Here is a 57671-nt window from a genome sequence, read left to right on the forward strand (position 1 = left end):
GCCGCTGCTACAGAGTCCCCACACCCCATCGATCCGCCACCGCCCCTGTAGCAGCGGCGCAAGCCGCGTCACGACCACAGCGCACCATCGACCCACCACCGCTCTTGTAGCAGCGGCGCAAGCCGCGTCGGGGCCACCGCGCAGTACCCGTCGACCGCCGACAGTGATAGATTGACGCCGTTCATCAGCTCCCTCGCCTACAGGTCGATTCCTTCTTCATGGCATCCAGGTCGTTCCGCCAATCCATGCGCCGCTTGTGGGCGCTGGACAAGTTCAGCTACAGCGTACGGGTGTTCATCGCCCTGTCCGGCAGCATGGCGCTGTGCTGGTATGAAAACGAGATGCGCCTGCTGGTCCCGCTGTTCCTGGGCATCATCGCCTGCGCCCTGGCCGAAACCGACGACAACTGGCAAGGCCGCATCCGCGCCCTGGCGGCCACGCTGACCTGCTTCACCGTCGCTGCCTTCGCCGTCGAGCTGCTGTTCCCCTACCCCTATGTGTTCGTCACGGCCCTGGCCGTGGCCAGCTTCGCCCTGACCATGCTCGGCGCGCTGGGCGAACGCTACGGAGCGATCGCCTACGCCACGCTGATCCTCTCGGTCTACACCATGATCGGCGTCGACCAGCGCGGTGGCGAGGTCAGCAACCTGTGGCGCGAGCCACTGCTGCTGGTCGCCGGTGCCGCCTGGTACGGCCTGTTGTCGGTGCTGTGGCAGGTGCTGTTTTCCAACCAGCCGGTGCAACAGGCCCTGGCGCGGCTGTTCAACGAACTGGGGCAGTACCTCAAGCTCAAGGCGAGCCTGTTCGAACCGATTCGCCAACTGGATGTGGAAGCCCGCCGCCTGGAGCTGGCCAAGCAGAACGGTCGAGTCGTGGCGGCGCTCAACGCCGCCAAGGAGATCATTCTGCACCGGGTCGGCAACGGCCGCCCCGGCTCCAAGGTCAGCCGCTACCTGAAGCTGTATTTCCTCGCCCAGGACATTCACGAACGCGCCAGCTCCTCTCACTATCCGTACAACGCCCTGGCCGAGGCGTTCTTCCACAGCGACGTCCTTTTCCGCTGCCAGCGCCTGCTGCGCCAGCAAGGTGTCGCCTGCCAGCGGTTGGGCGAGTCGATCCAGTTGCGTCAGCCGTTCATCTACGACGACAGCTTCGCCGAAGCACTGAGCGACCTGCACGCCTCGCTCGAACACCTGCGCATCCAGAGCAACCCCGCCTGGCGCGGTCTGCTGCGATCGCTGCGCGCGCTGGCCGCCAACCTCGGCACCCTCGACCGACTGCTCAGCGACGCCGGCAACCCCGACCGTCTCGCCGACGCCCGCGACAGCAGCCTGCTGGATCGCTCGCCGCATACCCTCAAGGACTTCTGGGGCCGCATTCGGCAGAACCTCACGCCCACCTCGCTGCTGTTCCGCCACGCCCTGCGCCTGCCCCTGGCGCTGGTGATCTGCTATGCCATGGTCCATCTGATCCACCCCAGCCAGGGCTACTGGATCATGCTGACCACCCTGTTCGTGTGCCAGCCCAGCTACGGCGCCACCCGACGCAAGCTGGGCCAGCGCATCATCGGCACCGCCATCGGCCTGACCGTGGGCTGGGCGTTGTTCGATCTGTTCCCCAGCCCCATCGTGCAATCGCTGTTCGCCATCGGCGCCGGCCTGGTGTTCTTCGTCAACCGCACCACGCGCTACACCCTGGCCACCGCAGCCATCACGCTGATGGTGCTGTTCTGCTTCAACCAGACCGGCGACGGCTACGGCCTCTTTCTGCCGCGCCTGTTCGACACCCTGCTCGGCAGCCTGATCGCCGGCCTTGCGGTGTTCCTGTTCCTGCCCGACTGGCAGGGCCGCAAACTGAACAAGGTGCTGGCCAATACCCTGACCTGCAACAGCATCTACCTGCGTCAGATCATGCAGCAGTACGCCAACGGCAAGAGCGACGACCTCGCCTACCGCCTGGCCCGGCGCAACGCGCACAACGCCGACGCCGCGCTCTCCACCACCCTGGCCAACATGCTCATGGAGCCGGGGCACTTCCGCAAGGAAGCCGACGTCGGCTTCCGCTTCCTGGTGCTGTCGCACACCCTGCTCAGCTACCTGTCCGGACTGGGCGCGCACCGTGGCACCGAGTTGCCAGCCGAGGCGCGTGAGCAACTGATCGGCGAGGCCGGCGAAAGCCTGGCGCGCAGCATCGATGAAATTGCCACCGGCCTGGCCACGCGTGAACCGGTGCAGGTGCAAAGCGACAGCGAGGAAGCGCTGGCCGACACACTGGAGCAGATGCCCGACGAGGTCGACGAAGGCCAGCGCCTGGTGCAGACCCAACTGGCGCTGATCTGTCGTCAACTGGGGCCATTGCGCACCCTGGCCGCGCACTTGATCAAGGGCCCGACCGCAGTCGTCACCTGATGGCGCTGCGGCTTGCCGGAATCGAAACACGGAACGAGGTAAACATGGCCATCGAATGGATGTGCATGCACCACCGCGAGCTGGATATCCACCAGCTGTACGAAATCCTGCGCCTGCGCAGCGAGGTCTTCGTGGTCGAGCAGCAATGCCCCTATCAGGACGTCGACGGGCAGGATCTGCACGCCGACACCTGCCATCTGCTGGGCCGGGACAACGGGCAACTGTTGGCCTACCTGCGCCTGCTGGACCCTTCGACCCAGGGCGGCGACGTGGTGATCGGCCGGGTGATCACCGCCGCATCGGCTCGCGGCACCGGACTGGGCCACGCGCTGCTGACCCACGCACTGGAACAGGCCGCCCAACGCTGGCCGCGCGTGCCGATCCAGCTATCGGCCCAGGCTCACCTGCAGGGCTATTACGGCCGCTACGGTTTCATCGCCCAAGGCCAGGAATACCTGGAGGACAACATCCCGCACATGGCCATGCGGCGCGAGGTCGGGGCTGCTCAGGGGTAACCGAGCACCTGGCGGATCTGGCCCAGGTTCTGGCCGATCCATTCACGGTCGATCGCACCCCATTGCCGGATCACATAGCGACCGATGTGGTTGCGCTCGCCGTCCTGTTGCTCGAACTCACAGGCAATGTCCAGATCGGCGAGCGCCGCAATGGTGTCCTGAGCGGTGCGCCGAGGCATGCCGGTCGCCTCGATGAGGGCCGGCACGGTGGCCGCCTGGCCACTGTCGATCAGCCAGGCCACGTAGAGCCGGCGGTAGAAACTGCTGCGGGTCTTGCTGACTTGCATGGGAGTATCCTTCACGTCGCAGGGGGCAGATCACGGTAGGTCAGGTAGACGCGCAGGTCGAATTCCAACTGGTGATAACCGGGCAGCATGTGCTCGCACAGTTGATAGAACGCCTTGTTGTGGTCACTCTCGCGAAAGTGCGCCAGTTCGTGCACCACGATCATTTCGAGAAACTGCGGCGCCGCGTCCTTGAACAATGAAGCGATGCGGATTTCCTTCTTGGCCTTGAGCTTGCCGCCCTGCACCCGCGACACCGCAGTGTGCAAGCCCAGCGCGCGGTGCGTGAGGTCCAGGCGGTTGTCGAACAGCACCTTGTCGATGGCCGGTGCGTTGCGCAAGTGCGCCTGCTTCAAGGCCACGGCATAGTTGTACAGCGCCTTGTCGCTCTGCACGGCGTGACGATCGGGGTAGCGCTGGCTGAGATAGTCCGCCAGTTGCCCGCGCTCGATCAGTTGCCGTACCTGCTCCTGCAGTGCGGGTGGGTAGGCTTGCAGGTACTTCAGCGCGATCATGGTGCCCGTTTCGACTTGAGAAAGGCGCTCAGTGTAACGCCTGCCCGGTGCCGGCGTCACACCGCCGCCGGCTGCACGCCTGCGCTGACCAATGGAAAATCGCTGGCGGCCTGCGCGGTCAACGGCCGGGCAATGACAAAGCCCTGGATCCACTCGCAGCCAGCAGCGCGCAGCCACCGACACTGCTCGGCGGTCTCCACGCCTTCGGCGATCACCGTGATGTCGAAAGCAGTGCAGGCCTGAATCACGCTGCGCACGAAGACACCGTCAGGGTGCGAGTCGGGCAACTTGGCAATCAGGTGACGGTCCAGCTTGAGCGTATCGATGGGCAGATCGCGCAGCAGTTTCAGCGAGCACGGGCCGGTGCCGAAGTCGTCCAGGGCGATACGCACGCCCAGGTTGCGCAGTTGGTGCAGCTGTGCGGTGGCCTGGGCCAGGTTGTGCATCAGGGAGGACTCCACCACTTCCACTTCGAGCTGCTGCGGGCGCAAGCCGTGCAAGGCGATGGCGCGCTGCAGCTCGGAGACCAGATTGGGCATGGCGAACTGGGCATTGCTCAGGCTGATGCTGAGCACCAGCTCGTCGGGAAAGCGGCTGGACCAGGCGCGACGCTGGGCGGCGCCCTCGGTGTAGATCCAGCTCGACAGGCGGCTGATCAACCGCGCCTGTTCGAGCAGGGGAATGAACAGCCCCGGCTGCACGTCGCCAACACTGGGATGGCACCAGCGCAGCAGCGCTTCGAAACCACGCAGACGACCGTCGAGCAGTGACACCTGCGGCTGGTAGACCAGGCTGAAATCGCGGTTCTCGATGGCTTCGCCGACACTGGTTTCCAGCAGCAGACGCGATCGCGCCCGACCGTTCAAATCCTGGTCGTAGTAACGGTATTGCTGACGACCCGCCTGCTTTGCGGCATACATGGCAATGTCGGCGGCGCGCAGCAGGCTGTCCAGGTTGGCGCCGCATTCGGGATAGGTGGCGATGCCGATGCTCACGCCCAGATTGATGTCCACCCCGTCCACGGTCTGCTCCACGGCGATGCGTTCCATGAGTTTTTCCGCCACCTTGGCGGCCTGCTCGGGGTAATCGAGGTTGTCCAGCAGCGCGGTGAATTCGTCACCGCCCAGGCGGGCCACCACATCGAAGGGGCGCAGCACGGCCTTGATCTGTTCGGCCACCCAGCGCAAGGCCCGGTCGCCCGCGTCATGGCCATGACGGTCGTTGATCCGCTTGAAACCGTCCATGTCCAGATACAGCAAGGCCTGGGCCTTTTCCGCACGCTCGTTGCGCACCAGGGCGCTCTCCACCGCCTGATAGAAACCGCGGCGGTTGAGCAGCCCGGTCAACGGGTCTGTGACCGCCTGGTATTCGAGTTGCTGGTGCAGGCTGCGCACCACCGACATGTCCAGAATCGTCACCACCATCGCACGCTGCTCGCCGGGCAACGGCGCGCACGACAAGGCCACCGGCAGTTGCTGGCCATTGGCCGTGCGCATCAGCCCATCGTGAACGCGGTACGTCGTGCGCGTGCTGTAGGCGCGATAGAAGTCGGACTCGAACCACACGGGGACCTGCGGCTTGTGCAGGTGATCGGCCAGCACGGTGCACTGCAGTTGCTCGACACTGGCACCGAGCAGGCGCGAGATGGCCGGGTTGGCGAAGGTGATCAATCCTTGATCGTTGACCACCAGAATGCCTTCCCCGGCGTTTTCGAGGACCGAGGCGTTGAAGGCGCGAGCCGCTTCCAGGTCCCGGCTCAGGCGCTGCAAGTCGCGTCGGTTGCGCTGCTGCTCGAGCAGGGCCTGGACCTTGGGCCGCAGAATCTGCGGATCGAACGGCTTGAACAGATAGTCCACCGCGCCCGTGGCGTAGCCCTTGAGCACGGCGGCCTGCGACTGCTCGTTGGCGGTCAGGAAAATAATCGGGGTCAGGCGCGTACGCTGGCTGCCGCGCATCAGGCGCGCCACTTCGAAGCCGTCCATGCCCGGCATCTGCACGTCCAGCAGAACCAGATCGACCTCATGCTCCAGCAGCTTGCCCAGCGCCTCCACACCGGAAGCGGCAGTGATCACCTGCCAGTCCTGGCGCTCGAGCAGAGCTCTCATGCTCAGCAGGTTTTCTGGATAGTCGTCGACCACCAACAACGTAGAACCGCCGTCCGTGGACGGATAAAGGGCGCATTCCATGCTACTACTCGTTCAGACGGGGCTTGATCCGGAGGCATCCGGAAAATTCAGGCATCACTTTAGACGGGCGTCACACAAAGCTGTAGGACAATTTCCAAGTGTTTGCGGCAGGCACTCAGATCGGCCGATGGACGGCACGTGTGGTGCAGAGACCGTGGAGCTTGCGAAACACCTGGCCAAAACGAAAGAACCCGCCTATAGGCGGGTTCTCTGGTCGCGATGACGCTTAGTTGACCTTGGCGTTCAACTCGCCGCTGGCGTAGCGTTGGAACATGCCTTCCAGGGAGATCGGCTTGATCTTCGAGGCATTGCCCGCAGTACCGAACGCTTCGTAGCGCGCGATGCACACGTCACGCATGGCTTTCACGGTTTCGGCGAAATACTTGCGTGGGTCGAACTCGGCCGGGTTCTGCGCCATGAAGCGGCGAATCGCACCGGTGGAGGCCAGACGCAGGTCGGTATCGATGTTGACCTTGCGCACGCCGTACTTGATGCCTTCGACGATTTCCTCGACCGGCACGCCGTAGGTTTCCTTGATGGCGCCACCGTACTCGTTGATGATCGCCAGCCATTCCTGCGGTACCGAGGAGGAGCCGTGCATCACCAGGTGAGTGTTGGGAATGCGCGCATGGATCGCCTTGATGCGGTCGATGGCCAGAATGTCGCCGGTAGGCGGTTTGGTGAACTTGTAGGCGCCGTGGCTGGTGCCGATGGCGATGGCCAAGGCGTCGACCTGGGTCTTGGCGACGAAGTCAGCCGCCTCTTCCGGGTCGGTCAGCATCTGGCTGTGATCCAGGATGCCCTCGGCACCCACGCCGTCTTCTTCACCGGCCTGGCCGGTTTCCAGCGAACCCAGGCAGCCCAGCTCGCCTTCTACCGACACGCCGCAGGCGTGGGCGAAGGAAACGGTCTGCGAGGTCACGCGCACGTTGTAGTCGTAATCGGTCGGGGTCTTGCCGTCGGTGCCCAGGGAGCCGTCCATCATCACCGAGCTGAAGCCCAGTTGAATCGAACGCTGGCAGATGTCCGGGCTGGTCCCGTGGTCCTGGTGCATACACACCGGGATGTGCGGGAATTCCTCGATCGCCGCCAGGATCAGGTGGCGCAGGAACGGGGCACCGGCATATTTGCGGGCGCCAGCCGAGGCCTGCACGATGACGGGGGAGTCGGTCTTGTCGGCCGCTTCCATGATGGCGCGCATTTGCTCGAGGTTGTTGACGTTGAAAGCTGGTACGCCATAGCCGAATTCGGCGGCGTGATCCAGCATCTGCCGCATGCTGATAAGTGCCATTGTTATATGTCTCCCGGTTCAGGGTCGTTGATCGTTGCAGCTCACCGCAGGCGGCCGCTATTGAAGTAATGCCTATCATCGGGCAGGCCCTGGGGCCCAGCCGTCACGGAGCCTTGCAACCCCGGCCAATCAAATCGTCGGTGGCGACCCAGTACACCAGGCCTTCGTCACCTTTCTTGTGGAACGCCAGCACGCCATCGCTGAACAATTCACCCTCGGCACCGGCCTGAGGAGTCAACGCATAGACCTTGTCGCTGCCCGCCAGGCGCACTTGCATCGCGCTCTTGTCGGCGGCGCTGTAGCGCCATTGCACATCGACCTGGCTGTCACATTGCCAGCGTGTCCAATTAGGGGACATCGGCATCTGTTTGTCCATATAGGCGCAGCCGGACAGCAGCGCCAATACCATTATCGCCATACCGCCTTTCATTCACATACCTCGGAGCGCGGGGCACTGCGGCCCCTTGCAGCACAGGCTTACGACCCGCAATTCTGTGCCGTGTTCTGGGAACCGGCCACCTCGCCGGTGGAGTTGGTCTGCACGCGCTGATCATCCTGAGTGGTGGGCGTGACCACCGACACCGGGCTGAACACTTCACAGGCGCTGCCTGCACCTGAACTCATGCAGCCACTGGACAGCACCGCTGCCAGCAGGGTGGCCGAACCGAATGTCGCGGAACCGATCTTCATGGTGAACTCCTTGTGCCAAAGGCGGTGATAATCGTGAAACTCACCACAGAAGACCCCTGACGAGTACCATTGGTTGCCCTCAGGGACAACCCGGTGCCTGCGCCTGCTGTTCCGGCTCGTAGCGCTCCAACGCCTCGGGCCCCATGCGCTTGCCGACCACCGGGATGCTTTCGGCCTGCCACTGCGACTGCGAACAGCCTCCAGGGGTCGCCGCCGGCTCGTCGTCAACCGAGGTTGCCGGCGCACCGGAACAACCGGCCAGCAGACCGATCACCAATGCCAACGTGGCAGCCTTGAGCATCCGTTTCTCCTCGAAACTCACAGGGCGTCAGGCCTTGGCCCGATGTTCCAGCATTTCCACGGCCGGCAGGACCTTGCCCTCGACGAATTCGAGGAACGCACCGCCACCGGTCGAAATATAGGAAATGTCTTCGGCGACGCCGTACTTGTCGATGGCCGCCAAGGTGTCGCCGCCACCGGCGATGGAAAACGCCGGGCTCTGCGCGATCGCCTTGGCCAGCACCTGGGTACCGTTGCCGAACTGATCGAACTCGAACACGCCCACCGGGCCATTCCACAGGATGGTCTTGGACGACTTGAGCAGCTCGGCGAACTGTTCGGCGGTTTGTGGGCCAATGTCGAGGATCATGTCGTCATCGGCCACATCGGCGATGAGCTTGACCGTGGCTTCGGCGCTTTCGGCAAACTCCTTGGCCACCACCACGTCGACCGGCAACGGCACGCTGACCTTGGCAGCGATGGCGCGCGCGGTGTCCAGCAGGTCAGGCTCGTACAGCGACTTGCCGACCTTGTGCCCGGCCGCGGCCAGGAAAGTGTTGGCGATGCCACCGCCGACGATCAACTGATCGCAGATGGCGCTAAGGCTGTTGAGCACGTCCAGCTTGGTCGACACCTTGGAACCGGCGACGATGGCCGCCATCGGCTTGGCCGGGGCGCCCAGTGCCTTGCCCAGTGCCTCCAGCTCGGCGGCCAGCAGCGGACCAGCAGCGGCCACCTTGGCGAACTTGGCCACGCCATGGGTGGAGCCCTCGGCGCGGTGCGCGGTGCCGAACGCGTCCATCACGAACACGTCGCACAGGTCGGCGTACTTCTGCGCCAGCTCATCGGCGTTCTTTTTTTCGCCCTTGTTGAAGCGCACGTTCTCGAACAGCACGACAGAGCCGGGCTCGACCTGAACGCCGTCGAGGTAGTCGGCCACCAGCGGCACGTCGCGGCCCAGTGCCTTGCTCAGGTACTCGGCAACCGGCTTGAGGCTGTTCTCGGCCGAGAACTCGCCTTCGGTGGGCCGGCCCAGGTGCGAGCAGACCATTACCGCTGCGCCCTTCTCCAGGGCCAGCTTGATGGTGGGCAACGAGGCGACGATGCGCGCGTCGCTGGTTACCTTGCCATCCTTGACGGGCACGTTGAGGTCTTCGCGAATCAATACGCGCTTACCTTGCAGGTCGAGGTCGGTCATCTTCAACACGGTCATTGCGTTCAGTCCTTTCAAGCTCGTTTGGAATTGTTCATGACGCGCAGGTAGTGCCCCGCGACGTCGAGCATACGATTGGCGAAGCCCCATTCGTTGTCGAACCAGGCCAGCAGGTTCACCAGGCGCGGCCCGGAAACACGGGTCTGGCTGGCATCGACGATGGCCGAATGGGGGTCGTGGTTGAAATCACAACTGGCGTGCGGCAGTTCAGTGTAGGCCAGCAGACCTTGCAGCGGGCCGCTGCTTGCGGCTTCACGCAGGATCCGGTTGACCTCGACGGCACAGGTGTCGCGCGCCATCTGCAGGGTAATGTCCAGGCATGACACGTTGACGGTCGGCACGCGCACAGCTTTGGCCTGGATCCGGCCGGCAAGTTCCGGCAACAACCGTTCGATACCGCGGGCCAGGCCGGTGGAAACCGGAATGACCGACTGGAAGGCCGAGCGCGTGCGGCGCAGGTCTTCGTGGTGATAGGCATCGATCACCGGCTGGTCGTTCATGGCCGAGTGAATGGTGGTGATGGACACATATTCCAGGCCAATGGCCTGATCCAGCAGGCGCAGCAGCGGCACGCCGCAATTGGTGGTGCAGGACGCGTTGGACACCAGCTTTTCGTGCCCGGTTAGACAGTCCTGGTTGATGCCGAACACGATGGTGGCATCGACATCGGCCTCGCTGGCCATAGGCTGGGAAAACAGCACGGCCGGTGCGCCGGCAGCCAGAAAACGCTGGCCGTCGGCGCGGGTGTTGTAGGCTCCGGAGCATTCGAGCACCAGGTCGATGTCCAGCGCAGCCCAGTCGATCGCCTCGGGCGTGGCGCTGCGGATGACCCGTATGGGGCGCCCGTTGATCAACAGATGGTCGGCTTCGACCGTGACTTCACCGGGAAAACGTCCGTGGGTCGAGTCGAAGCGCGTGAGGTATTCGAGACTGGCCATGTCGGCCAGGTCGTTGATCGCCACTACCTCGAAGTCAGCCTGCGCACCGCGCTCGCACAACGCGCGCAGCACGCAACGGCCAATCCGGCCGTAACCGTTGAGGGCGACTCTGTAGGGGCGTTTCTGAGACATGGAGAGTTACGCCTGAAGTCATTCAGATCATGTGGGAGCGGGTTCTACCCGCGAAGAGGACACTGCGGCAGCACATGACTGCGTGTTGTATTCTTCGCGGGTAGAACCCGCTCCCACAGGGGTGTGGATCAGTCTTCGAGCAATTCTTCGGCGGTGGCCAGGATGTTCTCCAAGGTGAAGCCGAACTCTTCGAACAGCGCCGGTGCCGGTGCCGACTCGCCGAAGCTGGTCATGCCGATCACCCGACCTTCCAGGCCCACGTACTTGTACCAGTAGTCGGCATGCGCAGCCTCGATGGCGATGCGCGCGCTGACCTGCAGCGGCAGGACCGATTGCTTGTAGCCTGCATCCTGTGCGTCGAACACGCTGGTGCACGGCATCGACACGACGCGCACGTTGCGGCCCTGTTCGGTCAGCTTGTCGAAGGCTTTGACGGCCAGCCCCACTTCGGAACCGGTGGCGATCAGAATCAGCTCAGGCTCGCCAGCACAATCCTTGAGCACGTAACCGCCACGAGTGATATCGGCCAACTGGGCCTGATCGCGGACCTGGTGATCGAGATTCTGGCGCGAGAAGATCAGCGCCGACGGACCGTCGTTGCGCTCCAGGGCGAATTTCCATGCTACCGCCGACTCGACCGCATCGGCAGGACGCCAGGTGTCGAGGTTCGGGGTGCAGCGCAGGCTCGCCAGCTGTTCGATCGGCTGGTGGGTCGGGCCATCTTCGCCCAGACCGATGGAGTCGTGGGTGAACACGTAGATCACGCGCTTCTTCATCAGCGCCGACATGCGTACCGCGTTGCGGGCGTATTCCATGAAGATCAGGAAGGTCGCGCCGTACGGCACGAAGCCGCCGTGCAGGGCGATCCCGTTCATGATCGCGCTCATGCCGAATTCGCGTACACCATAATAGATGTAGTTGCCGGCGGCGTCATCCGCTTCGACACCCTTGCAGCCTTTCCACAGGGTCAGGTTGGAACCGGCCAGGTCGGCCGAACCACCGAGAATCTCCGGCAGCAACGGACCGAAGGCATTCAAAGCGTTCTGGCTGGCCTTGCGGCTGGCAATGGTCTCGCCCTTGGCGGCTACTTCGGCAATGTAGGCGCTGGCCTTTTCGGAGAAGTCGGCAGGCAGCTCGCCACTCATGCGGCGCACGAATTCGTTGGCCAGTTCAGGGTAGGCAGCGGAGTAGGCGGCGAAGCGCTGGTTCCACTCGGCTTCCAGGGCGACGCCGGCTTCCTTGGCGTCCCATTCCTTGTAGATGTCGGCCGGGATTTCGAACGGGCCGTGGTTCCACTTCAATGCTGCGCGGGTCAGGGCGATCTCCTCGGCACCCAGTGGCGCGCCGTGGCAGTCTTCCTTGCCCTGCTTGTTCGGCGAGCCGAAACCGATGGTGGTCTTGCAGCAGATCAGCGTCGGCTGCTCGCTCTTGCGTGCAGTCTCGATGGCGGTCTTGATTTCGTCCGCATCGTGGCCGTCGACGTTGCGAATCACCTGCCAGCCGTAGGCTTCGAAGCGTTTCGGCGTGTCGTCGGTGAACCAGCCTTCGACTTCGCCGTCGATGGAAATGCCGTTGTCATCGTAGAAGGCGATCAGCTTGCCCAGGCCAAGGGTACCGGCCAGCGCGCTGACCTCGTGGGAAATGCCCTCCATCATGCAGCCGTCGCCGAGGAACACGTAGGTGTTGTGGTCGACGATCTTGTGGCCGTCGCGGTTGAACTGCGCTGCCAGCACTTTTTCCGCGAGCGCAAAACCTACCGCGTTGGCCAGGCCTTGGCCCAATGGACCGGTGGTGGTCTCGACGCCTGGGGTGTAGCCGTACTCGGGGTGACCTGGCGTGCGGCTGTGCAGCTGGCGGAAGTTCTTCAGGTCTTCGATGCCCAGGTCATAGCCGGTGAGGTGCAGTAGCGAATAGACCAGCATCGAGCCATGACCGTTGGACATGACGAAACGGTCGCGGTTGGCGAACGCCGGGTTGGCCGGGTTGTGCTTGAGGAAGTCACGCCACAGCACTTCGGCGATATCCGCCATACCCATGGGGGCACCTGGGTGACCGCTGTTGGCTTTTTGCACGGCATCCATGCTCAGTGCACGAATGGCATTGGCGCGCTCACGACGGCTGGGCATCGCTTATCTCCTGGGGTCTGTGTAGGCAGGGATACAACAAAGGGGGGCATTTTCCCCCACCGGCGGGGGATTGGGCAATCGGACATTTGCCCTGAGCGGTAATTGCCGGGTCATGAACGGACACAACCAATATCAAAACTTTTTGATATTGGTCTTGCGACGCCGCCCGTCGCTCTCTAGACTGCCCAGCCTATGAACCTTCGTGCCCCTGCGTTCGACCATCAGGCAAGTGACGATCTGGCCGCCCTGTGCAAGGCCGGTGGCGATCCCCTGCGCCTGAACGTGCTGCGCGCGCTGGCCAGCGATTCGTTCGGCGTGCTGGAGCTGGCGCAGATCTTCGCGGTGGGCCAGTCGGGGATGAGCCATCACCTCAAGGTGCTTGCCCAGGCCGACCTGGTGGCCACGCGGCGTGAAGGCAACGCGATTTTCTATCGTCGCGCCCTGCCCAACGGTCGTGTGCTGGGCGGACGCCTGCACAGCGCCCTGCTCGAGGAAGTCGACGGGTTGAGCCTGCCGGCCGAGGCGCAGGCGCGCATGGCCGTGGTGCAGCGCCAGCGCGCCGCGGCCAGCGAAGACTTTTTTTCGCGCATGGAAGAGAAGTTCCGCGCCCAGCAGGACCTCATCGCCGGCCTGCCGCAGTACCGCGAAAGCCTGCTGGCCCTGCTCGACAAATTGAGCTTCGCCCAACAAGCCAGTGCCCTGGAAGTGGGTCCGGGCGATGGCGGCTTTCTGCCCGAGCTGGCCCGACGCTTTGCCCACGTCACGGCGCAGGACAACAGCCCGGCGATGCTCGAACTGGCCCGCCAGGTCTGCCTGCGCGAGCAGTTGAGCAACGTGCGCCTGGAACTGGCCGATGCCTTGGCCCCTACCAGCCTGCGCGCCGACTGCGTGGTGCTGAACATGGTCCTGCACCATTTCAGCGACCCGGCTCAGGCGCTTGGCCATCTGGCGCAGCGGGTGCAGCCAGGCGGTAGTCTTTTGGTAACAGAATTGTGCAGCCACAATCAGAGTTGGGCCAAAGAGGCCTGCGGTGATCTCTGGTTGGGGTTCGAACAGGAAGATCTGGCCCGTTGGGCCATCGCTGCGGGGCTTGTTCCCGGAGAGAGCCTCTACGTGGGCTTACGTAATGGTTTCCAGATTCAGGTCCGCCATTTTTCGCGGCCGGCTGGCGACACTCACCATCGGTCAATTTAGGAAACCGTCGAGATGAGCGAATACTCCCTTTTCACCTCCGAGTCCGTCTCCGAAGGACACCCGGACAAGATCGCCGACCAGATTTCCGACGCGGTGCTGGACGCCATCATCACCCAGGACAAGTTCGCCCGCGTGGCGTGCGAAACCCTGGTCAAGACCGGCGTGGCGATCATCGCCGGCGAAGTCAGCACGTCGGCCTGGGTCGACCTGGAAGACATCGTGCGCAAGGTCATCGTCGACATCGGCTACAACAGCTCCGATGTCGGCTTCGACGGTGCCACCTGTGCGGTCATGAACATCATCGGCAAGCAGTCGGTGGACATCGCCCAGGGCGTAGACCGCAGCAAGCCTGAAGACCAGGGCGCTGGCGACCAGGGTCTGATGTTCGGTTATGCCAGCAACGAAACCGACGTGCTGATGCCTGCCCCGATCTGCTTCTCGCACCGCCTGGTCGAGCGCCAGGCCGAAGCGCGCAAGTCCGGCCTGCTGCCGTGGCTGCGCCCCGATGCCAAGTCCCAGGTCACCTGCCAGTACGAAGGCGGCAAGGTCGTGGGTATCGACGCCGTGGTGCTGTCGACCCAGCACAACCCGGACGTGTCCTACGCCGACCTGCGCGAAGGCGTCATGGAGCTGATCGTCAAGCACGTGCTGCCGGCCGAGCTGCTGCACAAGGACACCCAGTTCCACATCAACCCGACCGGCAACTTCATCATCGGTGGCCCGGTGGGTGACTGCGGTCTGACCGGGCGCAAGATCATCGTCGACAGCTACGGCGGCATGGCTCGCCACGGCGGCGGCGCCTTCTCCGGCAAGGACCCGTCCAAGGTCGACCGCTCGGCCGCCTACGCTGGTCGCTATGTGGCCAAGAACATCGTCGCCGCCGGCCTGGCCGAGCGTTGCGAGATCCAGGTGTCCTACGCCATTGGCGTGGCCCAGCCAACGTCGATCTCGATCAACACCTTCGGCACCGGCAAGATCAGCGATGAGCAGATCGTCAAACTGGTACGCGCGCACTTCGACCTGCGCCCGTATGCCATCACCACCATGCTCGACTTGCTGCACCCGATGTACCAGGCCACCGCAGCCTACGGCCACTTCGGCCGTGCGCCGGTGGAAATGACCGTCGGCGACGACACCTTCACCGCGTTCACCTGGGAGCGCACCGACCGTGCCGCCGCCCTGCGCGATGCCGCCGGCCTGAAATAAGCGCCTCGCAGCACCCCGTAAAAAGCCCCGACCAGGCGACTGGCCGGGGCTTTTTTTCGTGTCGGCGCCAACGTTGCGGGACTGATCAGGGCGCGATCGCTTTGACCTGGCTGGCAAAAGGTCCTTCAATAGGTGGATCTCGTCGCCGGCGACTGCACCCTCTCGATCTATCCAGCCGTGAATAAGACGCGTCCTACAGACAGCTACTTCAATTCATCGTCAACTATTCAAAATCACATTCTCGGAGTCACCATGAACACGTTTTCCTCGCTGTGCGCCGTACTGGTCGCCGGTGTGCTGGCCGGCCCGGCAATCGCAGCACCCGCCGCTCCTGCCTCGGCCCCTGCAGCCACCGGCTGCGCCGCCAAGCAGCAGCATGTACAGGCGCAGATCGACATCGCCAAGGCCAACGGCAATCAAAACCAGGTCGACGGGCTGAGCACCGCGCTACGGGAGATCCAGAACAACTGCACCGACAACGGACTGCGCAAGGAGCGTGAAGGCAAGGTGCTCGATGCCAAGCGCGAAGTCAGCAAACGCCAGAGCGATCTGGACAAGGCCATGAAGAAAGGCGATTCGGAGAAGATCAACAAGCGCAAGGACAAACTTGCCGAGGCCCGCAAGGAACTGCAAGACGCCATGGATGAGTTGGACAAGTAACGAACATGCGACGGCGGGTCATCGCAATGACCCATCGTCACTGCCGTACCGTGTTGGCTACATCGAAACGAAGAAGTAACTGACGATGATCGCAAATCCGGCGAACCATACCAGCGATCGCAACGTCGCCCAGTCGGCCAGATAGCAAATGATGTACAGCAGACGCGAAGTGATGAACACCACTGCCAGTACATCCAGCGTCACCTGCTGCGCATTGCCGACGATATCGGAAATCACCACAGCGGCAATGAAGCCGGGAAGAATCTCGAAACTGTTCAACTGGGCCGCATGCGCCCGCTTGGGCAGGCCCTCGAGGGCATCGAGATACGTGCGCGGATCATGGTTCTGCTTCAGGCCGAACTGGCCGCCCGTGAACTTGGCGATATACGCGCAACCGTAGGGCAATATCAACGCGATCAAGACACACCAGAAGGCGACGGTCATACAGAGTTCCTTGTCCAAGTAGTCCACCGTGAGGTGCCCATGCACGGCCGGTACCGAGTAAGAGGACAACTGCCGTGAAAGGTTCGCTGGCGCAGAGTTCCATTGCAATTATCAATTTTGCCGACTTTAGTGGCCTCCCTATAATAAGCGCCGCTGTATCGTTACAGCTTTTTGCGCACCCATTCCAATAAATCGTGTTCTCTGCAGCTCATGCGGAGGCTGGCGCATGCCCTCTTCGGGCAACTCACCTCCTACTCGAGAGAATCCGTATGCCACTTGCATTGTTTGCATTGGCCGTCGCCGCATTCGGCATCGGCACCACCGAATTCGTCATCATGGGCCTGTTGACCGATGTGGCCCAGGACCTGTCCGTCAGCATCCCGGACGCTGGCCTGCTCATCACCGGCTACGCGCTGGGCGTGGTGTTCGGCGCGCCGGTGCTGGCGGTACTCACTGCCAACCTGCCGCGCAAGGCCACCCTGCTGGGCATGACCCTGATGTTCATCCTCGGCAACGTGCTGTGCGCGATGGCGCCCAACTACGCCACGCTGATGGGTGCACGGGTCATCACGGCCCTGTGCCACGGGGCCTTCTTCGGGATCGGCTCGGTGGTCGCCGCAGGGCTGGTAGCGCCGACCAAGCGAGCTCAGGCCATCGCCCTGATGTTCACCGGACTGACCCTGGCCAACGTGCTGGGTGTACCGCTGGGGACCGCTCTGGGCCAGTTCGCGGGCTGGCGCTCCACCTTCTGGGCGGTTTCGGTCATCGGCGTCATTGCCCTGCTGGCGCAGATCGTCTGGCTGCCCAAGGCCATTCCCATGGAGCGCGGCAACCTGGCGCGCGAGTTCCGCGTGTTACGCAAACCCAACGTGTTGCTGCCGCTGGCGATGAGCGCGATGGCCTCCTGCAGCCTGTTCAGCGTGTTCACCTACATCGCGCCGATCCTGCAGGACGTTACCGGCGTCAGCGCCCACGGCATCACCGTGATGCTTCTGCTGTTCGGCGTCGGCCTGACCATCGGCAGCATGCTCGGGGGGCGTCTGGCCGACTCACGCCTGTTGCCTTCGTTGCTGGGCATGGCGATCGCGGTGGTGTTGATCCTGGCCCTGTTCACCCAGACCAGCGGCTCGCTGATTCCGGCCGCGATCACCTTGCTGGCCTGGGGCGTGTTCGCCTTCGCGCTGTGCCCGATCCTGCAATTGCTCATCATCGACCAGGCGCACGAGGCGCCGAACCTGGGATCGACGCTGAACCAGAGCGCCTTCAACCTCGGCAACGCAGCAGGCGCCTGGGTCGGCGGCCTGGTCGTGGCCAGTGGTGCGCCGCTGGTGGACCTGCCCTGGACCGGTGCAATCACTGGTGTGGGTACGCTTGCCTTGGCATTGGTGTTCATCTATTGGCAGCGACGGCCAGTGGCGGTCAACGCTGCGGGCTAAATGAAGTGTGCCGTGCGGGCATGCGGCAACATCCAACCATAGCAGGGCGCCTGATAGGCGCCCTCTATCGATAGATCTTCACCACCTGACCCAGGGAGCCCGGATGCTCGAGATAGTTGCGACATTCATTTGCCTCACCACACTGCTCACCTACGTGAACTTCCGCTTCATCGGCCTGCCGCCGACCATCGGCGTGATGGTCACCGCCCTGATGTTCTCGCTGATCCTGCAAGGCCTGAGTTTCATCGGCTACCCAGGCCTCGAGGATCGCGTCGAAGCGTTGATGAACCAGATCGACTTCGGCGATCTGCTGATGAACTGGATGCTGTCGTTCCTGCTGTTCGCCGGCGCGCTGCACGTGAATCTGGCTGACCTGCGCAACTACCGCTGGCCCATCGGTCTACTGGCCACCTTCGGCGTACTGATCGCCACCTTCGTGATCGGCACCCTGGCGTTCTGGATCTTTGGCCTGTTCGGCTGGCACGTCAGCTTCCTGTATTGCCTGCTGTTCGGCGCCCTGATTTCACCGACCGACCCGATCGCGGTGCTGGGCGTGCTGCGAACCGCCAACGCCTCCAAGCCACTGAAGACCACCATCGTCGGCGAATCGCTGTTCAATGACGGCACGGCAGTCGTGGTGTTCACCGTCCTGCTGGGCATCGCCCAACTTGGCGAAACCCCCACCGTCGGCGCGACGGCCATGCTGTTTCTGCATGAAGCAGTGGGCGGCGTACTGTTCGGCGGCCTGATCGGCTACATCGTCTACCGCATGATCAAGAGCATCGAGCAGTATCAGGTCGAGGTCATGCTGACCCTGGCGCTGGTCATCGGCGGCTCGGTCATGGCCTACGAGCTGCATGTCTCGGCGCCGATCGCGATGGTGGTGGCCGGGCTGATCATCGGCAACCTGGGACGCAACCTGGCGATGAACGACATGACCCGGCGCTATATGGACGGTTTCTGGGAGCTGCTCGACGACATCCTCAACGCCCTGCTGTTCGCCTTGATCGGGCTGGAGCTGTTGCTGCTGCCGTTCTCCTGGCTGCATCTGTTGGCGGCCTCCCTGCTCGCCGTGGCGATCCTGCTGTCGCGGTTGCTCACCGTGGCCCCGGCGATTCTGCTGCTGCGGCGCTTTCGCAGCGTCCCGCGCGGCACCATTCGCGTGCTCACCTGGGGCGGCCTGCGCGGCGGCGTCTCGGTCGCCCTGGCCCTGGCCCTGCCCATCGGCCCGGAGCGCGACCTGCTGCTGAGCATCACCTACATCGTCGTGCTGTCCTCGATTCTGCTGCAGGGCCTGAGCATCGGCAAGCTGGTCAAGGCCGTGACCCGCGAACCCGACACGCAGGCAGTGCGCGAGCACTGATCACTGCCCTTCTGCGTAAAACAAAGAACCCCGCGAGTGCGGGGTTCTTGTTCAGCGCCGGGTCGACATCAGAAGATGTTGATCGGGTACTCGACGAAGGCGCGTACTTCGTTGCCGTCGTCGTTGTAGCCCGAGGCACGGACGTTGTCCGAGGTGCGCAGCCACGAGCCGCGCAGGCGCAGGGTCAGGTCCTTGGCCGGGCCGTTCTGTACCACGTACTGGATCTGGTTGAAGATCTCGCGCTCCTGACCGTCGCCGGTCGGGGTGCGGATGTTGTCGCCACGCACGTAGGCCACCTTGTAGGTCAGGCCCGGCACGCCGAATGTGCGGAAGTCGATGCCGTAGCCCAACTGCCAGGAGACTTCGTCTTCGGCGTTGAAGTCCGACCAGTACGAGTTGGCCAGGAAGATGGTCGAGCCACCGTCACCCACACCGCCGGCGTTCTGGTAGAAACCGTAGTTGTAGCCGGTGTCGCCGGTGCTGCGTTGATGTGCCAGGGTCAGCGAGTGCGGGCCGAAGGCCCAGGTAGCGGCCAGGCTCCAGATCTTGTTGTCGCGGCCGGTGCCCAAGGTGCTGGCATAGTCCTTGTCCAGGTGCGAGCGGTAGCCGTTGAAGTCGAACGTCAGCGATTGCTCGCTCGGCAGGGCCAGTACGTAGTTGAGGTTGATGTACTGCTTCTTCAACCGGTCTTCGACATCGGAGGCATACAAGGCACCGGTCAGGCTGTCGGTGAACTGGTAGCTACCGCCGTACACGTCGATCTTCTTCAGGCCGCCGCTGTCGCGGGCTTCGGCGCTCTTGCGCGCTTCCTGGGTGAAGCGCCCGGCGTTGAGCACCAGGCCATCGATTTCCTTGGAAGTGATCAGGGTGCCGGTGAAGCTTTCCGGCAACAGGCGTGAATCGTCGAAGTTGAGCACCGGCAGTGCTGGCATCTGATCGCCGTACTTGATCACGGTGTTGGAAATACGCACCTTCACCGCTGCCCCGGCACGGGCCAGGTCGTGGGGCGCGCTGCTCGGATCATCCGAAGTACCGCCACGCTTGAAGAAGTCGATGCCGCCAGCACCGGCGCGACCGGTACCGCCATCCAGGCGCAGAGCATACAGACCGAAGGCATCGACGCCGACGCCGACCGTGCCCTGGGTAAAACCGGAGTTGAACTTGGCGATCACGCCCTGGCCCCACTCGGCCTTGTCCTGCCCGCCATGCTTGTAGTCACGGCTGATATAGGCATTGCGCAGCAGTACATTGAGGTGGCTGTCTTCGACGAAACCCTTGGCATCGGCCTGCTCGTTGGCCATGGCTTGGGTAGCCGCCATCACGCCCAGGGCGAGGACAGCCCATTTCTTGTTCAACATCTTGTTTTCCCTAATCACCAGTGAGGACGCTACACGACCACCCGCTTGTTTTCCGTCGTTCGTGCGACCTGCGCAGCGCTCTGCAACAGGCGTTCGAACGGTGGGGCAGGGTCTATGAGGATCCGTGTGCGGGGTCGGATCCTAGCGATGGGGGACAACGAAAGTCAAAATTTCGTGAAACTTTGTGGCTATAAGAAGGTCGCGCGATGGAATAACGCCCATGAAAAAGCCCGGCATCAGGCCGGGCTTTTCAGGGCGACTCAGGCCAACTCAACCGCGCACAGGTGCCGGCTGCTGCTGGGTCAGGCAGTGGATGTTGCCGCCGCCGAGCAGCAGTTCGCGGCCTGGCACCATGACCACTTCATGCTCTGGAAACAGCTTCTGCAGCAAGGCCTGCGCCTTGCCGTCGAGCGGATCGTCGAAGCTTGGGGCGATGATGCCGCCGTTGACGATCAGGAAGTTCACGTAGGAACCGGCCAGACGCACGGACGGATGACGCTCCTGGCTGCCGGCAACCAGGTCGACGCCGTCGCATTCCTCCTGAGTGGCATAGAGAGGCCCGGGAATCGGCATCTTGTGCACTACCAGCGCCCGGCCCTTGGCATCGACGCTGTTTTCCAGCACCTGCAAAGCGGCCTGGCAACGCGGATAGTTCGGGTCGCTGGCGTCGTCGGTCCAGGCCAGCAGCACTTCACCGGGACGCACGTAGCAACAGAAGTTGTCGACGTGGCCGTCGGTCTCGTCGTTGAACAGGCCGTCGGGCAGCCAGATGATCTTCTCCACCGCCAAGTGATCGGCCAGGATGTGTTCGATCTGGCCGCGGTCCAGGTGTGGGTTGCGATTGCGGTTGAGCAGGCACTCTTCGGTAGTGATCAGCGTGCCTTCGCCGTCAACGTGGATGGAGCCACCCTCGAGCACGAAACGGTGGGTGTGATAACGCTGGCAGCGTTCCATGTCCAGGACCTTGCTGGCGACCTGCTCGTCGCGGTTCCAGGGCGCGTAGAGTCCGCCCAGAAAGCCACCCCAGGCGTTGAAGGCCCAGTCCACGCCGCGGACTTCGCCACCGTGGTCGACGACGAAGGTCGGCCCGGTATCGCGCATCCAGGCATCGTCGCTGCTGATCTCGACCACACGGATGTTGGGCACGTCCAGGCGCGCGCGCGCGTTGTCGTATTGCCCGGCAGACACACCGACCGTGACCGGTTCGAAACGCGCGATGGCCTTGGCCAGGGCGACATGCGCCGCCTGCACCGGCTTGCCACCCAGGCGCCAGTTGTCCGGGCGCTCGGGCCACAGCATCCAGGTCTGGGTATGGGGTGCCCATTCGGCCGGCATGTGGAAACCGTCGGCGCGAGGGGTACTGTCGAGCGTGGTCATGGGTCAGGGCTCCGGTGGTCCATGAAAAGGTATGGGCGCACTCTACAGGTTGTCGGGCGGATCGTGAAACACACCCGCCGCAGGGCGCGCCAGCGACTGATTCAGCAGGCCATTTCGTCCAGCACCCGCGCCACGCTGTCGACGAAGAAGTCCACGCTCTGCCGGGTAGTCACCATCGGTGGCTTGATCTTGAGGATGTTCAGATAGTCACCGGTGGGTTGCATGAAGATGCCCAGTTCCCGTAGCCGCTCGCACAACAGCGCCGTCTCCTGGGTCGCCGGCTCCAGGCTGTGGCGGTCGCGCACCAGCTCCAGGCCCAGATAGAAGCCGGACCCGTGCACGGCACCCACCAGCGGATGCTCATCGAGCAAGGCCAGCAGGCGGGCCTTGAAATGTCCGCCGACCACCCGCGCGTTTTCCCACAATCCCTCTTCGGCCATGACGTCGAGCACCGCCATGCCAATGCGGCAACTCACCGGGCTGCCACCGGCCGACGAGAAGAAATAACCCTCGACCTCCAGCGCCTCGGCAATCTCGCGACGGGTGATCACCGCGCCCAATGGATGACCATTGCCCATGCCCTTGGCCATGGTGATGATGTCCGGCACGACGCCTTGCTGTTCGACCCCCCAGAAATACTCGCCGAGTCGGCCATAGCCGACCTGCACTTCGTCGGCGATGCACACGCCTCCGCGGGCGCGGACCCGCTCGTAGACCTGTTGCAGATACCCCTCGGGCAGGGCAATGCCACCGGCGTTACCGTACACCGGCTCGCAGATGAAACCGGCCAGTTGACGCCCCTGCGCATCCAATCGATGCAAGGTATCGTCGACGCTGCGCACGTAGCCCGCGGTGCTGTCGGCGCCGCGGAAGGTGCCGCGGTAGCTGTTGGCCGCCATCACCGGATGGACCCAGTCCGGACGCGTGCTCAAGGCCTGCGGGTTGTCGGCGATGGAGGTGGAAATGGCATCGGTGGCCACCGACCAGCCATGGTAGGCCTCGAGCATGCTGAGCATGTCACGGCCACCGCTGGCCGCCCAGGCCAGCCGAATCGCCAGGTCGTTGGCCTCCGTGCCGCTGTTGACCAGAAACACCCGATCGAACCCTTCGGGGGCCAACGCCAGCAGGCGCTCGGAAAACTCGGCGATCGCGGCATAGTGAAAACGTGAGTTGGTGTTGAGCAGCGACCATTGTCGCGCCGCCACCTGGGCCATGCGCGGATGCCCATGGCCAAGTACCGCGACGTTGTTGAGCATGTCCAGATACGCCTGGCCGTGCATGTCGATCAGATGGTTGCGCCAGCCGCGCTCGATCTGCGGCGGCGCCTGGTAATAATGCTTCTGCGAACGCGCGAAGCTGGCGTCGCGACGCCGCAGCAGAAGGTCCGCATCGGGGGGTGTCGGTGCATCGCAATCGATGCCCAGCACAAACGCCGGCGAAGGGCACAGACGCTGCCAGGCTGCTGCCCGCGCCGGCGTACAGAACAGCGGCGGACTCAGCTCGGGAATGCGGCACAGTTGCACCAGCAGCGAACCGTCGACCTGACCCAGCGGGGCGCCCGCCGCGAGCACCGTCCCGGCTGGGCAAGGACAATCGAGCCCCCACAGGTGCAGGCTCGCGAAGGCGCCTTCGAGCACCACGCTGGCATCGGCCAGTCGCCGCAGCGTACCAGCCCAGGGCGCTTGCAGGGATGTGCCCGGCGGCGCCTGGACCTGCACATGCAGTGCGCAGGTCGCCGATGCCGAGCAGGTGTCGATGCGGGTACGCGAGAGGCGGTACTCGCCATACCGGGTGCAGGCCCAGCCACCGACCGCTGCGGCATCGGCCAGCAGCCGTTCGTCGATATTCGCTTGCTCCCAATTGCCGTCCGCGAAATGCTCGCTGAGCACGCTCAAATCCACGGAGCAAACTGTCGAGTGCGTCACGCCGGCGAACAACGGCAATATGCCATCGCTTGAAGATTCGGGTATGCTCCGACCCACACTGCTGAAAATTGCCGCTTCCATCAATTCGAATGGTTCTGCGGTAGCTATGTCGAAGATCTCCCACTCGTGCTCGACATTGGCCCGGATGTAGTCGTTATCCGGCGCCACGCTCAACTGCCGGGCGCTGCTGGTTACCAGCACCGCCGCTCGCAGTACCACCAACGGCCACAGCGCACGCATCTCGGCTTCGCTCAGCGGATTGGCCTGATGATAGGCCGTCACTGCCGGCAACACCGCGAACGGATCGCCATGGGCATGATGCAGCAGCGCGGCGCAGGTTGCCGCCAGGTCCGCCACACGCCAGGTGTGCACCAGATCACCAAAATCGATCAGCCCCGTCAGCTGCCAGCGCAGATCCGCATCGCGCTGCCAGACAGTGTTGTCGTCGGTGATGTCCAGATGCACCGCCTGCATCGGCAGATCGACGCTCACCTGTCCCAGCCGACGCTGGGCCTGAAACGCCATTTCGACCACACGGCCACGTTGCCGTGGATCATCGAGCGTCGGCAGCAGGCGATCAAGCAACTTATGCGCGTGGCGCGGGTCCCATTGCAGCGTGCGCGCAAGGCCTGGGTGCCGAAAGTCGATCAAGGCGCGGTCCACCTCACCGCACAATCTGCCGATGCGGGCGATCGGTTCGGGCCCCAGGTGCTTGAGACGGGTCAGCGGCTGGCCTTCCAGATAGCTCAACACGCGCATCTGCAGGCGCTGTTGGCCGAGCGTTACGGCCACGGTGTCGCGACCGTCGGTCGCCAGCAGCACATGAGGCACTGACAGGCTACTGCGGGCCAGATGCAGCATCGCGGCATGCTGGGCAGCCAGTGCCTGACGGGCTCCCTCATCGTGACAGAACTTCAACACCCAGCGGCCCTGTGGGTTTTCGACCCGAAAGTTCAGGTCCTGCTGGCTACCCAGGCTGTACAACTGGCCCTGCAGGCCGTAGTGCTCGAACAACAATGCCTGCGCCTGTTCGATACTCACCACGGGGTTGGGAAGACTGGCACGTTGCACGAGCGAGTCGAGCGGCATGAGTAAAACCTCGATGGCCTGATTTGCAAGTACTGTAGCGGTTCGCCGCGCGACATTTCCACCATCGGCAACGTTGTCTCTCGCGACGCGATCGCGCAGGCCGGTGGCTACTGAACCATGCTGCACAACCATGCTGCACATTCGTTTAACCAATCGGGCTTGCACCGCCGCGCCCATCCACACAAGCTAGGCTGCAACGAATCTTTGTCAGCTAAGGAAGAAGGCTTTCGACATGCGCATTCTCATCACCGGCGGCGCCGGTTTCATCGGCTCGGCACTGGTTCGGCACCTGATCGCCAACACCGAGCACGAAGTTCTCAACCTCGACAAGCTGACCTACGCCGGCAACCTCGAATCACTGACCGAAATCGCCAACGACAGCCGTTACGAATTCGTCCAGGCCGACATCGCCGACCAGGCAGCGGTCGCCGCCGTGCTGGCGCGTTTCCAGCCCCACGCGATCATGCACCTGGCCGCTGAATCCCACGTCGACCGCTCCATCGACGGGCCGGGCGAGTTCATCCAGACCAACGTGGTCGGCACCTATGCCCTGCTCGAAGCCACCCGTGGCTACTGGCAGCAGCTCCCAGCAGCCGAACGCGACGCCTTCCGCTTCCACCATATTTCCACCGACGAGGTCTATGGCGACCTGCATGGCGTGGACGACCTGTTCACCGAAACCACGCCGTACGCGCCAAGCTCGCCCTACTCCGCCAGCAAGGCAGCCTCCGACCATCTGGTACGCGCCTGGCAGCGCACCTACGGCCTGCCGGTGCTGATCACCAACTGCTCGAACAACTACGGCCCGTATCACTTCCCGGAGAAACTCATTCCGCTGGTGATTCTCAACGCCCTGGCCGGCAAGCCGCTGCCGGTGTACGGCAATGGCATGCAGGTGCGTGACTGGCTGTACGTCGAAGACCATGCCCGCGCCCTGTTCAAGGTCGTCACCGAAGGCGTGGTCGGCGAGACCTACAACATCGGCGGCCACAACGAGCAGAAGAACATCGACGTGGTGCGCAGCATCTGCGGCTTGCTCGATGAGCTGGCACCGCAGCGTCCGGACGGTGTGGCGCACTATGCCGACCTGATCACCTTCGTCACGGATCGCCCGGGCCACGATCTGCGCTACGCCATCGACGCCAGCAAGATCGAGCGCGAACTGGGCTGGGTCCCGCAGGAAACCTTCCAGACCGGCCTGCGCAAGACCGTGCAGTGGTATCTGGACAATCTTCAATGGTGCCGTCGCGTGCAGGACGGCAGTTATCAAGGTGAACGCCTGGGCTTCACCGAACCTAAGGACTTGATCGCATGATGAAAGGTATCGTTCTGGCCGGGGGCTCCGGCACCCGCCTGCACCCTATTACCCTGGGTGTTTCCAAGCAGTTGCTGCCCATCTACGACAAGCCGATGATCTACTACCCGATCTCGGTACTGATGCTGGCCGGCATCCGCGAGATCCTGCTGATCTCCACGCCTCAGGACCTGCCGCAATACCGCCAGTTGCTGGGCGATGGCAGCCAGTTCGGGATCAACATCCAGTTCGCCGAACAGCCGGCGCCGGACGGCCTGGCCCAGGCGTTCCTGATCGGTGAGGAATTCATCGGCGACGACCCGGTGTGCCTGATCCTGGGCGACAACATCTTCCACGGCCAGCACTTCAGCGATCAGCTCAAGCGCGCCTCGGCGCACCCTACCGGCGCTACCGTATTCGGTTACTGGGTCAAGGACCCCGAGCGTTTCGGCGTGGTCGAGTTCGACGAGGACGGTCGCGCACTGTCCATCGAAGAAAAGCCGGCCGAGCCCAAGTCCAGCTACGCGGTCACCGGCCTGTACTTCTACGATAACGACGTGGTGCGCATCGCCAAGGACGTCCAGCCTTCGCCGCGCGGCGAGCTGGAAATCACCGACGTCAACAATGCTTACCTGGAACGCGGCGACCTGCGCGTCGAGCGCTTCGGCCGTGGCTTCGCCTGGCTCGACACCGGTACCCACGACAGCCTGCTCGATGCCTCGCAATACGTGCAGACCATCGAACACCGTCAGGGGCTGAAAGTGGCCTGCCTGGAAGAAATCGCCTACCAGAACCACTGGATCGATCGCGAACAGTTGCTGGTGCGCGCCAAGTACTTCGGCAAGACCGGCTACGGCCAGTACCTGTACGCGCTGGCCGGAGAAACCCGATGAACGTGATCGCTACCGAACTGCCCGATGTATTGATCATCGAGCCGAAGGTTTTCGGTGACGAGCGCGGCTTCTTCTACGAAAGCTTCAATGCCCGGGCTTTCAAGGAAGCGACTGGCATCGACCTGCCGTTCGTCCAGGACAACCACTCGCGTTCGGCCCGTGGCGTGCTGCGCGGGCTGCACTATCAGGTGCAGCATGCCCAAGGCAAGCTGGTGCGCGTGGTTGCCGGGCAAGTGCTGGACGTCGCGGTGGACATCCGCCGCAGTTCGCCCAACTTCGGCAAGTGGGTGGCCGTCGAGCTGTCCGCGCAGAACAGCCGCCAGCTGTGGATTCCGCCGGGCTTCGCCCACGGCTTCGTGGTCCAGAGCGAGTACGCCGAATTCCTCTACAAGACCACCGACTACTACGATCCGTCTTCGGAACGCAGCATCGCGTGGGATGACGAGCAATTGGCAATCGATTGGCAGCTGGATACAGCGCCATCGCTGTCGGCCAAGGACCTGGCCGGCAAGCGCCTGGAAGAGGCCGACGTGTTTCCGTGATCGGCCTGTGGCAACGTCGCGATGCATGTCACCCGTGCTTCGCGGCAGCTGCCTGACGCATAATACGCCGGTCCATCCCGGCGTGTTGTCCTATGACCTCCAGATCTTCCTCCACTCGCAGACCCCGCTGGCGCAGCCTGGCGATCCTCGCTTTGTGCCTGGCGCCGCTGTTATGGCCCCTGGAACACCTGGCCGAGCGCTATTACAAAAGCGAGCTGGTCAGCCAGAACCGGCAGACGCTGGACCTCTACGTCGCCAACCTGCTGGGCACCCTGCACCGCTACGAAACCCTGCCGCAAATCCTCGGTGACCTGCCCGCGCTGCGTGCGCTGCTGGCTGCACCTCGCGACCCTCAAGCAACGCTAGACGCCAACCATCTGCTCAAGGACATCCGCGAACAGACCGGGGCGGAAGTCATGTACCTGCTGGACGCCGACGGCAATACGTTGGCTGCCTCCAACTGGGAGCAGCGCGACAGTTTCGTCGGTCGCAACTTCGCCTTTCGCCCCTATTACAGCGATGCCGTCGCCGGGCGCCTGGGACGCTTCTTCGGGCTTGGCACCACGTCGGCAAAACGCGGCTACTTCTTCGCCGCCGCCGTACATGACCAGGACAAGGTCATCGGCGTGCTGGTGGTGAAGGTCGACCTCGACCACACCGAAACCCTGTGGGGCAAGACGCCCGAACAGCTCCTGCTCACCGACCACAACGGCGTGGTCATCCTCACTTCGCGGCCCGAATGGCGCTTCCGGGCCACACGCCCGCTCAGCGATGGCGAGCGTCAGGCCATCGTCTCGATCCTGCCCTACCCCACCCGCGACCCGCAGCCGCTGAATCTGGACGCCGACGCCTGGCTCACCCAGACGCGAACCATCGCCGAAACCGGCTGGAACGTCAGCATCCTCGCCCCCAAGACCTTGCTCGATCGCCCGGTGCGCACCGTCGTAGCGGTGGGCGGAGCCCTGCTCCTGGCATTGATGCTGCTGCTGGGTCTGATGATGCAGCGTCGCCGCCACTACCTCGAGCGCATCGAATTCGAAGGCCGCACCCGACATGAGTTGGAAACGCGGGTGGTGGAACGCACCAGTGCGCTGGAAGGGCTCAACAGCAAGCTGCGCCAGGAAGTGCTCGAACGCGAGCAGGCCCAGCAGGAGCTGGTGCGTGCTCAGGACGAACTGGTGCAGGCCGGCAAGCTGTCGGCGCTGGGCACCATGTCGGCCAGCATCAGCCATGAGCTCAATCAGCCCCTGGCGGCCATTCGCAGCTACGCCGAGAACACCGAAGTGCTCCTCGACCACGAGCGCATCGAGGATGCGCGGGGCAACCTCAAGTTGATCAGCGAACTGACCGGCCGCATGGCGTCGATCATCGCGCACCTGCGTGCCTTCGCCCGTCGCGACCGCCACGCCCTGGAAAGCGTCGCCCTGCAGCCGGCCCTCGACGATGCCCTGGCGCTGCTCGCCAAGCGCCGCCGGGCCATGGCCGTCGAGCTGATCCGCGACCTGCCCGATGCGCCGCTCTGGGTCCAGGCCGGCGAAACCCGGCTGCGTCAGGTGCTGGGCAACCTGCTGGCCAATGCCCTCGATGCCCTGACCGAAAAAGCCACGCCACGATGCCTCTGGCTCAGCGCCGAACAGACCGCCGACGGCGTGGAGCTGCGCATCCGCGACAACGGCCCCGGCTTTACCAGCGAAGCCATGGCCCGGGCACGCGAGCCGTTCTTCACCACCAAGACACGCACACAAGGGCTTGGCCTGGGCCTGGCGATCTGCGATACGCTGATGCGCGCACTGGGCGGCGAACTGCTGCTGTCCAACCATCCCCAAGGCGGCGCCCTGCTGATCCTGCGTTTACGCGCTGGAGAGCCGGGCGTCAGCCTGCAAGCCCCCGAGGACCCATCGGCATGACCAGCGACAGCGCCATCGACAGCAAGATCCAGGTCGTGCTGATCGACGACGATCCCCATCTGCGTCAGGCCTTGAGCCAGACCCTGGACCTGGCCGGCCTCAAGGTGCTGGCCCTGGCCGATGCCCAGGGCCTGTCCGCACGCATCGAGCGCGACTGGCCTGGCGTGGTGGTCAGCGATATCCGCATGCCGGGCATCGACGGCCTGCAATTGCTCGAACAACTGCATGCCCGCGATACCGAGCTGCCGGTCTTGCTGATCACTGGCCACGGCGACGTGCCGCTGGCCGTGCAGGCGATGCGCGCCGGGGCCTACGACTTCCTCGAAAAACCGTTCGCCAGCGACGCGCTGCTCGACAGCGTACGCCGCGGCCTGGCCGTGCGCCGCCTGGTGCTGGACAACCGCAGCCTGCGCATGGCCCTGAGCGATCGGCAGCAATTGAGTACGCGACTGGTCGGCCAGTCGGCCTCCATGGCGCGCCTGCGCGAGCAGATCGGCGCGCTGGCCGGGACCCGCGCCGACGTGCTGATCCTGGGCGAAACCGGTGCCGGCAAGGAGGTCGTGGCGCGCGCCTTGCACGACCTGTCCAGCCGCCGCAGCGGCCCTTTCGTGGCGATCAACGCCGGCGCCCTCGCCGAATCGGTGGTGGAAAGCGAGCTGTTCGGCCATGAACCCGGCGCCTTCACCGGCGCGCAGAAACGCCGCATCGGCAAGTTCGAGTTCGCCAACGGCGGCACCCTGTTCCTCGACGAAATCGAAAGCATGAGCCTGGATGTGCAGGTCAAGTTGCTGCGCTTGCTGCAGGAACGGGTGGTCGAACGCCTGGGGGGCAACCAGCAGATCCGTCTGGATATCCGGGTGATCGCCGCGACCAAGGAAGACCTGCGCCAGGCCGCCGATCAGGGACGCTTTCGCGCCGACCTGTATTACCGCCTCAATGTTGCCTCGCTACGCATTCCGCCCTTGCGCGAGCGGGGCGAAGACGTGCTGATGCTGTTCCAGTACTACGCCGATGCCGCGGCCGAACGCCACGGCGTGCTGGCCAACGAACTCTCCGCAGCGCAACGCGCGTTGTTGTTGCGACACAGCTGGCCGGGCAACGTGCGCGAACTGCAGAACGCTGCCGAGCGCTTCGCCCTGGGCCTGGAACTGGCGCTGGACAACGGCGAACCCGGCCCGGTGGAGATGACCCGCACGGTCACGGGCGGGCTCAGCGATCAGGTCGAGCATTTCGAACGCGCCTTGATCGCGGCCGAGATGAGCCGCTCGCACACCTCCGTTCGCAGCCTGGCAGAAGCCCTCGGCATCCCCCGCAAGACCTTGCACGACAAGCTGCGCAAGCACGGCCTGAGCTTTGGTGGAGGCGAGGAACATGAGTGAAATCCAGGCCCTCGAGCGGCTGCTGCATCATGACATTCCGCTGACCGGCGACATGGGCCTGCGCGTGCGGGCCTGGGACAACCATTGCCTGCGCCTGCATGTGCCGCTGGCACCGAACGTCAACCACAAGAGCACGATGTTCGGCGGCAGCCTGTACTGTGCCGCTGTGCTGGCGGGCTGGGGTTGGCTGCACCTGCGCCTGGGCGAGGCCGGCCTGAGCGGTGGCCATATCGTCATCCAGCAGGGTCAGATCGACTATCCCCTGCCGGTGGCCGGCGACGCCCTGGCCGTGTGCGAAAACATCGACGAGGCTCTTTGGCAGCGCTTTCTCAAGACCTACCGACGCCATGGCCGGGCGCGCCTGCAACTGCAGACCCAGGTGCTGGATGGCGAGCGCTGTGCGGTCACGTTCAGCGGTCAGTACGTGGTGGTTGCCCACACCCCGCCTGCGCCAGCGTAACCAGCGACTGACGCCAGGGCACATTGCTGGGCAGCGCCAGAAACGACGGATTGAGCAGTGACTCGCGGGCCGCATAGACAAACGGCTGCCCGTCGATCTGCAACACTTCGCCACCCGCGCCTTCGAGCACGCCCTGGGCCGCCGCGGTGTCCCACTGCGAAGTTGGCGCCAGGCGCGGATAGCAATCGGCGGCGCCTTCGGCCAACAGGCAGAACTTCAGCGAACTGCCGACACTGACCAGCTCCAGCGGGCCCACCACGGTGCTCAGACCGGCCAGCAGGTGCTCCTGTTCGGGGCTGGAATGTCGCCGACTGGCGACCACGGTAAACGCGCTGCCGGGCGCAGGCACACTGCGTACACCGATCGGTTGGGCCGGTTCTCCGCCCGCTGCATGCCAGGCACCCAGCCCGGCACCGCCATAGTAGGCACTGCCCGTTGTCGGCACGGTGACCACGCCGAACACCACCCGGCCGTTCTCGATCAACGCGATGTTGACGGTGAATTCTTCGCTGCCGTTGATGAACTCCTTGGTGCCGTCCAGCGGATCGACCAGCCACCAGCGGGTCCAGCGTTCACGCACCGCGAGGGCGATGTCTGCATCCTCTTCGGACAGGATCGGGATATCGGGCGCCAGCGCCGTCAACCCGTCGACGATGATCTGATGCGCCGCCAGATCGGCGGCAGTCACCGGCGACTCGTCGGCCTTGGCCATGACCTGCACATCGGCCCGCCAGAACGGCAGGATCGCCGCGCCGGCCTGATGGGCCAGCGCCACGACTTCGGGCAACAGATGTTCGACGTCGCTCACAGGCTGAACACTCCGCGCTGGATCAACAGGTCGCGCGCCAGGTACAGGGCGGCCAATGCGCGGCCTTCGGAAAACTGCGGATGCTGGGCCAGGTCGGACAGGTCGCGCAGGTTGACCCGTTCGACGCGCATCGGCTCCGGCTCGTCGCCCTCGAGCCGCTCCTCGTACAGCCCCTGCGCCAGCACGACCTGGATCTTCTGGCTCATGTACCCAGGCGATAGCGACAGTTCGGTGAGGTGCTCCAGTTCACGTGCGCCGAATCCGGCCTCCTCCTTGAGCTCGCGGTCGGCGGCCGCCAACACGTCTTCACCCGGCTCGATCAAACCCTTGGGCAACGACAGTTCATAAGCATCGGTCCCGCCGCAATATTCCTCGACCAGCAGGGCATGCTCGGCATCGGCCATCGCCACGATCATCACCGCACCGTAACCATTGCCGCGGCCCACGAGACGCTCGTAGGTGCGCTCCACGCCATTGGAGAAGCGCAACTGCACTTGCTCGACACGGAACAGGCGACTGCTGGCAACGATTTCGCGGGCGAGGACTTCGGGTTTCTGGCGCATCGGGCAGCTCCTGGACGTGAACGGGTTACTATACCGTGGCTTGGCCTGCGGCAGGCCACCCTTGATCCACCACTGCCCGAGAATCTTCGCTATGCCTTGCCTCGCCTGGAGCACCATCGACACCGTCCTGCTGGACATGGACGGCACCCTGCTCGACCTGCATTACGACAATCACTTCTGGCTGGAGCATCTGCCCCAACGCTATGCGCAACTGCACGGGGTCAGTCTGGCGATGGCGCAGTTGGAGCTGCAACCGTTGTTCACCGACAACGCCGGCAAGCTGAACTGGTACTGCCTGGATTTCTGGACCCGCGAGCTGAACATCCCGGTGCGCGAGCTCAAACGCGAAACCGCCGAGCTGATCGCGCTGCGGGCCGACGCCGACACGTTCCTGGCCGCCATCAAGCAGGCCGGCAAGCGCGTGATCATGATCACCAACGCCCACCGCGACTCGCTGTCGCTGAAACTGGAGCGCATCGAGCTGGCGCCCTATTTCGAGCGGATGATCAGCTCTCACGACTACGGCTACCCCAAGGAAAACGCGCAGTTCTGGGACGCCCTGCAGGCCGACATCGGCTTCGACCCGGCGCGCAGCCTGTTCATCGATGACACCCTGCCCGTGCTGCGCAGCGCCCGGGCCTACGGGATCAAGCACCTGCTGGCGGTCAGCGAGCCCGACAGCCGCAAGGGCGCCAAGGACACAGAGGAGTTCGCGGCGGTGGGTGACTACCGCGAGCTCATCGCGGGTTTGTGACCCGCCCGGCTGGCCAGGGACCTACCGCCAGCGCGTGTCGCTATACTGCGCATCGCCAACCCAGGAGCGAGCATGGACATCAAGCAACTCAAATTCCTCATCGCGTTGGATGAAACCCGGCACTTCGGCCAGGCCGCAGCGCGCTGTCACATCACTCAGCCGACCCTCTCGATGCGCCTGCGCAACCTTGAAGAAGAACTCGACTTGCCGTTGGTGAAGCGCGGCCAGCGCTTCGAAGGTTTCACCGCGCCCGGCGAGCGCGTGCTGGCCTGGGCGCGTACCGTCCTGGCCGCCTACGATGGCCTGCAGGCCGAAGCGGCGGCGTGCCGCGGCCACCTGGTCGGGACGCTGCGTCTGGGTGTGGTGCCACTGTCCAGTTTCGACCCGGTGCCGCTGCTGCACACCCTGCACGGCGAGCACCCCAACCTGCGCTTCGAACTCAGCTCGCTGAGCTCCGAGCAGATCCTCGAACAGCTGGCGAGCAACCGCATCGACCTGGGCGTCTCGTTTCTGGAGCGGCTGGACCAGGAGCGCTTCGAATCGCGCGCACTGGGCGAAACGCGCATGGGCCTGCTGTTCGATCAACGTCACTACGATTTCGGCGAGCAGGCCCTGAGTTGGGAAGCCCTGACCGAACTGCCCCTGGGCATGCTCACCACCGGCATGCATTTTCGCCAGTCCATCGATCACAACTTCCACTCGCGCGGGCTCGCACCGCAACCGCTGCTGCAGACCGATGCCGTCCATCAATTGATCCAGGCCGTTCACGGTGGGCTGTGCTGCGCGATCATGCCCCTGGCAGGCGGGCTCGAAGGCTTGACCGAGCACCTGCGCCTGCAACCCATCGCCGAGGCCCACACGCTGGCGCCTCTGGGCTTGATCATGCGCCGCGCGGCGCCCCGTTCGGCACTGGCCGAAGCCTGCTTCAAGCTCTATGACGCGCCATGATCAATGCGGTCTATCGTCGCATCGGTAATAGCAATTAGACGCTAGGCAATCCTGCGCCTAGGCTTAAAGCTGAATTCATTGCCGGTCAATTCCCATGAACGCCAAGCACCCGGCCAGCGCGGTGCCCGTTTCTACCTCGGCTGCCCCTCTCGCCAGTCCCACCGCCAGCCAGACCTACAGTTACTGCAGCTTGAGCCTGGACGAACCCGGCAGCACGCCATTGGCCGAAGAAGTGGCACTGGCGATCGCCTACAACGGCATCAGCCAGGCCGTCATGCTGGTCACCCCCACCGACCTCGAAGACTTCGTCACCGGTTTCAGCATCGGCAGCGGTATCGTGGCCGGCGCCGATGAAATCTACGACGTCAAGCTCAGCGGCGCAGGCTCGGCACGTCATGCCGAGGTGCAGATCGCCAATCGCGCCTTCTGGAACCTCAAGACCCAGCGTCGGCAATTGGCCGGCAGCAGCGGCTGCGGGCTGTGTGGCGTAGAAGCTGTCGAACAGGCATTGCCGGACCTGGCGGTATTGCCCGGCGCGGCCCTGCCGCCAGCGCAATGGCTCGAAGGCCTGCGCCAGCGCATCGGTGCCTTCCAGCCACTGGGCCAGCGCAGCGGCGCGGTCCACGCGGCGCTGTTCATGGACGCCACCGGCACCCTGCTGCTGGGCCGCGAAGACATTGGCCGCCACAACGCGCTCGACAAAGTGATCGGCGCCCTGGTGCGGCAGAACATCGACAGTACCGGCGGGCTGGCCATCGTCACCAGCCGCTGCAGCCTGGAACTCATCCAAAAAGTATTGCGCGCCGGCATCCAGACCCTGGTCAGCCTGTCGTCGCCGACCGGCCTGGCCCTGCAATGGGCACGCCGGCACAACCTGAACCTCATCCACCTGCCGCAGCACAGCGCGCCGCGGGTCTATAGCCCTGCGTTGGAGAATCAAGCGTGAGCATTCACAATCAAGCCGACAAGACTCCTGTTCCTCGCTACAAGCCCTACAAGGGCGCTGCCGGCGGCTGGGGCGCACTGATCAGCGTGACGCAGTTCTGGCTGAGCAGCGACAACGCCCTGAAGAACATCCGCACCATGCTCAAGACCAACCAGAACGGCGGTTTCGACTGCCCGGGCTGTGCCTGGGGCGACTCGCCGGAAAGCGGCATGGTGAAATTCTGCGAAAACGGCGCCAAGGCCGTGAACTGGGAGGCGACCAAGCGTCGCGTCGACCCGGCCTTCTTCGCCAAGCACAGCGTCACCTCGCTGCTGGAGCAGAGCGACTACTGGCTCGAATACCAGGGCCGCCTGACCGAGCCGATGGTCTATGACGCCGCCAGCGATCGCTATGTACCGATTGCCTGGGACGATGCCTACGCGCTGGTCGCCAAGCACCTGCTCAATCTGGAAAGCCCTGACCAGGCCGAGTTCTATACCTCGGGCCGGGCCAGCAACGAAGCGGCGTATCTGTACCAGCTGTTCGTGCGCGCCTATGGCACCAACAACTTCCCCGACTGCTCGAACATGTGCCACGAGGCCAGCGGCGTGGCCTTGTCGCAGAGCGTCGGGGTGGGCAAGGGTACGGTGACGTTCGACGACTTCGAGCATGCCGATGCCATCTTCGTCTGGGGCCAGAACCCCGGCACCAACCACCCGCGCATGCTCGAACCGCTGCGTGAAGCGGTCCAGCGCGGTGCGCAGGTGGTCTGCATCAACCCGCTCAAGGAGCGTGGCCTGGAACGCTTCCAGCACCCACAGCACCCGATCGAGATGCTCACCAACGGTGACCGTCCGACCAACACCGCCTACTTCCGTCCGGCCCTGGGCGGCGACATGGCGATGATGCGTGGCATGGCCAAGTTCCTGCTGCAATGGGAGCGCGAAGCCCAGGCCAACAATGCACCGTCGGTGTTCGACCACGACTTCCTCAACGAGCACACCGCCACTGTGCTCGAATACCTGGCAGCGATCGATGAGACGTCGTGGGAGCACATCGTCGAGCAGTCCGGCCTGCCGCTGGCCGATATCGAGCTTGCCGCGCGCATGTACCTCAAGGGCAAGAACGTCATCATGTGCTGGGCCATGGGTATCACCCAGCACCGCCACTCGGTGCCGACCATCCAGGAAATCGCCAACCTGATGCTGTTGCGCGGCAACATCGGTCGTCCAGGCGCAGGTCTGTGCCCGGTTCGAGGCCACAGCAACGTGCAGGGCGACCGCACCATGGGCATCAACGAGCGGCCACCGGCCTTTCTGCTCGATGCCCTGGAGAAGCGCTTCGGTTTCAATGTGCCGCGCACCAACGGCCACAACGTGGTCGAAGCCATCCACGCCATGGCCGAAGGCCGAGCCAAGGTGTTCATCGCGCTGGGCGGCAACTTCGCCCAGGCCACGCCGGACAGCACCCGCACCGCACAGGCGCTGCGCAACTGCGATCTCACCGTGCAGATCAGCACCAAGCTCAACCGCAGTCACCTGATGCATGGCAAGCAGGCACTGATCCTGCCATGCCTGGGCCGTACCGACATCGACCAGCAGAGCGAGGGCCCGCAAGCGGTCACCGTGGAAGATTCGTTCAGCATGGTGCACGCATCCAATGGCCAGCTGCAGCCGCTGTCCAAGCAGATGCGCTCCGAGCCTGCGATCATTGCCGGCATCGCCGCCGCCACGCTCGGTGCGCAGCCGGTGGACTGGAACTGGCTTATCGCGGACTACGACCGCATCCGCGACCTGATCGCCGACACCCTGCCCGGCTTCAAGGACTTCAACGAACGCCTCAAGCATCCAGGTGGGTTCTATCTGGGCAACAGCGCTGGCGCACGTCGCTGGAACACGCCTACCGGGCGCGCCAACTTCAAGCCCAACCGCCTGCCGCTGGACCTGATCGACGAGCGAGTACGCGCCACTGGCCAGGTGCCGGATCTGATCATGCAGTCGATGCGCTCTCACGATCAGTACAACACCACCATCTACGGCCTGGACGACCGCTACCGCGGCGTACGTGGCCAGCGTGACGTGTTGTTCGCCAATGAGGCGGACATCATTCGCCTGGGCTTCCGCCCGGGTCAGAAAGCCGATCTGGTATCACTCTGGGAAGACGGCCGCGAGCGCCGCGTGAAGGGCTTCACGCTGCTGGCGTTCGACATTCCGGCCGGTCAGGCAGCGGCGTACTACCCCGAGGTCAACCCGCTGGTACCGCTGGAAAGCGTCGGCGACGGCAGCAGCACGCCAACTTCGAAGTTCGTCGCCATTCGCCTGGAGCAACCCGCCCCAAGCGCCCGCATCGCCTGAGGCCCCACGCAAACCCTTGTCGCGGCTCGTGCCGCGACAAGCCCTCACGCCAATCCAGCATACCCAGCACCCAAGGATGCGCGCCAATCAAGGATGAACGCCCCCAAGGTGCACGCCCCCCCTGTAGCAGCGGCGCAAGCCGCGTAGCTCTTGATCTTGCTCTTAACCTTCAACGCCAGCAAAAGACGCCACTCCGGAAGTACGTGCGACCACCCTCCCCGCTCAAAGTTTCCCCATGAAACTTCAGAATCTCAGAACTGCGCACCCATCGTGCTTTCCATCACATCGCGCTTGTCGGACGACCGATCGCATAGCAAAGTCGCGCCGTCATCCCTCTGAGATCTGATCGATGAAATTTCCCTCGATACTTTTGTTGACCCTCGGCCTGGTAACAGGCGCTGCCTCTGCTGGCAGCAACACCGAAGCCGGTGTAGGGGGCGCATTGGGTGGGGTACTGGGCGCGGTGGTCGGCCAGCAACTGGGCGGCAGCACCGGCTCGACCATTGGCGCAGGCCTGGGTGGTGCGGCAGGTAGCGCAGTCGGCGCCGACAAGCGCAGCCGTGGCCAGGCCGCCATCGGTGGCGCCCTGGGTGCTGCAGGCGGCAACGTGGTGGGCCGCAACGTAGGCGGCAGCACAGGCGGCCTGATCGGCGCCGCCACCGGCGGTGGTGCCGGCGGCGCGCTGGGCAACTACATGGGCACCTCGTCCGACCGCGACGATCGTGACGATCGCCGCTATCGCGGCCACGACAACCGCGGCAAATGGAAACACCGCGACCGCGGCCGCCATGTCGGCCACAACAAGCACTGGCGCGATCGCTGAGTCACGATCATGGTAGAGAGCTTCTCTACGCAAGCGGGCAGATGGCATGGCCACTGCCTGCGACACCTCTCCCGCTTTCCTTGTCTTCAAATGCCTGCACAGTCGCTTTTAGGCCTAGCCTTGCCTATGTGCAGCAATCAAGTTTCTACCAATCGCTTGGCAGCGCCCGCCGTGTATGGAAGATATGGAGGATGATCAATCGATCAACTTCGATTCGATAGGGAATCACGTATGGCCAGTCGGGCATTATCCACTCACGTGTTCCCTCCACGCGGCCCATGCGACCCAGCGCCGGGGACCTGGATAGGCGATCCACGCCTTCGCGCACCGCTGATACGAATTGAGTCGCCGCCAATTCATTGTCCTTGGCTATGAAACTGGCTTCGTGATCGAGTTGTTTGAGGGCTTTGGTCAGCCACTCAATTCGCACCCTTACCCCACTTTTCCCACAGGGCGTTTACCTCTTCGGCACTGGCGGTGTTGCCTGCTTCCAATTCCCGAAGGCTGTCCTTGATCTCTTCTATCTGCCAACTCTCGCGCTGCAGGTATTCGCGCATGGCCTCAAGCACTAAAAAAGATTCGCTATGGCCCGTATCACGCGCGAGGCGCGACAAAGACTCTGCCATATCGTCAGGTATGGGAAATGACATAGGCGACATGCTTGCCTCCATTTGGTCAGTCGACGTCAGCAAGGATACACCGCGTTTTTGCTAGATGGACGGGTATCTTGTCGCCAACGATGTCGTGTTGATCTTGTGAAAATCGAAGACCAAGAAACGAAAAAACCGCCCACAAAGGGGCGGTTTCTTTCGCAAGCTGCTACTTACAACTGCGGACCGGCAGCCTTGATCGAGTCGCTCACGTCGAACTTCTTGAAGTTCTCGATGAACAGCGAAGCCAGGCCTTTGGCGGCTTCGTCGTAGGCGGCTGGGTCAGCCCAGGTGTTGCGTGGGTTGAGCAGGTTGGTGTCGACGCCTGGGACAACCTTTGGCACGTCCAGGTTGACGATGTCCAAGTGCTCGGTCTCGGTGCCGATCAGGGCGCCGCTCTGGATCGCTGCGATCACGCCACGGGTGGTAGGGATGTTGAAGCGCTTGCCAACGCCGTAGCCGCCGCCGGTCCAGCCGGTGTTGACCAGGTAGACCTTGGAGCCGAAGCCACGAATACGCTTGATCAGCAGCTCGGCGTACTCGCCAGCCGGACGCGGGAAGAACGGTGCGCCGAAGCAGGTCGAGAAGGTCGACTTGATGCCGCTGCCCGAACCCATCTCGGTCGAACCGACCAGCGCGGTGTAGCCCGACAGGAAGTGATAGGCCGCCTGCTCTTCGCTGAGGATGGACACGGGCGGCAGTACGCCGGTCAGGTCGCAGGTCAGGAAGATCACGGCATTGGGCTCGCCACCCAGGTTCTTCGGCGCGCGCTTTTCGATCAGCTCACGCGGGTACGCGGCACGGCTGTTCTGGGTCAGGCTGTCATCGGCGTAGTCCGCCTTCTTGTCGGCATCGAGCACGACGTTCTCCAGCACGGCGCCGTGCTGAATGGCTTTCCAGATGACCGGCTCGTTCTTCTCGGACAGGTCGATGCACTTGGCGTAGCAGCCACCTTCGATGTTGAACACCACGCCCACACCCCAACCGTGCTCGTCGTCACCGATCAGGTAACGGCTTTCGTCGGCCGACAGGGTGGTCTTGCCGGTGCCCGACAGGCCGAAGAACAGGGTGACGTCGCCGTCTTCGCCCATGTTGGCGGCGCAGTGCATCGGCAGCACGTCGGCGGCCGGCAGCAGGAAGTTCTGCACCGAGAACATCGCCTTCTTCATTTCGCCGGCATAGCGCATGCCTGCGATCAGCACCTTGCGGGCCGCGAAGTTGATGATCACGGTACCGTCGGAGTTGGTGCCATCGCGCTCGGGCACGCACTCGAACTCAGGCGCGTTGAGCACCTGCCATTCATCCTTGCCACCGGCGTTGTACTGCTCAGGGTTGATGAACAGGCAACGCCCGAACAGGTTGTGCCAGGCCGTCTGGGTGGTCATCTTGACCGGCAGGTAGTGCGCCGGATCGGAGCCTACATGCACATGGGAAACGAACCGCTCGCGCTCGCCCAGATAGGCTTCGACCCGATCCCACAGGGCATCGAACTTGTCGGCGGGGAATTTGCGGTTGATCGGGCCCCAGGCAATGGCGTCCTGGGTAGTGGGCTCTTCGACGATGAAACGGTCGACTGGCGAACGACCGGTACGATGACCGGTACGCACCACCAGAGCCCCGGTATCGGCAAGCTCGCCTTCACCACGGTTCAGGGCTTCTTTAACCAGATCGTCTACAGTCAGATCGGCGTACACGGCGTTCTTGGCTTGCGTCATGAGGTTCCCCGTCGGCTCTGGGCCGAGTGCTCCAAACGTTTTGTAGTAAGTTTACAACAACCACTACAGCTAAAAAGTGGGCCGGATTATGCCAGAAACGCCCGAAAAGAATAGCGTCCTCCTGTCGGTAACGGCGTTATTCCGGCGTCCGTTTGTTAATTTAGCGAGACTAAATCGCTTCAGTGACGGGTATCTGACGGAGCGTCCACACCGGCACCACTGAAGAGCTGATCGACGTCGGTGGCGTCAAACAAGTAGCGCTGGTTGCAGAACTGGCAGTCGATTTCCACCGTACCGCCATGCTCCTTGAGCAATTCGCGTGCATCGTCGTGCCCAAGACTGACGAGCGCTCGTGCCGAACGCTCCCTGGAACAGCTGCAGCGAAACCGAATCGGCTGGGTATCGAAAAGCCGCAATGCCTGCTCGTGGTACAGGCGGTACAAAACGGTTTCGTTATCCAGGCCCAACAGTTCTTCGGCCTTGAGGGTATCGGCCAGGGTGATGGCGGTCTTCCAGCTCTCGGCGCGGTCGTCCTCGTCCTTGATCACAGCGGCAGGCAATTGCTGCAACAGCAGGCCACGGGCACGCTGGCCATCGGCCTTGAGCCAGAAGCGCGTACCGAGCTGTTCGGAGAGGGCGAAGTAATTGGAGAAACTTGCCGACAGGTCGGCACCTTCCAGATCCACGATGCCTTGGTAGCGCTGACCTTCGGTAGGGTCGATGGTCATCGCCAGGGTACCGGCGGGCATCAATTCGGGCAGGCCATCGGTGTCGTTGATCTGCTCGGCATGGAAACGCGCCAGGCCGCGGATATCACGCTCGCTGGAGCATTCGATCATCAGCAACGGCACAGGGCCCTCGGAGCGAGCCTGCAGAATCAGCAAGCCATCGAACTTGAGCGTCCCTACCAGCAGGGCTGCGGCAGCCATGAATTCGCCCAGCAGCAACTGGACTGGCAGCGGGTAATCGTGCTTGGCCAGGACCTCGGCGTAGCTGCGTTCCAATGCTACCGCCTCACCGCGTACATCGGCGTCGTCGAAAATAAAGCGTTGGGTGAAATCGGCTTCAGGAAGATCGTGCATAAGTCCAGTATCTGAGAATGGTGACAAAATGTGTAGCGGCTTTTATAAAGTCCGCTTCAGAGCGTTCGTTTGATCGCTCACTGCCCTGTGGATGTAGAGGTATCTTATGAACAAAGCCCCACTGTTCCAAGCCAGGTGGAACGTTAGCGGCTTGCTGCTGTGCAATTCAATCCCGATCGTGCTGTTGTGCTTCTGGTTATGGCCCATTGGCCATCATTTGTGTACAGCATTCGACGAATGGCTGTTCCGCCTGCTCAACACGCCCCTGGCCAGCAATGACGCGTGGCGTTACGTGTGGACCCTGGGCAGCTTGCGACCCTTCGACATCGTGGTCGGTGTGATCATGCTGGCGCTGCTGATCCGCGGCAATTGGGTGTTCAAGGCCGGACAGGTTCGCCAGGCCTTTTTCGGCTTCATGGCCGTGCTGTTGCTCTTAGTGGTGGTGCGCGCGCTGTTTTCCAAGTGGATACACGCAATGGGCTGGGACCACGACAGTCCGAGCATGGTCCTGACCGATCCGGTACTGCTCAGCGACTGGTACCCGAACCTGGAACGCCACTGGGAACTCAAGGACCGCTCCAGCCAGAGCTTTCCGGGCGATCATGCTTCGGTGCTGCTGATCTGGGCGCTGTTCATGAGCGTCTGTACCCGTCGAATCGGCCAGTGGCTGTGGATCTGGGCCTTGGCCCTGGTGTTCATGCTGCCGCGCCTGGTTGCCGGGGCCCACTGGGGGCAGGATGACTACATCGGCGGTGTGCTGATGGCCGTCTGGGCGCTCGGCTGGGGCTACTACACGCCCTTCGCAGCCCATACTTCGCAATGGCTGGTGCGGGTCACCGAGCCATTGTTCAGGCTGCTGGCGAAGCTGCCGGTGCTGGGACGGTTGAGTATTGTCGCAGGGTGATGCGGTGTCTGTGCTGGCCTCTTCGCGGGCAGAGAGCTCGCCGCCCGCGAAGAGGCCAGCACTGCGCCCCATCAATCCCCTGAGCGAAAACTGAACAACTGCCGACGCTGCTTCTTCGAAGGCTTGCCGTCGGTGGTCACGCCCAGCGCGCCGGCCTTGCGCATGGCCGCAGCGGCTTCGCGCCTGGCCTGGCTCTGCTCGGTTTCGCGGTAGAGCGTCTGCGCTTCGGGCGCACCACGGCGCACAATGGACAGCGCCTCGATGACCACGCTGCGCTCATCGAAACCGGTGCGTATCTGCAACTCATCGCCCACGTGCGGCTCCTTGCCCGGCTTGCAGCGCTCGCCGCGGTAATGCACCTTGCCGCTCTCGATGGCTTCCTTGGCCAGGGCACGGGTCTTGTAGAAGCGCGCAGCCCACAGCCATTTGTCCAGACGGACCTTGTCCTCTTCTTCCTGCTTTTGCTTCTGTGCCACAGGCTCACCTCACGAAATGCCGTCATCGAACTGTACTACCGTGCCTGTCGGATGCAAGCGACGGTCTTTGCGATTACAGTGCACGCACGCTTGCCAAGCGGCGTCGGGCTGGGTTGAATTGATCCGGGCCGCGCCGGTCTGAAGCTTGCGTATACGGGTCCACCCCTACCTCTTGCGGTTTGCCGAATTTGAAAACATTTGATCACCTGACCGTCATCGGTCTGCGCGAGTGGGTGGCGCTGCCCGACCTGGGTGTCGCCGGCCTGCGCGCCAAGATCGACACCGGCGCCAGCACCTCCAGCCTGCACGCCACGGACATCGAACCGTTTACCCGTGCCGGTGAGAAGTGGGTGCGTTTCACCGCCCACCTGGGCACCGTGGTGCAACTGCGCCACAGACGCTGTGAAGCGCCGCTGGTGGCCATGAAGACCATCAAGAGCTCCAATGGCCATGCGCAGACGCGCTACGTGATCAAGACCACCCTGGCCCTGGGCGACCGGGTCTGGACGGTCGAATTCACCCTGGCCTGCCGTAAATCCATGCGTTACCGCCTGCTGCTGGGTTCCAAGGCGCTGGTCCATGGCCAACTGGTCGTGAACCCTGGCGTCACCTACGTTCAAGACAAGCCGGTGTTCCCGGCCTCTACTACCTCTGCCACAGGTGTTGCATGAAGATCGCTGTGCTGTCGCGCAATCCGCGTCTGTATTCCACTCGTCGTCTGATCGAAGCCGGCACTGCCCGTGGCCATGAAATGGTCGTGATCGACACACTGCGCGCGTACATGAACATCGCCAGTCACAAGCCGCAGATCCACTACCGGGGCAAGCCGCTGCAGGGCTTCGATGCGGTCATTCCGCGCATCGGTGCGTCGGTCACCTTCTATGGCTGTGCGGTGCTGCGTCAGTTCGAAATGATGGACGTCTTTCCGCTGAACGAATCGGTGGCCATCGCCCGCTCGCGCGACAAGCTGCGCTCGCTGCAACTGCTGTCGCGGCGCGGCATCGGCCTGCCTGTCACCGGCTTCGCCCACTCGCCGGACGACATCCCCGACCTGATCAGCATGGTCAATGGCGCCCCGCTGGTGATCAAGGTGCTCGAAGGCACACAGGGCATCGGCGTGGTGCTGTGTGAAACCGCTACCGCCGCCGAGTCGGTGATCGAGGCGTTCATGGGCCTCAAGCAGAACATCATGGTTCAGGAGTACATCAAGGAAGCCGGCGGCGCCGACATTCGCTGCTTCGTGGTGGGTGACAAGGTGATTGCAGCCATGAAACGCCAGGCCAAACCCGGTGAGTTTCGCTCCAACCTGCATCGTGGCGGCAGCGCCAGCTTGATCAAGATCACCCCGGAAGAGCGCATGACCGCGATCCGCGCAGCCAAGGTGATGGGGCTCAGCGTCGCCGGCGTGGACATCCTGCGCTCCAACCATGGCCCCTTGGTGATGGAGGTCAATTCATCGCCTGGCCTGGAAGGCATCGAGGTGACTACCGGCAAGGACGTGGCCGGGATGATCATCGAGCACATCGAAAAGAACAGAGGCCCGAACATGACCCGCACCAAGGGCAAGGGCTAGTTCCTAGACAGCATCCCTGGGCAGCATCAGGCCCAGTGGTAGCCGCACCCGCGCCTCCAGCCCGCCCGTCGAGCGATTGCGCAGTTCCACGTTGCCGCCATGCATGGCGGCAATGCGCTTGACGATCGCCAGACCCAACCCGGTGCCCTTGCCACTGCGCGCGCGATCGCCGCGGATGAACGGGTCGAAGATGCCAACCAGTTCCCCCGGATCGATACCGGCGCCACGGTCCAGCACGCTGAGCACCACATAGGGCGCGTTGTCGTCGCCCGAAACGTTGACCGCCACCTCCACACCGCTGCCGGCATGGTAGAGCGCGTTGCCGATCAGGTTGTTCAACAGCCGCTTCATCGACACCCGGCGCAGCGGGAACGGTGGGATCGGTTCCAGGCGAAGCAATACCTGCTCCTGCGCCTGGTTGTAGGGCGCAACGACTTCCTGCACCAGATTCCCCAGATCGACGACCTCGACTTTTTCGTCGCGTCCGTCGCGAATGAAGGCCAGGAACTGATCGAGGATCGCGTCCATGTCCTCGATGTCGCGGACCATGTCAGGGGTGAATTCGTTGTCCGAGGTCATCAGTTCCAGCGACAGCCGCAGCCGGGTCAGCGGCGTGCGCAGGTCATGGGAGACGCCGGCAAGCATCAGCTCGCGCTCGCGACCGGCCTGTTCGACGTCTTCGGCCATCTGGTTGAACGCCCGGTACACCTCGGTCATCTCACTGGGCGTATCGCTCACCGGCAGGCGCACGCTGCGGCCCTGCCCCAGCTGACGGGCGGCGAACACCAGACGCTTGAGCGGTTGGTTGAGCTGACGCACGAAGATCCAGGCCGAAGCGGTCGACAACAGGCCGATCGCCAGAAACCAGCCCAGTACGCTCCAGATCTTCTGCCCGCGCAACGGGTGCGGGTACAAAGGCACCTTCAACCAGCCAGCGCCCAGGCTCGGCGCACGCACCCACAGGGCGGGCGGCGCATGGACGCGCAAGCGCACTTCGGTGTCCTCGCCCAGCTCGGCCTGCATCTGGCGTTGGTAGATTTCACTGTACGGCCAATGCTGTTCGCCTTCTGGCACACCGCCGCCGACCACGCGAATCAAGCCTGCGGCGTCAGCGATCTGGTCGCGATTGTTCTCGTCCGCCGCCCAGTAGGCACGCAGGGTCAGCGCCACACCGTGACTGTACTGGCGGTCGACCAGCACGTCTTCGTTCATCAACAGGTAGACCAAGGTCAGAGCCTTGGAAAACAGGACGACGACCAGCACCAGCCAGAGGGTTCGGGCGAAGAAACTTTGGGGAAACCAGACAGGGGTCTTCATTGCGCGGCGGTCACATACGTTGCAGGAGCGAGCAGGCTCGCAGACATTCTGAATGACGAATATCCCGAATCAACATGTGATTCAGGATATCGACCCTACAAAAACCCCTGAAGTCTACCGGGCGGCGTTGCCATCGGGTACGAATACGTAACCCACGCCCCATACCGTTTGGATGTATCGCGGCTTGGACGGATCGGGTTCGATCATGCGGCGCAGGCGCGAGATCTGCACGTCGATGGAGCGCTCCAGAGCGTCCCATTCACGTCCACGGGCCAGGTTCATCAGCTTGTCGCGGGTCAGTGGCTGACGAGCGTTCATCACCAGGGCCTTGAGCACGGCGAACTCGCCGGTGGTAAGCATGTGCACTTCGTCGCCGCGCTTGAGCTCGCGGGTGGCCAGGGACAGCTCGTAGTCGCCGAAGGACACCGATTCGTCCTCGCTGCCCGGAGCGCCCGGCACCGGTGCCGACTGACGACGCAGCACGGCCTTGACCCGGGCCATCAGCTCGTCGGGGTTGAAGGGCTTGGCCAGGTAGTCGTCCGCGCCCAGTTCCAGACCCTTGATGCGGCTGAGTTCGTCACCCTTGGCGGTCAACATGATGATCGGGACCTGATTGTTGCCGGCGCGCATGCGGCGGCAGGCGGACAGGCCATCTTCGCCGGGCAGCATCAGGTCCAGCACCACCAGATGGAACACTTCGCGAGCCAGCAGGCGATCCATTTGCTCGACGTTGGGCACGGCGCGCGCACGGTAGCCTTTGCTGGTGAAGAATCGCTCCAGCAAGCTGCTCAATCCCGGATCGTCGTCAACGATGAGGATCTTTTCACCTTCGGCTGCTTGTGCGGTACTGCTCATGGGTTGCTCCTCTGATCTCGGCGCGCATTATGGCGTAGCTGCCGACGCTCGTGCCGTGTGCATTGTTAGCAGATTTTTCTTTGGCCGCCAGCCACATTCCTTGATCGTCAAGGCTTGGGGTTCGCGCCGAGACGATATCGCTGGGTATACTGCGCGGCTCGTCAGCGGCAACGTTCGCATGAAAGCGTCCGCTGCCACGGTGCCCGAAACGTGCCCATACACCAGGCATACGGGGGACTGCACCTTGTACCTATCATTTTTCAGGTGGTTATCATGATCAGCATAAACAGCCGCATCGCCGAGGAACTCGGCGTCCGCCCTCAACAGGTCGAAGCGGCCGTCGCACTGCTGGATGAAGGTTCGACCGTGCCTTTCATCGCTCGTTACCGCAAGGAGGCGACCGGCAGCCTGGACGACACCCAGCTGCGTCACCTCGAAGAGCGCCTGCGCTACCTGCGCGAACTCGACGAGCGCCGCGCCAGTATCCTGGCCAGCATCGAGGAACAGGGCAAGCTGACGCCCGAGCTGACCCGCGAGATCCAGCAGGCCGATACCAAGACACGCCTGGAAGACCTCTACCTGCCGTACAAGCAGAAGCGCCGCACCAAGGGCCAGATCGCCCTGGAAGCCGGCCTTGGCGAGCTGGCCGACGGCCTGTTCGCCGATCCGACGCTGAACCCGGAAATCGAAGCAGCCCGCTTCGTCGACGGCGATAAAGGTGTGCTCGACGTCAAGGCAGCACTGGAAGGCGCCAAGTACATCCTGATGGAGCGCTTCGCCGAAGACGCCACACTGCTGGCCAAGCTGCGCGGCTTCCTCAAGCAGGAAGCGGTACTCAGCGCCCGAGTGCTGGCAGGCAAGGAAGAAGAAGGCGCCAAGTTCCGCGACTACTTCGAGCACGACGAGCCACTCAAGAGCATGCCCTCGCACCGCGCCCTGGCCATTTTCCGCGGGCGCAACGAAGGCATTCTCGGCTCTTCGCTGAAAGTGGGCGAAGAACTTCCGGGCACCCTACACCCGTGCGAGATGATGATCGGCGAGCACTTCGGCGTGAAAAATCAGCAGCGCGCCGCCGACAAGTGGCTCGGTGAGGTGGTGCGCTGGACGTGGAAGGTCAAGCTCTACACCCACCTGGAAACCGACCTGCTGAGCGAGCTGCGCGAGAACGCCGAAAGCGAAGCCATCAACGTCTTCGCACACAACCTGCATGACCTGCTGCTGGCCGCCCCGGCGGGTCCGCGCGCCACCCTCGGCCTGGACCCTGGCCTGCGTACCGGCTGCAAGGTGGCGGTGGTGGATGCGACCGGCAAGTTGCTCGATCACGCCACGGTGTACCCGCACGTGCCTCACAACAAATGGGACCAGACCCTGGCCACGCTGGCTGCACTGTGCGCCAAGCATGCCGTGGACCTGATCGCCATTGGCAATGGCACTGCCAGCCGCGAGACCGACAAGCTGGCCGCCGAGCTGATCAAGAAATACCCCGGCCTGAAAATGACCAAGGTCATGGTTTCCGAAGCCGGTGCCTCGGTGTATTCGGCCTCGGAGCTGGCGGCGCGTGAGTTTCCCGACCTGGACGTATCGATCCGCGGTGCGGTGTCCATCGCTCGGCGCCTGCAGGATCCACTGGCCGAACTGGTCAAGATCGATCCGAAATCCATCGGTGTGGGTCAGTACCAGCACGACGTCTCGCAGCTCAAGCTGGCACGCGGCCTGGATGCCGTGGTGGAAGACTGCGTGAACGCCGTGGGCGTGGACGTCAACACCGCCTCCGTGGCCCTGTTGGCGCGTATTTCCGGGCTCAATGCCACGCTGGCGCAGAACATCGTCGCCCACCGCGATGAGCACGGTGCGTTCCGGACCCGCGCAGCACTGAAGAAAGTCTCGCGCCTGGGCGAAAAAACCTTCGAACAGGCGGCCGGCTTCCTGCGCGTCATGAACGGCGACAATCCGCTGGACGCCTCGGCCGTGCACCCCGAAGCCTATGTGCTGGTGCAGCGCATCGCCGCCGGTACCGATCGGGATATCCGTTCGCTGATCGGCGACAGCGGTTTCCTCAAGCGCCTGGACCCGAAAAAATTCACCGATGAAACCTTCGGCCTGCCGACCGTGACCGACATCCTGCAGGAGCTGGACAAGCCGGGCCGCGACCCGCGTCCGGAGTTCAAGACCGCCGAGTTCCAGGACGGTGTGGAAGAGCTCAAGGACCTGCAACTGGGCATGGTGCTCGAAGGCGTGGTGACCAACGTGACCAACTTCGGCGCCTTCGTCGATATCGGCGTGCACCAGGACGGTCTGGTGCACATCTCGGCGCTGTCGGAAAAATTCATCAAGGATCCGCGTGAAGCGGTGAAGGCCGGCGACGTGGTCAAGGTCAAGGTGATGGAAGTGGACATTCCGCGCAAACGCGTGGGGCTGTCGATGCGCATGGGCGACACGCCCGGCGAGAAGATCGACGGTGCAAGGGGCAGCCGTCCCGGTGCCGCAGCCCGTCAGCAGGCCGCTCCGACCCGCGTCAAGGAAGCCGCCGCGCCCGCCAACGGCGCCATGGCGTCGTTGTTCGCCAATGCCAAACAGTTGAAGAAACGCTGATGCAGATCGACGACGATCTGACCCAGAGCGCCTACTTTCGCGAGCTCGGCTGCCAGGTGCGACGCCTGGATGCCGGTGTGGCGGAAGTGGCACTGCCCATGGCCGAGCACCTGCGCAACCGCGGCCAGGTGATGCACGGCGGGGCCATCTTCAGTCTGGTCGACATTGCCATGGGCCTGGCGTGCTCGACCGCCCACGGTTTCGATAATCAAAGCGTCACGCTCGAATGCAAGATCAATTACCTTCGCGCGGTGTCAGAAGGTGAGGTGATCTGCAAGGCCCAGGTATTGCACGCCGGCCGACGCACGATGGTGGTGGAGGCCGAGGTGCTTCAGGGCGAAAAACTGATGGCAAAGGCACAAGGTACTTTCGTGGTTCTCTAGCCCGAAGGGGTCGTTCTGCGGTAATTTCGGCACGGCGCAGGCGGTGTCGATTGCAGTACGGCCTGTACCTTGCCCGATCGAAACCAGGCGACGACGCCGGTTCCTTTTTGTCTTCACCCTTGCAGACCGTCCGCTCCACCCCCATATCGGGGCGACTGACGCGTGAAGGAATCCAACTTGAGCGAATTTCTCAACCGCCGCCTGACTTTGCTCGGCGAGCCTGCCACCCTTTCTCTGCTCGCGCAGTGCCTGCATGGCATCGAGCGTGAGTGCCTGCGCGTCAACCACGAGGGTCGCCTGGCACAGACGCCGCACCCCGAGGCGCTGGGATCGGCGCTGACCAACGAACAGGTCACCACGGATTACTCCGAATCGCTGCTGGAATTCATCACGCCCGCACTCGAGGATCCCGCACAGACCCTGCACAGCCTGGAGCAGATTCACCGCTTCGTGTATAGCAAGCTGGGCAGCGAGTACCTGTGGAGTCCCTCCATGCCCTGCCCGCTGCCGGCCGAGGAAGATATTCCGCTGGCCTACTACGGCACCTCGAACATCGGCCGCCTCAAGTACGTCTATCGCCAGGGCCTGTCCCTGCGTTACGGCCGCACCATGCAGTGCATCGCCGGCATTCACTACAACTTCTCCCTGCCCGAGCAGCTGTGGCCGGTGCTCAAGCAGGCTGATGGCTATGTCGGTACCGATCGTGATTACCAGTCTTCCGCGTACATCGCGCTGATTCGAAATTTCCGTCGCTACAGCTGGTTGCTGATGTACCTGTTCGGCGCCTCGCCGGCACTGGATGCCGGCTTCCTGCGCGGCCGCGCCCATCAGCTCGAGCAGTTGGATGCACAAACCCTGTACCTGCCCTACGCCACCAGCCTGCGCATGAGCGACCTGGGGTACCAGAGCAATGCCCAGGCCGGCCTGACGCCCTGCTACAACGATCTGGCCAGCTACACCGACAGCCTGCGCAAGGCGGTGGCCACGCCGTATCCGCCGTATGTGCAGGTGGGCACGCACAAGGACGGCGAATGGGTGCAGTTGAACACCAACATCCTGCAGATCGAGAACGAGTACTACTCCAACATTCGTCCCAAGCGGGTGACCTACAGTGGCGAGCGGCCGATCCAGGCATTGATGGCTCGCGGTGTGCAGTACATCGAAGTGCGCTGCCTGGACATCAATCCGTTCCTGCCCACCGGGGTCGACCTGACCGAGTCACGCTTCCTCGATGCGTTCCTGCTGTTCTGTGCGCTGGAAAGCAGCCCGCAGATCGACAGCAACGAATGCGCGGCCTGTACCGGCAACTTCCTCAGCACGGTCAAGGAAGGTCGTCGGCCGGGCCTGCAGTTGCAGCGCAATGGCGAGGCGGTCGAGCTCAAGGCGTGGGCCGGCGATTTGCTGGAGCGTATCGACGCCGTCGCTGCATTGCTCGATCGCAGTACCGGTACCGATGAGCATGCCCAGGCGATGGCGGCGCAACGCGCTAAGGTCAGCGATCCTTCGCTGACGCCGTCGGCGCAGGTCCTGGCGAAGATGGCCGAGCAGAAACAGAGCTTCGCCGAGTTTTCCTTCAGCCAGAGCCAGACCCATGCCGAGTACTTCCGGCAACAGCCCCTGAGCAGCCAAGACCAGGCGCACTTCGAACAGCAGGCGCGCGATTCACTGGCCGCCCAGGCGACGCTCGAGGCCGAGGAAGTGGGCGATTTCGATGTGTTCGTCGGTTCCTATCAGGCAAGCATCCTGGCCATCAGCAACTGACAGCGCTGAATACCCTGCGGTATCTCTGCTGCACCGCAGCGCCCTTTTCGCGGGCAGAGCCCGCTCCCACAATGGATATGTGCTTATCTCATGTGGGAGCCGGGCTCTGCCCGCGAAGAAGGCGCCACCGGTCGGTCTGATGCGCCGCTATAGCGCCTTTTCGAAGATCTTCGAATTACGCTGGTAGTTGTACAGCGAGGCGCGTGCCGCTGGCAGGCGTTCGACCCCGCTGGGCACGAAGCCGCGCTCGCGGAACCAGTGCGCCGTGCGGGTGGTGAGCACGAACAAGGTGTTCAACCCCAACGCCCGCGCCCGCTCTTCGATACGTTCGAGCAACTCGTCGCCACGACCGCCATGGCGGTATTCCGGATTCACCGCCAGGCACGCCAGCTCGCCGGTCTGTGAATCGGCGATCGGGTACAGCGCGGCGCAGGCAATGATCATGCCTTCACGCTCGACCACGCTGAACTGGGTGATCTCGCGCTCCAGCACTTCGCGAGAGCGGCGTACCAGGATGCCCTGCTCTTCCAGCGGGCTGATCAAGTCCAGCAAGCCACCGACGTCTTCGATGTTGGCTTCGCGTACCTGTTCGAACTGCTCCTGCGCCACCAGGGTACCGCCACCATTGCGGGTGAACAGCTCGGTGAGCAATGCGCCATCTTCGGCGTAGCTGACGATGTGCGCGCGGCTGACGCCCCCCTTGCACGCCTGGGCGGCCGCATCGAGCAATTCCCCCTGGTAATCGTTGCCCAGTCGCAACAGGTGCGCCGGCACCTGCTGCGGGCGCAGTTCGCGCACCAGGTGACCGGTTTCATCGAGCAGCCCCGGCTCGGCACCGAACAGCAGCAGCTTGTCGGCCGCCAGGTCGATGGCGGCCCGTGTTGCGACGTCTTCACAGGCAATGTTGAAGATCTCGCCGGTAGGCGAGTAACCCAGCGGCGACAACAGCACGATCGAGCGTTCGTCGAGCAGGCGGTTGATGCCCTTGCGATCGACCCGACGCACCTCGCCGGTATGGTGATAGTCGACACCCTCGACCACGCCGATCGGCCGCGCCGTGACCAGATTGCCGCCGGCCACGCGCAACCGCGAGCCCTGCATCGGCGAGGACGCCATGTCCATGGACAGGCGCGCCTCGATGGCGATCCGCAGATGGCCCACCGCATCGATGACACACTCGAGCGTGGCCGCATCGGTAACCCTGAGGTTGCGATGATAGTGCGGGCTCAGGCCGCGCGCGGCCAGACGGCTTTCGATCTGCGGGCGCGATCCGTGGACCAGCACCAGGCGCACACCCATGCTGTGCAACAGCACCAGGTCGTGGACGATATTGCCGAAGTTGGGGTGGGCAACGCCCTCGCCGGGCAGCATCACCACGAAGGTACAGTCACGGTGGGCATTGATGTAGGGAGAAGCGTGGCGAAGCCAATTCACGTAGTCGGGCATAACGGCAGAAGCCTGTAGAAAAGTGGGACGAAAAGCATCACTCGGCGCACAGCGGTATGAGGGTTATCGTCGTGACAGGCTTGGCAACACGCGCGCACTCCTTGCAGGGATGACGGCCCGCAGGCACGCCGATTTAGGCAATCACCGATTCGAGGCAGTAATGCTCGATCAGTTCACGCAATAGACGCACGGTAGGCTGCAAACGTGACATTTCCAGGTATTCGCCGGGCTGGTGCGCACAAGCGATGTTGCCTGGCCCCAGCACCAGGGTTTCGCAGCCCATGCTCTGGAAGTACGGCGCCTCGGTACCGAAGCCCACGGCCGCCGCCGTGTACCCCGTCAGCCGCTCGGCAACCCGCACCAGCTCGGTGTCGGCACGCTGCTCGAAGGGTGGCACCTCGGCGAACAGCGGTGCATAGTCGATCTTCACCTGGTGCAACTCGGCCAACGGCGCAAGCTTGCTGCGAATGGCGGTGCGCAGGACCTGTGGGTCCATGCCCGGCAACGGCCGCAGGTCGAACTCCAGCGAGCATTGCCCACAGATGCGGTTGGGGTTGTCGCCGCCATGGATGCAGCCCAGGTTCAGGGTCGGTTGGGGCACGCTGAACTGCGCGTTGTTGTATTCGCGCTGCCATTGCCGACGCAGGTTCATCAGCTCGCCGATTGCGCCGTGCATTGCTTCAAGGGCGCTGTGACCAAGGCTTGGGTCCGAGGAATGGCCACTGCGGCCAAGGATGTCGATGCGCTCCATCATCACCCCCTTGTGCAGGCGGATCGGCTTGAGCCCGGTCGGCTCGCCGATGACCGCGGCACGGCCCAGCGGCCGGCCGGCGGCGGCCAGCGCCTTGGCACCGGACATCGAGCTTTCTTCGTCACAAGTCGCAAGGATGATCAGCGGCTGCTTGAACGGCTGATCGATCAGGCCACGCACCGCCTCGATCGCCAGTGCGAAGAAGCCCTTCATGTCGCAGCTGCCCAGCCCGACCCAGCGTCCATCGACTTCGGTGAGCTTGAGCGGGTCGGTGTTCCACAGCGCCTCGTCGTAAGGCACCGTGTCGCTGTGCCCGGCCAGCACCAGACCGCCAGGGCCGCTGCCGAACGTGGCGATCAGGTTGAACTTGCCGGGCTCGACCTGCTGGATTTCGCAGGCGAAGCCCAGCTCGGTCAGCCAGTTGGCCAGCAGATCGATCACCGGGCCGTTGGACTGATCCAGGCTGGGCTGGGTGCAACTGACCGAAGGCGCCGCGATGAGGGCGGCGAATTGTTCCTGCATGGACGGCAATGGCATGACGATCCTCCCGAGGCGAGCCCCATCATAGAGCCATCGGGCGCCAAGAATAAACCGCCGCGGCACGACTGCTGTACACTGCACGGCCTTATCTAGTCATCAGCGCGTTGTTGTCCGCCAGCGCTTGGATTGCCCCCTCATGCACAAAGAAACCGAAATCAAACTGCGCGTCAGCCGCGAAACGCTCGCTGCTCTGCGTGAGCATCCCCTGCTGAAAAAGCGCAACAAAAGTGGCTGGGAGCGCCGAGAGCTGTTCAACCAGTACTTCGACACGCCTGCCCGCGAACTGGCAGCGGCCAAGGTCGCCCTGCGCCTGCGTCGCGATGGCGAAGAGGTCATCCAGACCCTCAAGACCCGTGGCAGCAGCGTGGCCGGGCTGTCGCAGCGCAACGAGTACGACTGGAACCTGCCCAAGGCCAAGCTCGATCTGAAGAAGCTCGACGGCGAATGCTGGCCCGAGCAACTGGCCGAGCTGGACAAGAAGACCATCAAGCCGGTATTCACCACCAACTTCGTCCGCGAGCGGGCGGAAATCGCCTGGGGCCGCGGCAAGGCCCGGGTGGTGATCGAAGCGGCCCTGGACCTGGGCAAGGTCATCGTCGGCAAGCAGTCCGAAGAGATCTGCGAACTGGAGCTGGAACTGCGTGAAGGCGAGCCGGCGGCATTGCTGGAGCTGGCCGCCGAGCTGGCCGAAAAACTGCCCCTGATGCCCTGCGACATCAGCAAGGCCGAGCGCGGCTATCGCCTCAGCGATCCGGACAGCTACGCGCTGAGCCTGCCCGCCCCCGAGCTGGGCGCCGAGACGACGCTCGACGATGCCTTTACCGCCCTGGCCTGGCACCTGTTGGCAAACAGCCAGCGACTGGCCGAGCAGTACCGCTTCAACGGCCACTGGCGCCTGCTGCAGGACTGGGTGCAACAGCTCATCGAGTTGCGCGGGTTGGTCGGCAGCCTGGGCCAGGCCGCACCGCGCGCCAGCAGCAACGAACTGCGCACTGCCCTGGACGCCCTGCTCGAAGACTGGCGCCCGCTGGTGCAGGCCGGGCAGGAAGACGAAGACGTGCGCAAGGCCGCACCCGAGCAGTTCGCCGAAGAGCTGCTGGACGTGCGCTGGGGCCAGTTCTCGCTGAACACCTCGCGCTGGCTGATGGGCCGCCTGTGGACGGTCGAGCGCAACAACCGCGGTAACCGTCAGGGCGCCGCTCAGCTGCAAAGCTGGCTAGGCCATCTGCTGGCCGAGGAAGGCGCAGCGCTGCAACTGCCCCGCTACCAGCAGCAACCTGAGGATCTGGCCGAGCAGTTGCCGCGTATCGAGCGGATCCAGAGCTGGCTGCATCTGGCCCGTGGCGTACTGGACGTGCCGGAAGTCGATCGCCTGTTCGGCGAGCTGAACAAGCTGCACGCTCTGGCCAGCCTGGACATCACCGATGAAGTGCTGGATGCGCGGATGCAACAGGCCATCGCCGTGAGTCAGAATCGCGCGTGGAAACTGTTGCTGCGCAAGTAAGCTTTGTGGTGTTTGGTCTGACTTTTTCGCGGCTGCTAGCCGCTCCTGCAGGGTGTTGTGAACCTGTAGGAGCGGCTGATCTCGCTAGTCACCGATCCACCGGCAGGCTGGTGGTCGACTTGATTTCGGACAGCGCCACCGTCGAATTCACCTCCTGAATGCCCGGCACCATCGACAACTTCTCGAAGAAGAAACGCTCGTAGGCCTCGATGTCCGGTGTGACGATGCGCAGCAGGAAATCGACATTGCCCATCAGCACATAGCACTCCAGCACCTCTGGAAAGCCCCTTATGGCCTCCGTGAATTCGGTGAAGTTCGAACGGCCGTGTGCGTTGAGTTTCACCTCGGCGAATATCTGTGTGTTCAAGCCGATCTTCTTGCGATCCAGCAGGGTCACCTGCGCCCGGATGACCCCCTCTTCCTTGAGCCGCTGGATGCGCCGCCAGCAAGGCGACTGCGACAACCCCACCTGCTCGGCAATCTGCGCGCTGGACAGCGTGGCGTCCTCTTGCAGCAACGCCAGAATGCGCCGGTCGTAAGCATCCAGCGGGCTGTGCATAATTATTTCTCCATTGTTCGAATTGTAAAATTGTTTGATTCAAGATAGCCCCATAACGAGCAAAGTTGGGCAAGAAATACCGTGTTGGCCATGGGAGACTTTCCCCATTGACCACGGAGATCACCCATGTCTGCCTTTGAATCGCTGACCCCGCTACGCCCGGATGTCTGGGCCGCTGGCAATCTGACCACCACCGTGCAGTTCAACCTGAGTGCAGAGATCGAAGCCGACGTGCTTTGCCGGGTGCTCAACCTGTTTGCCATGCAGTACCTGATTCCCTGTCAGCTCGCGGCCCGCCAGGTGGCGGACAGCCTGGAAATCCAGGTGCAAGTGAGCGAGTTGAGCTGGCATCGCGCACAGGTGATCGCGGAAAAGATGCGCAACCTGATCAGTGTCCTTGATGTGCAACTGGCCGATGCTCAGCATCCGGCCCATGTGCAATCGTACGCTTGAGTCGGCGACAAATGCGGCAATGGTTGCCATGAGGGCAATTTCCGGCATGGGCGCTAGGCTATGTGGCACGACAGATCGCGCACCGCCAAGGAGGCCCCCGCATGACCCTCGTCGCCACGACCCTGCGGCATCGCCCTGACTGCGACCTGTGCTTGCGTGAGCTGGTCGACGACTTGCTGGCCGACGGCCTTATCGGGCTGGAGCGCGCCCAGGCACTGCGCGACAGCCTCGACTACAAGGAACCGCTTCAGACACACCCCCTGCAACAACTCGCCGACTACCGATTACCCGATCTCCGCCAACCCGGACAATTGCTGACCCTCGAAGCGCTGACCCAATGGCTGGCGCAGCGTGCCGACCAACCGTACCTGCGCATCGATCCGTTGTGCATCGACGTACCCACCGTGGTGGCCTTGATGCCCCAGGCCTTTGCTCAGCGCCATGGAATCCTTGCCGTGGCCGTGGACGAGCACAGTGTCACCATCGCCAGCGCGCAACCGTGGCAGCGTCAATGGGAGGCCGACCTGGCCCAGGTGCTCAAGCGCACGATCAGGCGCGTGGTGGCCAATCCCGTCGACATCCAGCGCTTCACCGAACAGTTCTTCCAACTGGCCCGCTCGGTCAGCGGCGCCAAAGTCCAGGGCCAGTCAGGCCATGCGGGCAACCTGGAGCAACTGCTGCAGCTGGGCGACATGGTCGCGCCTGCCGCCAGCGACCAGCACGTGGTCAACATCGTCGACTGGCTGTTCCAATACGCGTTCGAGCAACGCGCCAGCGATATCCATATCGAGCCTCGACGAGACTTCGGAGCGTTGCGCTTTCGCATCGACG

The 57671-nt window shown here is 63.5% G+C and carries 53 protein-coding genes (1 of these 53 running past the window's edge); 27 read left to right on the plus strand and 26 right to left on the minus strand.

From position 1 onward, the window contains the following. Nucleotides 1–218 precede the first annotated feature (218 nt). Together yccS and QMX89_RS13895 are read left to right on the plus strand one after the other, a co-directional pair. Nucleotides 219–2408: a YccS family putative transporter gene (yccS, locus tag QMX89_RS13890; RefSeq protein WP_282348636.1), complete on the plus strand. Its 2190-nt coding sequence runs from the start codon at nt 219–221 to the stop codon at nt 2406–2408. 44 nt (nt 2409–2452) lie between these two features. Next, nucleotides 2453–2923, plus strand: a complete 471-nt coding sequence (locus QMX89_RS13895) for a GNAT family N-acetyltransferase (protein ID WP_282348637.1) — start codon at nt 2453–2455, stop codon at nt 2921–2923. Here the strand turns inward: QMX89_RS13895 and QMX89_RS13900 are convergent. The 10 genes from QMX89_RS13900 to tkt form a co-directional block, all read right to left on the minus strand. Next, entirely contained in the window at nt 2914–3210 is a 297-nt protein-coding gene (locus tag QMX89_RS13900) for a winged helix-turn-helix domain-containing protein (protein WP_049861413.1), read from the minus strand. The two genes, QMX89_RS13895 and QMX89_RS13900, sit on opposite strands and share 10 nt — an antisense overlap. Nucleotides 3211–3221: 11 nt before the next feature. Next, on the minus strand, nt 3222–3722 hold the full coding sequence (locus tag QMX89_RS13905) for a M48 family metallopeptidase (RefSeq protein ID WP_282348638.1): 501 nt from the start codon (nt 3720–3722) through the stop codon (nt 3222–3224). A 56-nt stretch (nt 3723–3778) separates the two neighbouring features. Then, nucleotides 3779–5908, minus strand: a complete 2130-nt coding sequence (locus tag QMX89_RS13910; RefSeq protein ID WP_282348640.1) for an EAL domain-containing protein — start codon at nt 5906–5908, stop codon at nt 3779–3781. A 226-nt stretch (nt 5909–6134) separates the two neighbouring features. Continuing rightward, nucleotides 6135–7199 carry a class II fructose-bisphosphate aldolase gene (gene fba / locus QMX89_RS13915; protein ID WP_049861417.1) on the minus strand — a complete coding sequence of 355 codons (1065 nt, stop codon included), beginning with the start codon at nt 7197–7199 and terminating at the stop codon, nt 6135–6137. A 103-nt stretch (nt 7200–7302) separates the two neighbouring features. After that, nucleotides 7303–7629 carry an MliC family protein gene (locus tag QMX89_RS13920; RefSeq protein ID WP_049861418.1) on the minus strand — a complete coding sequence of 109 codons (327 nt, stop codon included), beginning with the start codon at nt 7627–7629 and terminating at the stop codon, nt 7303–7305. A gap of 47 nt (nt 7630–7676) precedes the next feature. Continuing rightward, on the minus strand, nt 7677–7889 hold the full coding sequence (locus QMX89_RS13925; protein ID WP_049861419.1) for a hypothetical protein: 213 nt from the start codon (nt 7887–7889) through the stop codon (nt 7677–7679). 79 nt (nt 7890–7968) lie between these two features. After that, nucleotides 7969–8190 (minus strand): hypothetical protein, encoded by a 222-nt coding sequence (locus QMX89_RS13930; protein WP_049861420.1) that lies wholly within the window; start codon nt 8188–8190, stop codon nt 7969–7971. Between the two features lie 27 nt (nt 8191–8217). After that, the gene (locus QMX89_RS13935; protein ID WP_282348641.1) at nt 8218–9381 is read right to left on the minus strand and encodes a phosphoglycerate kinase; all 1164 of its coding nucleotides are present in this window, start codon (nt 9379–9381) and stop codon (nt 8218–8220) included. Nucleotides 9382–9395: 14 nt separating this feature from the next. After that, entirely contained in the window at nt 9396–10451 is a 1056-nt protein-coding gene (epd, locus tag QMX89_RS13940; protein WP_282348642.1) for an erythrose-4-phosphate dehydrogenase, read from the minus strand. Between the two features lie 128 nt (nt 10452–10579). After that, nucleotides 10580–12577, minus strand: coding sequence for a transketolase (tkt, locus tag QMX89_RS13945; RefSeq protein WP_122742914.1), 1998 nt, complete (start codon nt 12575–12577; stop codon nt 10580–10582). A 192-nt stretch (nt 12578–12769) separates the two neighbouring features. Here tkt and QMX89_RS13950 point away from each other — a divergent pair, with 192 nt between their 5' ends. The 3 genes from QMX89_RS13950 to QMX89_RS13960 all read left to right on the plus strand — a co-directional run bounded on the left by QMX89_RS13950 (nt 12770) and on the right by QMX89_RS13960 (nt 15637). Then, nucleotides 12770–13771: a metalloregulator ArsR/SmtB family transcription factor gene (locus QMX89_RS13950; protein ID WP_056844680.1), complete on the plus strand. Its 1002-nt coding sequence runs from the start codon at nt 12770–12772 to the stop codon at nt 13769–13771. 12 nt (nt 13772–13783) lie between these two features. Beyond that, complete coding sequence (gene metK / locus QMX89_RS13955) at nt 13784–14977, plus strand: methionine adenosyltransferase (RefSeq protein WP_049861425.1); 1194 nt, start codon at nt 13784–13786, stop codon at nt 14975–14977. Nucleotides 14978–15229: 252 nt separating this feature from the next. Next, the gene (locus QMX89_RS13960) at nt 15230–15637 is read left to right on the plus strand and encodes a DUF1090 domain-containing protein (protein ID WP_056844681.1); all 408 of its coding nucleotides are present in this window, start codon (nt 15230–15232) and stop codon (nt 15635–15637) included. 57 nt (nt 15638–15694) lie between these two features. Here the strand turns inward: QMX89_RS13960 and QMX89_RS13965 are convergent, their stop codons facing one another. Then, nucleotides 15695–16081, minus strand: coding sequence for an MAPEG family protein (locus tag QMX89_RS13965; protein WP_049861427.1), 387 nt, complete (start codon nt 16079–16081; stop codon nt 15695–15697). A 269-nt stretch (nt 16082–16350) separates the two neighbouring features. On the opposite strand from QMX89_RS13965, the gene QMX89_RS13970 reads away from it, so the two are divergent. Beyond that, on the plus strand, nt 16351–17517 hold the full coding sequence (locus tag QMX89_RS13970) for an MFS transporter (protein ID WP_282348646.1): 1167 nt from the start codon (nt 16351–16353) through the stop codon (nt 17515–17517). A 103-nt stretch (nt 17518–17620) separates the two neighbouring features. Next, a complete protein-coding gene (locus QMX89_RS13975) occupies nt 17621–18880 on the plus strand; it encodes a sodium:proton antiporter (protein WP_282348647.1) in 1260 nt (419 codons plus the stop codon). A 68-nt stretch (nt 18881–18948) separates the two neighbouring features. On the opposite strand, the gene QMX89_RS13980 is transcribed toward QMX89_RS13975, so the two are convergent. The 3 genes from QMX89_RS13980 to QMX89_RS13990 form a co-directional block, all read right to left on the minus strand. Beyond that, entirely contained in the window at nt 18949–20238 is a 1290-nt protein-coding gene (locus tag QMX89_RS13980) for an OprD family porin (protein WP_282348648.1), read from the minus strand. A gap of 270 nt (nt 20239–20508) precedes the next feature. After that, a complete protein-coding gene (gene aguA / locus QMX89_RS13985) occupies nt 20509–21615 on the minus strand; it encodes an agmatine deiminase (RefSeq protein ID WP_282348649.1) in 1107 nt (368 codons plus the stop codon). Nucleotides 21616–21716: 101 nt separating this feature from the next. Then, nucleotides 21717–24629 (minus strand): aminotransferase, encoded by a 2913-nt coding sequence (locus QMX89_RS13990; RefSeq protein ID WP_282348650.1) that lies wholly within the window; start codon nt 24627–24629, stop codon nt 21717–21719. Between the two features lie 232 nt (nt 24630–24861). Between QMX89_RS13990 and rfbB the strand changes: the two genes are divergently transcribed. The 6 genes from rfbB (at nt 24862) to QMX89_RS14020 (ending at nt 31104) form a co-directional block, all read left to right on the plus strand. Further along, the gene (gene rfbB, locus QMX89_RS13995; RefSeq protein ID WP_282348651.1) at nt 24862–25944 is read left to right on the plus strand and encodes a dTDP-glucose 4,6-dehydratase; all 1083 of its coding nucleotides are present in this window, start codon (nt 24862–24864) and stop codon (nt 25942–25944) included. After that, on the plus strand, nt 25941–26816 hold the full coding sequence (rfbA, locus tag QMX89_RS14000; protein WP_049861434.1) for a glucose-1-phosphate thymidylyltransferase RfbA: 876 nt from the start codon (nt 25941–25943) through the stop codon (nt 26814–26816). Before rfbB ends, rfbA begins: the two co-directional genes overlap by 4 nt. After that, complete coding sequence (gene rfbC / locus QMX89_RS14005; protein WP_049861435.1) at nt 26813–27358, plus strand: dTDP-4-dehydrorhamnose 3,5-epimerase; 546 nt, start codon at nt 26813–26815, stop codon at nt 27356–27358. The genes rfbA and rfbC overlap by 4 nt, the downstream gene beginning before the upstream one ends. 92 nt (nt 27359–27450) lie before the next feature. After that, nucleotides 27451–29265, plus strand: coding sequence for an ATP-binding protein (locus QMX89_RS14010; protein ID WP_090361079.1), 1815 nt, complete (start codon nt 27451–27453; stop codon nt 29263–29265). Beyond that, nucleotides 29262–30644 carry a sigma-54 dependent transcriptional regulator gene (locus QMX89_RS14015; RefSeq protein WP_049861437.1) on the plus strand — a complete coding sequence of 461 codons (1383 nt, stop codon included), beginning with the start codon at nt 29262–29264 and terminating at the stop codon, nt 30642–30644. The genes QMX89_RS14010 and QMX89_RS14015 overlap by 4 nt, the downstream gene beginning before the upstream one ends. After that, nucleotides 30637–31104, plus strand: coding sequence for a thioesterase domain-containing protein (locus tag QMX89_RS14020; RefSeq protein ID WP_049861438.1), 468 nt, complete (start codon nt 30637–30639; stop codon nt 31102–31104). Before QMX89_RS14015 ends, QMX89_RS14020 begins: the two co-directional genes overlap by 8 nt. Here QMX89_RS14020 and cysQ read toward each other — a convergent pair. After that, nucleotides 31055–31912, minus strand: a complete 858-nt coding sequence (gene cysQ / locus QMX89_RS14025) for a 3'(2'),5'-bisphosphate nucleotidase CysQ (RefSeq protein ID WP_282348658.1) — start codon at nt 31910–31912, stop codon at nt 31055–31057. The genes QMX89_RS14020 and cysQ overlap by 50 nt on opposite strands. Further along, the gene (nudE, locus tag QMX89_RS14030) at nt 31909–32475 is read right to left on the minus strand and encodes an ADP compounds hydrolase NudE (RefSeq protein WP_282348659.1); all 567 of its coding nucleotides are present in this window, start codon (nt 32473–32475) and stop codon (nt 31909–31911) included. Before nudE ends, cysQ begins: the two co-directional genes overlap by 4 nt. Nucleotides 32476–32566: 91 nt before the next feature. Here nudE and yrfG point away from each other — a divergent pair, with 91 nt between their 5' ends. The 5 genes from yrfG (at nt 32567) to QMX89_RS14055 (ending at nt 38279) form a co-directional block, all read left to right on the plus strand. Beyond that, nucleotides 32567–33229, plus strand: coding sequence for a GMP/IMP nucleotidase (yrfG, locus tag QMX89_RS14035; protein ID WP_282348660.1), 663 nt, complete (start codon nt 32567–32569; stop codon nt 33227–33229). Nucleotides 33230–33301: 72 nt separating this feature from the next. Then, nucleotides 33302–34177 carry a LysR family transcriptional regulator gene (locus QMX89_RS14040; protein ID WP_049860231.1) on the plus strand — a complete coding sequence of 292 codons (876 nt, stop codon included), beginning with the start codon at nt 33302–33304 and terminating at the stop codon, nt 34175–34177. 94 nt (nt 34178–34271) lie between these two features. Next, complete coding sequence (gene fdhD / locus QMX89_RS14045) at nt 34272–35123, plus strand: formate dehydrogenase accessory sulfurtransferase FdhD (protein WP_134721992.1); 852 nt, start codon at nt 34272–34274, stop codon at nt 35121–35123. After that, nucleotides 35120–37456, plus strand: coding sequence for an FdhF/YdeP family oxidoreductase (locus QMX89_RS14050; RefSeq protein WP_049860233.1), 2337 nt, complete (start codon nt 35120–35122; stop codon nt 37454–37456). Before fdhD ends, QMX89_RS14050 begins: the two co-directional genes overlap by 4 nt. Before the next feature lie 349 nt (nt 37457–37805). Further along, on the plus strand, nt 37806–38279 hold the full coding sequence (locus QMX89_RS14055) for a glycine zipper domain-containing protein (protein ID WP_056844696.1): 474 nt from the start codon (nt 37806–37808) through the stop codon (nt 38277–38279). Nucleotides 38280–38424: 145 nt separating this feature from the next. Here the strand turns inward: QMX89_RS14055 and QMX89_RS14060 are convergent, their stop codons facing one another. From QMX89_RS14060 to hslO, 4 genes are all read right to left on the minus strand, one after another. After that, nucleotides 38425–38709, minus strand: coding sequence for a type II toxin-antitoxin system RelE/ParE family toxin (locus tag QMX89_RS14060; protein ID WP_282348661.1), 285 nt, complete (start codon nt 38707–38709; stop codon nt 38425–38427). Then, the gene (locus tag QMX89_RS14065) at nt 38699–38938 is read right to left on the minus strand and encodes a ribbon-helix-helix protein, CopG family (RefSeq protein WP_056844698.1); all 240 of its coding nucleotides are present in this window, start codon (nt 38936–38938) and stop codon (nt 38699–38701) included. Before QMX89_RS14065 ends, QMX89_RS14060 begins: the two co-directional genes overlap by 11 nt. A 164-nt stretch (nt 38939–39102) precedes the next feature. Next, nucleotides 39103–40644 carry a phosphoenolpyruvate carboxykinase gene (locus tag QMX89_RS14070; protein ID WP_049860236.1) on the minus strand — a complete coding sequence of 514 codons (1542 nt, stop codon included), beginning with the start codon at nt 40642–40644 and terminating at the stop codon, nt 39103–39105. 179 nt (nt 40645–40823) lie between these two features. Continuing rightward, a complete protein-coding gene (gene hslO / locus QMX89_RS14075) occupies nt 40824–41726 on the minus strand; it encodes an Hsp33 family molecular chaperone HslO (protein WP_049860237.1) in 903 nt (300 codons plus the stop codon). Between the two features lie 106 nt (nt 41727–41832). Between hslO and QMX89_RS14080 the strand changes: the two genes are divergently transcribed. Next, nucleotides 41833–42630, plus strand: coding sequence for a phosphatase PAP2 family protein (locus tag QMX89_RS14080; protein WP_282348662.1), 798 nt, complete (start codon nt 41833–41835; stop codon nt 42628–42630). 71 nt (nt 42631–42701) lie between these two features. Here the strand turns inward: QMX89_RS14080 and QMX89_RS14085 are convergent, their stop codons facing one another. Beyond that, nucleotides 42702–43106: a S4 domain-containing protein gene (locus QMX89_RS14085; protein ID WP_282348663.1), complete on the minus strand. Its 405-nt coding sequence runs from the start codon at nt 43104–43106 to the stop codon at nt 42702–42704. 248 nt (nt 43107–43354) lie between these two features. Here QMX89_RS14085 and QMX89_RS14090 point away from each other — a divergent pair, with 248 nt between their 5' ends. Together QMX89_RS14090 and rimK are read left to right on the plus strand one after the other, a co-directional pair. Next, entirely contained in the window at nt 43355–43777 is a 423-nt protein-coding gene (locus tag QMX89_RS14090) for an ATP-dependent zinc protease (protein ID WP_236690498.1), read from the plus strand. Then, nucleotides 43774–44679: a 30S ribosomal protein S6--L-glutamate ligase gene (rimK, locus tag QMX89_RS14095; protein ID WP_049860240.1), complete on the plus strand. Its 906-nt coding sequence runs from the start codon at nt 43774–43776 to the stop codon at nt 44677–44679. Before QMX89_RS14090 ends, rimK begins: the two co-directional genes overlap by 4 nt. A 3-nt stretch (nt 44680–44682) precedes the next feature. Here rimK and QMX89_RS14100 read toward each other — a convergent pair whose 3' ends face one another. Next, nucleotides 44683–45996 carry an ATP-binding protein gene (locus tag QMX89_RS14100; RefSeq protein WP_049860241.1) on the minus strand — a complete coding sequence of 438 codons (1314 nt, stop codon included), beginning with the start codon at nt 45994–45996 and terminating at the stop codon, nt 44683–44685. A gap of 114 nt (nt 45997–46110) precedes the next feature. Continuing rightward, nucleotides 46111–46851: a two-component system response regulator OmpR gene (ompR, locus tag QMX89_RS14105; RefSeq protein ID WP_043192310.1), complete on the minus strand. Its 741-nt coding sequence runs from the start codon at nt 46849–46851 to the stop codon at nt 46111–46113. A gap of 273 nt (nt 46852–47124) precedes the next feature. Here ompR and QMX89_RS14110 point away from each other — a divergent pair, with 273 nt between their 5' ends. The 3 genes from QMX89_RS14110 (at nt 47125) to gshA (ending at nt 51587) form a co-directional block, all read left to right on the plus strand. Continuing rightward, nucleotides 47125–49443 carry a Tex family protein gene (locus QMX89_RS14110; RefSeq protein WP_282348664.1) on the plus strand — a complete coding sequence of 773 codons (2319 nt, stop codon included), beginning with the start codon at nt 47125–47127 and terminating at the stop codon, nt 49441–49443. After that, entirely contained in the window at nt 49443–49826 is a 384-nt protein-coding gene (locus QMX89_RS14115) for a PaaI family thioesterase (RefSeq protein WP_282348665.1), read from the plus strand. The genes QMX89_RS14110 and QMX89_RS14115 overlap by 1 nt, the downstream gene beginning before the upstream one ends. A gap of 177 nt (nt 49827–50003) precedes the next feature. Next, a complete protein-coding gene (gene gshA / locus QMX89_RS14120; protein WP_282348666.1) occupies nt 50004–51587 on the plus strand; it encodes a glutamate--cysteine ligase in 1584 nt (527 codons plus the stop codon). Between the two features lie 147 nt (nt 51588–51734). Here gshA and argA read toward each other — a convergent pair whose 3' ends face one another. Together argA and argE are read right to left on the minus strand one after the other, a co-directional pair. Then, the gene (gene argA, locus QMX89_RS14125; RefSeq protein WP_049860245.1) at nt 51735–53033 is read right to left on the minus strand and encodes an amino-acid N-acetyltransferase; all 1299 of its coding nucleotides are present in this window, start codon (nt 53031–53033) and stop codon (nt 51735–51737) included. A 133-nt stretch (nt 53034–53166) separates the two neighbouring features. Further along, nucleotides 53167–54321, minus strand: a complete 1155-nt coding sequence (argE, locus tag QMX89_RS14130; protein ID WP_282348667.1) for an acetylornithine deacetylase — start codon at nt 54319–54321, stop codon at nt 53167–53169. A 139-nt stretch (nt 54322–54460) separates the two neighbouring features. Between argE and QMX89_RS14135 the strand changes: the two genes are divergently transcribed. Continuing rightward, nucleotides 54461–55828, plus strand: coding sequence for a CYTH domain-containing protein (locus tag QMX89_RS14135; RefSeq protein ID WP_282348668.1), 1368 nt, complete (start codon nt 54461–54463; stop codon nt 55826–55828). Between the two features lie 88 nt (nt 55829–55916). Here QMX89_RS14135 and QMX89_RS14140 read toward each other — a convergent pair whose 3' ends face one another. Beyond that, nucleotides 55917–56387, minus strand: a complete 471-nt coding sequence (locus tag QMX89_RS14140; RefSeq protein WP_049860248.1) for an Lrp/AsnC family transcriptional regulator — start codon at nt 56385–56387, stop codon at nt 55917–55919. Between the two features lie 126 nt (nt 56388–56513). Here QMX89_RS14140 and QMX89_RS14145 point away from each other — a divergent pair, with 126 nt between their 5' ends. Continuing rightward, the gene (locus QMX89_RS14145; RefSeq protein WP_282348670.1) at nt 56514–56840 is read left to right on the plus strand and encodes a hypothetical protein; all 327 of its coding nucleotides are present in this window, start codon (nt 56514–56516) and stop codon (nt 56838–56840) included. Between the two features lie 101 nt (nt 56841–56941). Continuing rightward, a protein-coding gene (locus QMX89_RS14150; protein WP_282348671.1) for a type II/IV secretion system protein crosses the window boundary here: on the plus strand, nt 56942–57671 show its start. It continues 1058 nt past the right edge of the window; only the first 730 of its 1788 coding nucleotides appear in the window; its start codon is at nt 56942–56944; the stop codon falls past the right edge of the window.

This window comes from Pseudomonas sp. PS01301 (assembly GCF_029960215.1).
GTDB classification, from domain to species: domain Bacteria; phylum Pseudomonadota; class Gammaproteobacteria; order Pseudomonadales; family Pseudomonadaceae; genus Aquipseudomonas; species Aquipseudomonas coleopterorum.

Coding starts and splice junctions, on each gene's coding strand:
- yccS (WP_282348636.1), top strand. CDS start 219: ATGGCATCCAGGTCGTTCCGCCAATCCATGCGCCGCTTGTGGGCGCTG.
- QMX89_RS13895 (WP_282348637.1), top strand. CDS start 2,453: ATGGCCATCGAATGGATGTGCATGCACCACCGCGAGCTGGATATCCAC.
- QMX89_RS13900 (WP_049861413.1), bottom strand. CDS start 3,210: ATGCAAGTCAGCAAGACCCGCAGCAGTTTCTACCGCCGGCTCTACGTG.
- QMX89_RS13905 (WP_282348638.1), bottom strand. CDS start 3,722: ATGATCGCGCTGAAGTACCTGCAAGCCTACCCACCCGCACTGCAGGAG.
- QMX89_RS13910 (WP_282348640.1), bottom strand. CDS start 5,908: ATGGAATGCGCCCTTTATCCGTCCACGGACGGCGGTTCTACGTTGTTG.
- fba (WP_049861417.1), bottom strand. CDS start 7,199: ATGGCACTTATCAGCATGCGGCAGATGCTGGATCACGCCGCCGAATTC.
- QMX89_RS13920 (WP_049861418.1), bottom strand. CDS start 7,629: ATGAAAGGCGGTATGGCGATAATGGTATTGGCGCTGCTGTCCGGCTGC.
- QMX89_RS13925 (WP_049861419.1), bottom strand. CDS start 7,889: ATGAAGATCGGTTCCGCGACATTCGGTTCGGCCACCCTGCTGGCAGCG.
- QMX89_RS13930 (WP_049861420.1), bottom strand. CDS start 8,190: ATGCTCAAGGCTGCCACGTTGGCATTGGTGATCGGTCTGCTGGCCGGT.
- QMX89_RS13935 (WP_282348641.1), bottom strand. CDS start 9,381: ATGACCGTGTTGAAGATGACCGACCTCGACCTGCAAGGTAAGCGCGTA.
- epd (WP_282348642.1), bottom strand. CDS start 10,451: ATGTCTCAGAAACGCCCCTACAGAGTCGCCCTCAACGGTTACGGCCGG.
- tkt (WP_122742914.1), bottom strand. CDS start 12,577: ATGCCCAGCCGTCGTGAGCGCGCCAATGCCATTCGTGCACTGAGCATG.
- QMX89_RS13950 (WP_056844680.1), top strand. CDS start 12,770: ATGAACCTTCGTGCCCCTGCGTTCGACCATCAGGCAAGTGACGATCTG.
- metK (WP_049861425.1), top strand. CDS start 13,784: ATGAGCGAATACTCCCTTTTCACCTCCGAGTCCGTCTCCGAAGGACAC.
- QMX89_RS13960 (WP_056844681.1), top strand. CDS start 15,230: ATGAACACGTTTTCCTCGCTGTGCGCCGTACTGGTCGCCGGTGTGCTG.
- QMX89_RS13965 (WP_049861427.1), bottom strand. CDS start 16,081: ATGACCGTCGCCTTCTGGTGTGTCTTGATCGCGTTGATATTGCCCTAC.
- QMX89_RS13970 (WP_282348646.1), top strand. CDS start 16,351: ATGCCACTTGCATTGTTTGCATTGGCCGTCGCCGCATTCGGCATCGGC.
- QMX89_RS13975 (WP_282348647.1), top strand. CDS start 17,621: ATGCTCGAGATAGTTGCGACATTCATTTGCCTCACCACACTGCTCACC.
- QMX89_RS13980 (WP_282348648.1), bottom strand. CDS start 20,238: ATGTTGAACAAGAAATGGGCTGTCCTCGCCCTGGGCGTGATGGCGGCT.
- aguA (WP_282348649.1), bottom strand. CDS start 21,615: ATGACCACGCTCGACAGTACCCCTCGCGCCGACGGTTTCCACATGCCG.
- QMX89_RS13990 (WP_282348650.1), bottom strand. CDS start 24,629: ATGCCGCTCGACTCGCTCGTGCAACGTGCCAGTCTTCCCAACCCCGTG.
- rfbB (WP_282348651.1), top strand. CDS start 24,862: ATGCGCATTCTCATCACCGGCGGCGCCGGTTTCATCGGCTCGGCACTG.
- rfbA (WP_049861434.1), top strand. CDS start 25,941: ATGATGAAAGGTATCGTTCTGGCCGGGGGCTCCGGCACCCGCCTGCAC.
- rfbC (WP_049861435.1), top strand. CDS start 26,813: ATGAACGTGATCGCTACCGAACTGCCCGATGTATTGATCATCGAGCCG.
- QMX89_RS14010 (WP_090361079.1), top strand. CDS start 27,451: ATGACCTCCAGATCTTCCTCCACTCGCAGACCCCGCTGGCGCAGCCTG.
- QMX89_RS14015 (WP_049861437.1), top strand. CDS start 29,262: ATGACCAGCGACAGCGCCATCGACAGCAAGATCCAGGTCGTGCTGATC.
- QMX89_RS14020 (WP_049861438.1), top strand. CDS start 30,637: ATGAGTGAAATCCAGGCCCTCGAGCGGCTGCTGCATCATGACATTCCG.
- nudE (WP_282348659.1), bottom strand. CDS start 32,475: ATGCGCCAGAAACCCGAAGTCCTCGCCCGCGAAATCGTTGCCAGCAGT.
- yrfG (WP_282348660.1), top strand. CDS start 32,567: ATGCCTTGCCTCGCCTGGAGCACCATCGACACCGTCCTGCTGGACATG.
- QMX89_RS14040 (WP_049860231.1), top strand. CDS start 33,302: ATGGACATCAAGCAACTCAAATTCCTCATCGCGTTGGATGAAACCCGG.
- fdhD (WP_134721992.1), top strand. CDS start 34,272: ATGAACGCCAAGCACCCGGCCAGCGCGGTGCCCGTTTCTACCTCGGCT.
- QMX89_RS14055 (WP_056844696.1), top strand. CDS start 37,806: ATGAAATTTCCCTCGATACTTTTGTTGACCCTCGGCCTGGTAACAGGC.
- QMX89_RS14065 (WP_056844698.1), bottom strand. CDS start 38,938: ATGTCGCCTATGTCATTTCCCATACCTGACGATATGGCAGAGTCTTTG.
- QMX89_RS14070 (WP_049860236.1), bottom strand. CDS start 40,644: ATGACGCAAGCCAAGAACGCCGTGTACGCCGATCTGACTGTAGACGAT.
- hslO (WP_049860237.1), bottom strand. CDS start 41,726: ATGCACGATCTTCCTGAAGCCGATTTCACCCAACGCTTTATTTTCGAC.
- QMX89_RS14080 (WP_282348662.1), top strand. CDS start 41,833: ATGAACAAAGCCCCACTGTTCCAAGCCAGGTGGAACGTTAGCGGCTTG.
- rimK (WP_049860240.1), top strand. CDS start 43,774: ATGAAGATCGCTGTGCTGTCGCGCAATCCGCGTCTGTATTCCACTCGT.
- QMX89_RS14100 (WP_049860241.1), bottom strand. CDS start 45,996: ATGAAGACCCCTGTCTGGTTTCCCCAAAGTTTCTTCGCCCGAACCCTC.
- ompR (WP_043192310.1), bottom strand. CDS start 46,851: ATGAGCAGTACCGCACAAGCAGCCGAAGGTGAAAAGATCCTCATCGTT.
- QMX89_RS14110 (WP_282348664.1), top strand. CDS start 47,125: ATGATCAGCATAAACAGCCGCATCGCCGAGGAACTCGGCGTCCGCCCT.
- QMX89_RS14115 (WP_282348665.1), top strand. CDS start 49,443: ATGCAGATCGACGACGATCTGACCCAGAGCGCCTACTTTCGCGAGCTC.
- argA (WP_049860245.1), bottom strand. CDS start 53,033: ATGCCCGACTACGTGAATTGGCTTCGCCACGCTTCTCCCTACATCAAT.
- argE (WP_282348667.1), bottom strand. CDS start 54,321: ATGCCATTGCCGTCCATGCAGGAACAATTCGCCGCCCTCATCGCGGCG.
- QMX89_RS14135 (WP_282348668.1), top strand. CDS start 54,461: ATGCACAAAGAAACCGAAATCAAACTGCGCGTCAGCCGCGAAACGCTC.
- QMX89_RS14140 (WP_049860248.1), bottom strand. CDS start 56,387: ATGCACAGCCCGCTGGATGCTTACGACCGGCGCATTCTGGCGTTGCTG.
- QMX89_RS14145 (WP_282348670.1), top strand. CDS start 56,514: ATGTCTGCCTTTGAATCGCTGACCCCGCTACGCCCGGATGTCTGGGCC.